Annotated in this window: 50 protein-coding genes and 1 pseudogene (2 of these 51 cut by a window edge); 19 read left to right on the forward strand and 32 right to left on the reverse strand. The window is 37.0% G+C overall.

Annotated elements, in window-relative coordinates; genetic code table 11:
* The 4 genes in view from JHT90_RS07950 to JHT90_RS07965 are tightly spaced (at most 59 nt apart) and all read left to right on the forward strand, a layout consistent with a single transcriptional unit that may run on beyond the window.
* Positions 1–1438: the 3' portion of an inorganic phosphate transporter gene (locus JHT90_RS07950; protein WP_201090261.1), read on the forward strand. The gene continues 23 nt to the left of window position 1, outside the view; only the last 1438 of its 1461 coding nucleotides appear in the window; the start codon falls outside the window, past its left edge; its stop codon occupies positions 1436–1438.
* Between the two features lie 59 nt (positions 1439–1497).
* The gene (locus JHT90_RS07955; RefSeq protein WP_201090262.1) at positions 1498–3912 is read left to right on the forward strand and encodes a DNA translocase FtsK; all 2415 of its coding nucleotides are present in this window, start codon (positions 1498–1500) and stop codon (positions 3910–3912) included.
* Positions 3913–3923: 11 nt separating this feature from the next.
* Complete coding sequence (gene lolA, locus JHT90_RS07960) at positions 3924–4559, forward strand: outer membrane lipoprotein chaperone LolA (protein WP_201090263.1); 636 nt, start codon at positions 3924–3926, stop codon at positions 4557–4559.
* A gap of 2 nt (positions 4560–4561) precedes the next feature.
* Positions 4562–5884, forward strand: a complete 1323-nt coding sequence (locus tag JHT90_RS07965) for a replication-associated recombination protein A (RefSeq protein WP_201090264.1) — start codon at positions 4562–4564, stop codon at positions 5882–5884.
* Between the two features lie 155 nt (positions 5885–6039).
* On the opposite strand, the gene hemG is transcribed toward JHT90_RS07965, so the two are convergent.
* Both hemG and JHT90_RS07975 read right to left on the reverse strand, forming a co-directional pair.
* Positions 6040–6585: a menaquinone-dependent protoporphyrinogen IX dehydrogenase gene (gene hemG, locus JHT90_RS07970; RefSeq protein WP_201090265.1), complete on the reverse strand. Its 546-nt coding sequence runs from the start codon at positions 6583–6585 to the stop codon at positions 6040–6042.
* A 29-nt stretch (positions 6586–6614) separates the two neighbouring features.
* Complete coding sequence (locus JHT90_RS07975; RefSeq protein ID WP_201090266.1) at positions 6615–6860, reverse strand: DUF4952 domain-containing protein; 246 nt, start codon at positions 6858–6860, stop codon at positions 6615–6617.
* A 151-nt stretch (positions 6861–7011) separates the two neighbouring features.
* Between JHT90_RS07975 and serS the strand changes: the two genes are divergently transcribed.
* Genes serS through JHT90_RS07990 form a run of 3 tightly spaced genes read left to right on the forward strand, consistent with a single transcriptional unit; the run spans position 7012 to position 10160 of the window.
* Positions 7012–8292 (forward strand): serine--tRNA ligase, encoded by a 1281-nt coding sequence (gene serS / locus JHT90_RS07980; RefSeq protein ID WP_201090267.1) that lies wholly within the window; start codon positions 7012–7014, stop codon positions 8290–8292.
* 5 nt (positions 8293–8297) lie between these two features.
* Positions 8298–9677, forward strand: a complete 1380-nt coding sequence (gene cysG / locus JHT90_RS07985; RefSeq protein WP_201090268.1) for a siroheme synthase CysG — start codon at positions 8298–8300, stop codon at positions 9675–9677.
* 18 nt (positions 9678–9695) lie between these two features.
* Entirely contained in the window at positions 9696–10160 is a 465-nt protein-coding gene (locus JHT90_RS07990; protein ID WP_201090269.1) for a hypothetical protein, read from the forward strand.
* A 17-nt stretch (positions 10161–10177) separates the two neighbouring features.
* Here JHT90_RS07990 and JHT90_RS07995 read toward each other — a convergent pair whose 3' ends face one another.
* Together JHT90_RS07995 and JHT90_RS08000 are read right to left on the reverse strand one after the other, a co-directional pair.
* Positions 10178–11467 (reverse strand): M18 family aminopeptidase, encoded by a 1290-nt coding sequence (locus JHT90_RS07995; protein WP_201090270.1) that lies wholly within the window; start codon positions 11465–11467, stop codon positions 10178–10180.
* A 10-nt stretch (positions 11468–11477) separates the two neighbouring features.
* On the reverse strand, positions 11478–12212 hold the full coding sequence (locus JHT90_RS08000) for a phosphoadenylyl-sulfate reductase (RefSeq protein ID WP_201090271.1): 735 nt from the start codon (positions 12210–12212) through the stop codon (positions 11478–11480).
* Positions 12213–12417: 205 nt separating this feature from the next.
* Here JHT90_RS08000 and mutM point away from each other — a divergent pair, with 205 nt between their 5' ends.
* From mutM to JHT90_RS08015, 3 genes are all read left to right on the forward strand, one after another.
* Complete coding sequence (gene mutM, locus JHT90_RS08005) at positions 12418–13230, forward strand: bifunctional DNA-formamidopyrimidine glycosylase/DNA-(apurinic or apyrimidinic site) lyase (RefSeq protein ID WP_201090272.1); 813 nt, start codon at positions 12418–12420, stop codon at positions 13228–13230.
* A 79-nt stretch (positions 13231–13309) separates the two neighbouring features.
* On the forward strand, positions 13310–15175 hold the full coding sequence (locus JHT90_RS08010; RefSeq protein WP_201090273.1) for a Na/Pi cotransporter family protein: 1866 nt from the start codon (positions 13310–13312) through the stop codon (positions 15173–15175).
* A gap of 126 nt (positions 15176–15301) precedes the next feature.
* A complete protein-coding gene (locus JHT90_RS08015) occupies positions 15302–17137 on the forward strand; it encodes an ABC transporter ATP-binding protein (protein WP_201090274.1) in 1836 nt (611 codons plus the stop codon).
* 17 nt (positions 17138–17154) lie between these two features.
* Here the strand turns inward: JHT90_RS08015 and JHT90_RS08020 are convergent, their stop codons facing one another.
* From JHT90_RS08020 to JHT90_RS08050, 7 genes are all read right to left on the reverse strand, one after another.
* Positions 17155–18444, reverse strand: a complete 1290-nt coding sequence (locus JHT90_RS08020) for a bifunctional DedA family/phosphatase PAP2 family protein (RefSeq protein WP_201090275.1) — start codon at positions 18442–18444, stop codon at positions 17155–17157.
* A 33-nt stretch (positions 18445–18477) separates the two neighbouring features.
* Positions 18478–19752 (reverse strand): dihydroorotase, encoded by a 1275-nt coding sequence (locus JHT90_RS08025; RefSeq protein WP_201090276.1) that lies wholly within the window; start codon positions 19750–19752, stop codon positions 18478–18480.
* Complete coding sequence (locus JHT90_RS08030; protein ID WP_201090277.1) at positions 19749–20750, reverse strand: aspartate carbamoyltransferase catalytic subunit; 1002 nt, start codon at positions 20748–20750, stop codon at positions 19749–19751. Before JHT90_RS08030 ends, JHT90_RS08025 begins: the two co-directional genes overlap by 4 nt.
* Positions 20751–20762: 12 nt before the next feature.
* Positions 20763–21272 (reverse strand): bifunctional pyr operon transcriptional regulator/uracil phosphoribosyltransferase PyrR, encoded by a 510-nt coding sequence (gene pyrR / locus JHT90_RS08035; protein ID WP_201090278.1) that lies wholly within the window; start codon positions 21270–21272, stop codon positions 20763–20765.
* On the reverse strand, positions 21269–21709 hold the full coding sequence (gene ruvX, locus JHT90_RS08040) for a Holliday junction resolvase RuvX (protein ID WP_201095805.1): 441 nt from the start codon (positions 21707–21709) through the stop codon (positions 21269–21271). Before ruvX ends, pyrR begins: the two co-directional genes overlap by 4 nt.
* 5 nt (positions 21710–21714) lie before the next feature.
* The gene (locus JHT90_RS08045) at positions 21715–22284 is read right to left on the reverse strand and encodes a YqgE/AlgH family protein (protein WP_201090279.1); all 570 of its coding nucleotides are present in this window, start codon (positions 22282–22284) and stop codon (positions 21715–21717) included.
* 107 nt (positions 22285–22391) lie between these two features.
* Positions 22392–23009, reverse strand: coding sequence for a dual specificity protein phosphatase family protein (locus JHT90_RS08050; RefSeq protein ID WP_201090280.1), 618 nt, complete (start codon positions 23007–23009; stop codon positions 22392–22394).
* Positions 23010–23138: 129 nt separating this feature from the next.
* Here JHT90_RS08050 and JHT90_RS08055 point away from each other — a divergent pair, with 129 nt between their 5' ends.
* Positions 23139–24215 carry a phosphatidate phosphatase App1 family protein gene (locus JHT90_RS08055; RefSeq protein WP_201090281.1) on the forward strand — a complete coding sequence of 359 codons (1077 nt, stop codon included), beginning with the start codon at positions 23139–23141 and terminating at the stop codon, positions 24213–24215.
* 25 nt (positions 24216–24240) lie between these two features.
* On the opposite strand, the gene cysK is transcribed toward JHT90_RS08055, so the two are convergent.
* The 7 genes and pseudogenes from cysK to JHT90_RS08090 form a co-directional block, all read right to left on the reverse strand.
* Complete coding sequence (cysK, locus tag JHT90_RS08060) at positions 24241–25212, reverse strand: cysteine synthase A (protein ID WP_201090282.1); 972 nt, start codon at positions 25210–25212, stop codon at positions 24241–24243.
* A 377-nt stretch (positions 25213–25589) separates the two neighbouring features.
* Positions 25590–26480, reverse strand: coding sequence for an alpha/beta fold hydrolase (locus JHT90_RS08065; protein ID WP_201090283.1), 891 nt, complete (start codon positions 26478–26480; stop codon positions 25590–25592).
* Between the two features lie 92 nt (positions 26481–26572).
* Positions 26573–27190 carry a glutathione S-transferase gene (locus JHT90_RS08070; protein WP_201090284.1) on the reverse strand — a complete coding sequence of 206 codons (618 nt, stop codon included), beginning with the start codon at positions 27188–27190 and terminating at the stop codon, positions 26573–26575.
* 249 nt (positions 27191–27439) lie between these two features.
* Positions 27440–30934 (reverse strand): chromosome segregation protein SMC, encoded by a 3495-nt coding sequence (smc, locus tag JHT90_RS08075; protein WP_201090285.1) that lies wholly within the window; start codon positions 30932–30934, stop codon positions 27440–27442.
* A 16-nt stretch (positions 30935–30950) separates the two neighbouring features.
* A pseudogene (gene apbC, locus JHT90_RS08080) lies at positions 30951–31745 on the reverse strand (iron-sulfur cluster carrier protein ApbC); the annotation flags it as partial.
* Between the two features lie 61 nt (positions 31746–31806).
* Positions 31807–32505: a uracil-DNA glycosylase gene (ung, locus tag JHT90_RS08085; RefSeq protein ID WP_201090287.1), complete on the reverse strand. Its 699-nt coding sequence runs from the start codon at positions 32503–32505 to the stop codon at positions 31807–31809.
* A complete protein-coding gene (locus JHT90_RS08090) occupies positions 32498–33694 on the reverse strand; it encodes an AI-2E family transporter (RefSeq protein WP_201090288.1) in 1197 nt (398 codons plus the stop codon). The genes ung and JHT90_RS08090 overlap by 8 nt, the downstream gene beginning before the upstream one ends.
* Before the next feature lie 246 nt (positions 33695–33940).
* Between JHT90_RS08090 and htpX the strand changes: the two genes are divergently transcribed.
* The 6 genes from htpX to JHT90_RS08120 all read left to right on the forward strand — a co-directional run bounded on the left by htpX (position 33941) and on the right by JHT90_RS08120 (position 42885).
* A complete protein-coding gene (htpX, locus tag JHT90_RS08095) occupies positions 33941–34816 on the forward strand; it encodes a protease HtpX (protein ID WP_201090289.1) in 876 nt (291 codons plus the stop codon).
* A gap of 130 nt (positions 34817–34946) precedes the next feature.
* On the forward strand, positions 34947–35726 hold the full coding sequence (gene map, locus JHT90_RS08100; RefSeq protein ID WP_201090290.1) for a type I methionyl aminopeptidase: 780 nt from the start codon (positions 34947–34949) through the stop codon (positions 35724–35726).
* Between the two features lie 19 nt (positions 35727–35745).
* On the forward strand, positions 35746–38445 hold the full coding sequence (locus JHT90_RS08105) for a [protein-PII] uridylyltransferase (protein WP_201090291.1): 2700 nt from the start codon (positions 35746–35748) through the stop codon (positions 38443–38445).
* Positions 38446–38463: 18 nt separating this feature from the next.
* Complete coding sequence (dapC, locus tag JHT90_RS08110; protein WP_201090292.1) at positions 38464–39663, forward strand: succinyldiaminopimelate transaminase; 1200 nt, start codon at positions 38464–38466, stop codon at positions 39661–39663.
* 82 nt (positions 39664–39745) lie between these two features.
* On the forward strand, positions 39746–41929 hold the full coding sequence (locus JHT90_RS08115) for a carboxy terminal-processing peptidase (RefSeq protein WP_236253886.1): 2184 nt from the start codon (positions 39746–39748) through the stop codon (positions 41927–41929).
* A 5-nt stretch (positions 41930–41934) separates the two neighbouring features.
* A complete protein-coding gene (locus JHT90_RS08120) occupies positions 41935–42885 on the forward strand; it encodes an NAD(P)H-quinone oxidoreductase (RefSeq protein ID WP_201090293.1) in 951 nt (316 codons plus the stop codon).
* On the opposite strand, the gene JHT90_RS08125 is transcribed toward JHT90_RS08120, so the two are convergent.
* Genes JHT90_RS08125 through grxB form a run of 11 tightly spaced genes read right to left on the reverse strand, consistent with a single transcriptional unit; the run spans position 42878 to position 52656 of the window.
* Positions 42878–43204, reverse strand: coding sequence for an MGMT family protein (locus tag JHT90_RS08125; RefSeq protein WP_201090294.1), 327 nt, complete (start codon positions 43202–43204; stop codon positions 42878–42880). The genes JHT90_RS08120 and JHT90_RS08125 overlap by 8 nt on opposite strands.
* 24 nt (positions 43205–43228) lie before the next feature.
* A complete protein-coding gene (locus tag JHT90_RS08130) occupies positions 43229–44245 on the reverse strand; it encodes an MraY family glycosyltransferase (protein ID WP_201090295.1) in 1017 nt (338 codons plus the stop codon).
* Positions 44245–45198 carry a UDP-glucose 4-epimerase family protein gene (locus JHT90_RS08135; RefSeq protein ID WP_201090296.1) on the reverse strand — a complete coding sequence of 318 codons (954 nt, stop codon included), beginning with the start codon at positions 45196–45198 and terminating at the stop codon, positions 44245–44247. Before JHT90_RS08135 ends, JHT90_RS08130 begins: the two co-directional genes overlap by 1 nt.
* Positions 45199–46323, reverse strand: a complete 1125-nt coding sequence (locus tag JHT90_RS08140; RefSeq protein WP_201090297.1) for a glycosyltransferase family 4 protein — start codon at positions 46321–46323, stop codon at positions 45199–45201.
* Positions 46320–46898 carry a dTDP-4-dehydrorhamnose 3,5-epimerase gene (rfbC, locus tag JHT90_RS08145; RefSeq protein ID WP_201090298.1) on the reverse strand — a complete coding sequence of 193 codons (579 nt, stop codon included), beginning with the start codon at positions 46896–46898 and terminating at the stop codon, positions 46320–46322. The genes JHT90_RS08140 and rfbC overlap by 4 nt, the downstream gene beginning before the upstream one ends.
* A gap of 14 nt (positions 46899–46912) precedes the next feature.
* Entirely contained in the window at positions 46913–47800 is an 888-nt protein-coding gene (rfbD, locus tag JHT90_RS08150) for a dTDP-4-dehydrorhamnose reductase (protein ID WP_201090299.1), read from the reverse strand.
* Positions 47793–48869, reverse strand: coding sequence for a dTDP-glucose 4,6-dehydratase (rfbB, locus tag JHT90_RS08155; RefSeq protein WP_201090300.1), 1077 nt, complete (start codon positions 48867–48869; stop codon positions 47793–47795). Before rfbB ends, rfbD begins: the two co-directional genes overlap by 8 nt.
* Entirely contained in the window at positions 48859–49815 is a 957-nt protein-coding gene (locus tag JHT90_RS08160; protein ID WP_201090301.1) for a glycosyltransferase family 2 protein, read from the reverse strand. Before JHT90_RS08160 ends, rfbB begins: the two co-directional genes overlap by 11 nt.
* Before the next feature lie 12 nt (positions 49816–49827).
* Positions 49828–50574, reverse strand: a complete 747-nt coding sequence (locus JHT90_RS08165) for a glycosyltransferase (protein WP_201090302.1) — start codon at positions 50572–50574, stop codon at positions 49828–49830.
* Entirely contained in the window at positions 50564–51985 is a 1422-nt protein-coding gene (locus tag JHT90_RS08170) for a mannose-1-phosphate guanylyltransferase/mannose-6-phosphate isomerase (RefSeq protein WP_236253887.1), read from the reverse strand. The genes JHT90_RS08165 and JHT90_RS08170 overlap by 11 nt, the downstream gene beginning before the upstream one ends.
* A 26-nt stretch (positions 51986–52011) precedes the next feature.
* Positions 52012–52656 carry a glutaredoxin 2 gene (grxB, locus tag JHT90_RS08175; protein ID WP_236253889.1) on the reverse strand — a complete coding sequence of 215 codons (645 nt, stop codon included), beginning with the start codon at positions 52654–52656 and terminating at the stop codon, positions 52012–52014.
* Positions 52657–52719: 63 nt separating this feature from the next.
* Here grxB and dinG point away from each other — a divergent pair, with 63 nt between their 5' ends.
* Positions 52720–54852 carry an ATP-dependent DNA helicase DinG gene (dinG, locus tag JHT90_RS08180; protein WP_201090303.1) on the forward strand — a complete coding sequence of 711 codons (2133 nt, stop codon included), beginning with the start codon at positions 52720–52722 and terminating at the stop codon, positions 54850–54852.
* A gap of 256 nt (positions 54853–55108) precedes the next feature.
* Positions 55109–55315: a cold-shock protein gene (locus JHT90_RS08185; protein WP_201090304.1), complete on the forward strand. Its 207-nt coding sequence runs from the start codon at positions 55109–55111 to the stop codon at positions 55313–55315.
* 67 nt (positions 55316–55382) lie between these two features.
* Here the strand turns inward: JHT90_RS08185 and fcl are convergent, their stop codons facing one another.
* The 3 genes in view from fcl to ppsA are tightly spaced (at most 52 nt apart) and all read right to left on the reverse strand, a layout consistent with a single transcriptional unit that may run on beyond the window.
* A complete protein-coding gene (gene fcl, locus JHT90_RS08190) occupies positions 55383–56354 on the reverse strand; it encodes a GDP-L-fucose synthase (RefSeq protein ID WP_201090305.1) in 972 nt (323 codons plus the stop codon).
* 5 nt (positions 56355–56359) lie between these two features.
* Positions 56360–57481: a GDP-mannose 4,6-dehydratase gene (gene gmd, locus JHT90_RS08195; RefSeq protein ID WP_201090306.1), complete on the reverse strand. Its 1122-nt coding sequence runs from the start codon at positions 57479–57481 to the stop codon at positions 56360–56362.
* Positions 57482–57533: 52 nt separating this feature from the next.
* Positions 57534–57671: the 3' portion of a phosphoenolpyruvate synthase gene (ppsA, locus tag JHT90_RS08200; protein ID WP_201090307.1), read on the reverse strand. The gene runs 2235 nt beyond the window's last position; only the last 138 of its 2373 coding nucleotides appear in the window; the start codon falls outside the window, past its right edge; it ends in the stop codon at positions 57534–57536.

The raw sequence follows: 57671 nt of genomic DNA on the forward strand, positions 1-57671 counted from the left end.
TAGTGCTTGGCTGCTAATCGGCTTATTTCTTGCTCTTCTTTTTGTTTTATTCTTTGAGTTTATAAATGGTTTTCATGATACCGCTAATGCTGTAGCTACAGTTATTTATACTAACTCTATGCCAGCTAAAACAGCCGTTGTGATGTCAGGTATATTTAATTTTCTAGGCGTATTATTAGGTGGGGTTGGAGTTGCTTATGCGATTGTCCATTTATTACCTGTTGAACTATTAGTAGACTCTCACTATGGCCTAATTATGGTATTTTCCATTGTGGCTTCTGCTATTGCTTGGAATTTAGGCACTTGGTATTTTGGTATCCCTGCTTCTAGTTCACATGCTTTAATTGGCTCTATCCTCGGTGTAGCTTTAGCCAATGCACTTATAAAAGAAATACCTCTTGGACAAGGTGTTAATTGGCAAAAAGCTATTGATATCGCCATCTCATTAGTTGTTTCACCATTAGCAGGCTTTGCTATAGCAGGCATTTTTCTATTAATACTGAAATTTCGCTTCCCTAAATCAAAAATGCACCAAACGCCTGAAAAAAGAAAAGAAGTTAAGGCAAAAAAGAAACCGCCTTTCTGGAACCGTGTGGTACTAATCTTATCCGCTATGGGAGTTAGCTTTGTACATGGTTCAAACGATGGCCAAAAAGGTATTGGTCTGGTAATGCTGGTTTTGATTAGCTTTGTTCCTCAATACTTTGTGCTAGACCTTAAAAGCTCAACTTATCAAATAGAAAGAACGCGTGACGCAGCAATCCATTTAAATAACCTTTTTATACGTAATCAAGAAAAACTCTCTCCTATCCTATCGCTTACTATTCAAACCACTCCGCTGACTGATGAATTTAAATGTATACCGAGTGTGACAGGAACGATATTCCATGATTTAAATAAAACCTTGGTTGGTGTTAGAGATTATAAAGAGCTTACTGATGAACAACGTATTTTGACCCGTCACTATATTCTTTGTATTGATGATATTGCTAAAAATGTAACAAAAGCCTCTATTTTAAATGCTGAAGATGAGGGTAATGTCACACGTTTAAGAAATGATCTACGTGCTACCACGGAATATGCACCTTTATGGGTAATTTTTGCAGTTGCTTTAGCCCTTGGCACTGGTACAATGATCGGCTGGCGACGTGTCGTATTTACTGTGGGTGAAAAGATTGGTAAACAAGGTATGACGTATGCCCAAGGTATGTGTGCGCAAATTACAGCAATTATAGCAATTGGTGCAGCTAACTTATTCAGCTTACCTGTATCTACTACGCATATTTTATCTTCTGGTGTTGCTGGTACAATGGTAGCGAATAAATCAGGGCTACAAAAAGCAACCGTAGTTAACATTGCACTAGCATGGGTATTAACATTACCTGCTGTTATTGTTATGGGTGCTGTGTTCTTTTGGATTAGCGCTCTTTTCATATGACACATAGCCTTTTAGAGTATATAATTGGCTAGTTTTAAGTAATGTAAAAGAGCTTTGGTTTGAAACAAACAACAGAAGAAAACTCAATATTATCTTTAAGCTTTTGGCGACAACAAGCCATAGCAAGGTCTTTAGAAGTACTACTTATTTTTTTAGTGCTAGTAGGCGTGTATTGGCTTTTAACGCTATTAACTTGCAGCCCGAATGATCCTACCTTTAATAAAACGGCTAGTTATATAGAAATAAGTAATATTGGTGGTATTACAGGGGCAAAAACAGCCAGTCTTTGTTTCTTTTTATTTGGCTATATTGCTTATCTTTTGCCTATTTTACTTATCGCTAAATCCATACAGATTTTTTATCATCGTAAACAGATTAATATTAAAAACTTCTGGTTATTAGGCTACCGTTTCTTTGGTTTACTGCTAATCGTTTTTAGTGCTTGTATTCTAGCACACCAGCATTTTGCGACTAATAGCATTTTACAAGCTGTAGGTATTGCAAGTGGTGGTGGCATTATTGGCGACTCGATAGGAACCTTATTCTTATCCTCGCTTTCAAACCAATTATCAACCTTAATCTCTTTACTGTGTTTTTGTATTGGTTTAACGGTTTTTTTAAAGTTTTCTTGGCTTACACTGGTTGATTTTGTTGGCAAATTCACTATTGACTTGTATGAGCTATTGGCTATTAAACTCAATCAATGGTGGCAAAAGCGTTCTGACAAAAAACAAATTAGACGTAATCTGCGCGATGTTGATGAGCAGATCAATGAAGTAGTAGCGCCTGTTGTCGCTGACAAACAAGAGCAACAAAAAATTCGTGAGAACCTCATTAAACGCCAAGAGTCCTTGGCAAATTATATGAGTAAACAAGAAGAACGCCCTGCGGTTAAAGTTAATAAACCAACGCCTACTAAAACAGCTGAACCTAGTAAGCGTGTTTTAAAAGAAAAACAAGCCCCTCTGTTTGAAGATACAGGTGATCCTTTACCACCTTTCTCATTGCTTGACCCTGCTGAGAAAAAACAACGGAGTTTTTCGGCTGAATCCTTAGAAGCGATGTCTCGTTTGCTTGAAATCAAACTCAAAGAGTTCGGTGTAGAGGTTACTGTAGTTGATGTACATCCTGGCCCTGTGATTACTCGCTTTGAGATTGAGCTTGCGCCTGGTATAAAAGTTAGTCGTATCTCAAATTTAGCCAAAGATTTAGCACGCTCACTGGCTGTATTAAGTGTACGTGTGGTAGAAGTTATTCCAGGTAAAACTACCGTGGGTATTGAAATACCTAATGAAGACCGACAAATTGTACGTCTTTCTGAAGTGATTACCTCCGAAGCTTATGACCAGCAAAAATCACCTGTTACCCTAGCCTTAGGTCAAGATATTGGCGGTGAACCTGTTATTACTGACTTAGCTAAAATGCCTCATTTATTGGTTGCAGGTACTACAGGCTCAGGTAAGTCAGTAGGCGTTAATGCCATGATTCTCTCTATTCTGTTCAAATCCACTCCTGAACAGGCTAGGTTAATTATGATTGACCCCAAAATGTTAGAACTTTCAATCTATGAAGGTATTCCCCACCTACTCTGCCCTGTTGTAACGGATATGAAAGAAGCTGCCAACTCATTACGTTGGTGTGTGGCAGAAATGGAGCGCCGTTATAAATTAATGGCAAAAATGGGCGTACGTAATATTGCTGGCTATAATCGTAAGATTAAAGATGCTTTAGAAGCAGGTGAAGGGATTGAAGATCCTCTTTATAAACGTGAATCTGTAGATGATGAACCGCCCTTACTAAAACATCTGCCTATTATTGTGGTTGTGGTAGACGAATTTGCCGATATGATGATGATCGTAGGCAAAAAAGTTGAAGAACTAATTGCTCGAATTGCGCAAAAGGCACGTGCCGCTGGTATCCATTTAATTCTAGCCACACAACGTCCTTCGGTAGATGTGATTACTGGTTTAATTAAAGCCAATATTCCTACTCGTATGGCATTCCAAGTGTCTAGCAAAATTGATTCGCGTACTATTCTAGATCAAGGCGGTGCTGAACAATTACTAGGTCATGGTGATATGCTTTATTTACCACCAGGTACAGGTCTTCCTATACGTGTTCATGGTGCATTTGTTTCTGATGATGAAGTACATCGTGTTGTAGAAGCATGGAAACAACGTGGCGAGCCTGACTACGAAGAAGCTATTTTAAATGGTATTGAAGAGTCCATTGGTTACTCAGATAGTAATGGCGACAGTGGCTCTAGTGAAGATGACGACCCACTTTATGATGAAGCTGTACGTTTTGTTACAGAATCGAGACGCGCCTCTATTTCATCTGTACAAAGAAAGCTTAAAATAGGCTATAACCGTGCTGCTCGGATGATCGAGGCAATGGAAGACGCAGGCGTTGTAACTGCAATGAGTTCAAATGGCTCACGGGAAGTGCTAGCACCACCTCCTGTCCGTGATTAATAGGATACTTAATGAAAATTTTACGTACTTTCTTTTTTACTGCTATCACCCTATTTGCTTTTCATAATGTAGCAATAGCAGCAACTGAACAACAAAGTATCAATGAGCTTTCTAAATTATTAGACCAAGCACAAAGTATGACAGGTAATTTCACACAAGTTACTTTAGATGCTACAGGTACTCGTTTACAGGAAACCAATGGTGAGTTGGCACTTAAAAGACCTGGCTTATTTCGCTGGCATACCAGTGCCCCACAAGAGCAACTATTAATTTCTGATAACCAAAAAATCTGGTTATATGATCCTGATTTAATGCAATTAACCATTCAAAAAATGGATCAACGTATGAGTCATACCCCTGCTCTATTGTTATCAGGTAATGTTTCAGAAATACAAAAGAACTTTATAATCTCCTCTAAAACAACAGGTAAATTACAAACTTTTGTGTTAGTACCTAAAGATAAAGAAAGTTTATTTAATAGCTTAACCTTAACTTTTAATGATAAAACGGTTAACGGTATGCAGCTTGTTGATAATGTAGGGCAACGTACTAATATTACCTTTCAAAATATTAAAATGAATGTACCTGTTGATAGCAAACTATTTAAGTTTGACCCACCAGAAGGTACAGACGTTATCGAAGAGTAACGATGGATCTATTTGCAAATGCTATTTCACCTGTTCAACCCCTTGCTGCTCGCTTAAGAGCAACTAATTTAGACGAGTATGTTGGACAGGAGCATTTGCTTGCGCACGGTAAACCATTAAGAGATGCCCTAGAGCATGGCGCATTACACTCCATGATTTTTTGGGGGCCGCCAGGTGTTGGCAAAACTACCCTAGCCAAACTGCTAGCCAATGTCTCGAATGCTCATTTTGAAACCCTTTCAGCAGTATTATCAGGTGTCAAAGAAATCCGCCAAGCTGTAGAAATTGCTAAACAGCAATTAGCTTATGGCAAGCCCACCCTACTCTTTGTAGATGAAGTACATCGGTTTAATAAAAGCCAACAAGATGCTTTTTTACCCTATATTGAAGATGGTACTTTTATCTTTATTGGAGCCACTACTGAAAACCCTTCTTTTGAACTAAATAATGCATTGCTTTCTCGTGCGCGAGTCTATATATTAAAACCTTTAGACGAACCTGCCTTAAAAAAATTAGTTGAAAGAGCTTTAACTGAAGAAAAAGGTTTAGGTAATAGACAACTGAAGTTGCCTGAAGATAGTTTACAACTCCTATTAACAGCCGCTGATGGTGATGGCCGTAGAGTGCTTAACTTGCTTGAAAATGCGGCAGATTTAATAGAAGATGGCGGCACTATTAGTACAAAGCTATTACTAGACTTACTTACCAATAGCTTAAGACGCTTTGATAAGGGAGGTGAAGCTTTTTATGACCAAATCTCTGCTCTACATAAGTCCGTACGTGGCTCTAATCCTGATGCGGCACTTTATTGGTTATGCCGTATGCTTGATGGTGGTTGTGATCCGCTATATCTAGCTCGTCGGATTGTGCGTATGGCCAGTGAAGATATTGGTAATGCTGATCCTCGAGCGCTAAATCTATGTTTAGCGGCATGGGAAGTACAAGAAAGACTGGGTAGCCCAGAAGGTGAATTAGCACTGGCACAAGCAATAGTATATCTAGCCTCTGCCCCAAAAAGTAATGCTGTCTATATGGCTTACAATACAGCTAAAAGAGCTGTTAAAGAATATGGCTCGCTTGATGTACCACTGCATCTGCGTAACGCTCCTACCAAACTAATGAAAGAATTAGGTTATGGGGATGAATACCGTTATGCCCATGATGAACCTGATGCTTTTGCTGCTGGTGAAGATTATTTTCCAGAAGAAATAGAACCACAACAATTCTATTACCCAACACCTCGTGGTTTAGAAGCTAAAATTAAAGAAAAATTAGTCTATTTAAAAGAGCTTGATAAAAATAGCCCTAAAAAACGACGTAAATAGCTATTCAAAATCATAATATATCTATCATACAGAACGGAGAGACAGCAAAAATCAACAATAAATAGTTAGCTAAGGCGTTTACAAATTTAGTTATGGGCAGATAACACTACTAAAGTAAAATATAGGGATAGTCATTTATCTTCCTGATCTTTAAATTACTCTATAACTAGTGAAGAAAACTGTTGGGCAAAATCATCTACTTTATGCCAGTTGGTATAACTATAATTTTGCGTCATATCGTGATTTTTCTCGCCACCTAACCACATAATTAAACGAATCATTGTTCGATCAAACCAATTATATCTTGGATAATATAATGCCCCTGCAAAGACGCCTTTTAAATTAGGTTGCCATTGTATTTTTTGAAAAAGTTTACGCGCATAAACGCTGCCCTCTGGTGTATCTTTACCCGCTTTTCTTGCGGTGACACAGACACAAAAGAAAGCTGTTTTTTTACTATTTAAAAGAGCGGTATTTTGCTCAATAAATTGCAGTAATGGCTTTCTAAAATGGCCATAACGAATAGAGCCGCCTATTAATATCGTTTCATAATCGTTTAAATTTATAGGTAATGCTTCTTCAATATTGTAAAGATCATAGCTAATCTCTGGTGATACTTCACTCAGATGTTTTGCTATTCTTTCCATTATTTTTAAAGTCTGCCCTTCAATAGTGGAATAAAGTAGTAATGCATTTTTCATATTTAGTTAACTTCGCTCTTTAAATTTCTTCAGGTAAGAAATTGTTCAATTACAGCTGCCTGCTCTCCTGAAACTTTATAGCTAGCAATAGCTGGTTTAGCTTGTCTATCATACTTTACCTCACAAGATTGAAACACTAGCGCTTTAGGCTTATGATTAAACATTGCTAAAAAATCGCCACATGGTGATTGTGGCAATTTAGTGTGGCTAGATGAGTGACTACAATCTACTAACAAAGCCATAATAATTAATAAACTATAACTAACTAATTTCATTCTAAATCATTAAAGTGAATAATTGGAAAGGATATTACATTATCTACTACCATCAGATAAACCTTTTTCATTTTGCTAACTTATCTTTATAATGACTCTTTATTTTTATACACTATCTGCTAATACTTAATTAATCTATTGAGACAGAATAATGCTTGATTCAAAATTGGTAAGAACCCAACCTCAAGAAGTAGCTAAACGACTAGCAACCCGTGGTTTTACCCTTGATGTGGAAAAAATTGAAGCGTTGGAAGAACAACGTAAAACAGTGCAAATTAAAACTGAACAATTACAAGCTGATCGTAACGCGCGAGCCAAAACTATTGGACAAGCTAAACAACGTGGCGAGGACATCACGCCTTTATTAAATGAAGTAGATCAATTAGGCGCTGAGCTTGAAAGCAGTAAACGTGAATTAGAAACTATTCAAACTGAATTTGATGCAATTTTATTAAATATCCCTAATCTTCCTGATGAAAGTGTACCAGTAGGCACTGATGAAGAAGAAAATATTGAAGTTAGACGTTGGGGTACGCCAAAAACGTTTGATTTTGAGATTAAAGACCATGTGGATTTAGGTTCTAAATATGGCTGGTTAGACTTTGAAGCTGCCGTTAAACTCTCTGGAGCACGTTTTGCTGTCCTTAAAGGCCCAATTGCTCGGTTACATCGCGCTTTAGCTCAGTTTATGATTAACCTACATACTTCTGAACATGGTTACGAAGAAGCGTATACGCCTTATTTAGTACAGGCAACTGCGTTACAAGGCACAGGTCAATTACCTAAATTTGAAGAAGATTTATTTAAATTACCCCGTGAAGATGCAGCAGATTTATATTTAATTCCTACGGCAGAAGTTACCTTAACTAACTTAGTAGCTGGGGAAATTTTAGACGCTAAACAACTGCCTATAAAATTAGTAGCTCACTCTCCCTGTTTTCGTAGTGAAGCAGGCGCATCAGGTAAAGATACCCGAGGCATGATTCGCCAACATCAATTTGATAAAGTAGAAATGGTACGTATTGTTGAGCCTGCTACTTCTATGCAAGCATTAGAAGAATTAACAGCTAATGCTGAAAAGGTATTACAGTTATTAGAATTACCTTATCGTGTTATTACTTTATGCACAGGTGATATGGGGTTTGGTGCGGTAAAAACTTATGATATTGAAGTATGGGTGCCTAGCCAAGACAAATACCGTGAGATTTCCTCATGTTCTAACTGTGGTGATTTCCAAGCTCGTCGTATGTTAGCACGTTATCGCAATCCAGAAACTAATAAGCCAGAACTTGTGCATACCCTTAATGGTTCAGGGTTAGCGATAGGTCGTACTTTAGTGGCTGTATTAGAAAACTACCAGCAAGAAGATGGTTCTATTGTTGTTCCTGAAGTATTAAGACCTTATATGGGCGGTGTTGAGGTAATCAATTAATCTTTATGGATTTCTTACCTCTTTTCCATAATCTACAAGGACGTAATGTTTTATTAGTAGGTGGTGGCGCTGTAGCGTTACGTAAAGCTAGATTATTATTAGCCAGCGGCGCTCATTTGCATGTTATTGCTCCCACTATTAATAGTGAACTGATAACACTTATTGAACAGCATAAAGGTAGTTATGCATTAGCTAACTACCAAATTACAGATATTAAAAATCATGTATTAGTAGTAGCGGCTACTGATGATATGATTATTAATCAACAAGTTTCTACAGATGCTCAAGCACTTAATATCCCTGTTAATGTGGTTGATAATCCCAGATTAAGTACCGTTATTTTTCCTGCTATTGTAGATCGCTCGCCTATTATTGTGGCCGTATCCAGTAGTGGTAGCTCCCCAGTATTAACACGTCTATTACGGGCGAAATTAGAAACATTATTACCTAGTAGTTATGCCAAACTAGCCAAACTAGCTGAAAAATTTCGCGAAAAAGTTAAACAGCATTTTAGCCATTCTGAGCAACGGCGTATTTTTTGGGAAAAGGTATTACAAAGCCCTATAGCTGAACAAGTGCTAGCTGGCAGAGAGCAACAAGCTGAACAGCAACTGCAACAACTGTTAGAAAATGCTAATGATCAAGCCGTTCAAGGTGAAGTATACTTAATTGGCGCTGGTCCTGGTGATCCTGATTTACTTACCTTTCGTGCCTTGCGTTTAATGCAACAAGCTGATGTGGTTTTATATGATCGTTTAGTTTCGCCAACTATTATAGATTTATGTCGTCGTGATGCTGATCGTATTTATGTAGGTAAACAACGCAGTAACCATAGCGTACCCCAAGAAAATATTAATCAATTACTCGTCAACCTTGCCAAACAAGGTAAACGTGTTGTTCGCCTAAAAGGTGGTGATCCTTTTATTTTTGGTCGTGGTGGTGAAGAAATAGCAACCCTAGCCGACCATAATATTCCTTTTCAAGTAGTACCAGGTATTACTGCCGCTAGTGGCTGTGCTGCTTATGCAGGTATTCCCCTTACCCATCGTGATTATGCACAATCAGTGCGTTTTGTTACAGGCCACTTAAAAGATAATACCATTGATTTACCTTGGCAAGAATTGGTGGCGAAAGAACAAACAGTTGTATTTTATATGGGGTTAGTGGGTCTTTCTACCATTTGCCAACAACTGATTAACCACGGTCAATCACCTGATGCCCCTATTGCTTTAATAGAACAAGGTACTACTGAGGCTCAACGAGTATTTACTGGTACATTGGCTACCCTACCTCAGCAAATTGCTAACCAGCAAGTACATGCCCCTACCCTTATTATTGTGGGTGATGTGGTAAAACTCAGGGATAAGTTAGCTTGGTTTAAATAGTTTGATGGAATGAATAATATGGATATCAATATATTAAAAGCTGAACTACCCAATTTATTACCTAAAGCTATTCAATGGGCTGAAGATACTGAAGAATATATTATTAAGCAAGGTATTGCTCTTAATAAAACTCAACAAGCTGATGCAAAAACTGTTGGTGTTATTCACCCAGAAAAAATTTATGTATTAGAGTTAGATATTTTTCCACTACCTGAAGACCCAACTTTACAAAAAGCTGCTACAACACTTGGTTTACTAGGAAAAAATACAGTAGGGCTAACATTAGGTTATGGTATTTTAATTAAGAAAGGCTTGTTATCTAGAAGTCTTTTATCTCATGAATGCAGACATGTTTATCAATATGAGCAAGAAGGTTCAGTGGCTGCTTTTATTAAAGCTTACCTAGCATCTATTATAGAATATGGTTACTTTGACTCACCCTATGAAATAGACGCTAGAAAATATGAGATCTTTCAGTTATAACTTAGATATTAAAACTATTAAATCAACGTTTCTGCTTTATAAAAAACCCTTAACGCTCTTGTTAAATAGAATAAATCTTTAGTACCTGCTGTTTCTCTAATTGAATGCATTGCCCAAGTAGGTACACCAATATCCACTGTTTTTATACCTATTTTGCCTGCTGTAATTGGCCCTATGGTAGAACCACATCCCATATCACTGCGGGTAACAAAGGTTTGTACAGGTATTTCATTGGTATTACATAAATGACGGAAGAAACTGGCTGTTTCACTATTGGTTGCATAACGTTGGTTTGTATTGATTTTTATAACTGGCCCACCATTAATTTTTGGCGCATGGTGTTTATCATGCTTTTCAGGATAATTGGGATGCTGTGCATGTGCATTATCTGCAGAAATCAGTAGTGAATTTTGAATACAACGATTACGTACTATAGGATCGGGCATTAACCTAGACAATACTTGCTCTAAAAATGGACCATCTGCTCCACAAGCTGAGCAAGAGCCTACTTCTTCATGGTCAGTACAGATTAACAAACAATTTTGATCATTATTGGATTTTAATAATGCTTCCAACCCTGCATAACAAGAAAGTAGATTATCTAATCGCGCACTAACAATAAAATCGTCATTAACCCCTACAATATTGCCTTTTTGATTATCATAGAAACTAAGTTCATAGTCTAATAACTCAACCTCTTGCAAACCATGTTCAGTTAATAGCTGTTTAGCCAATAGCTCTCTTAAATCAAAAGGTTTTTCAGCATCTCCACAACAAACTATTGGTGGTAATTCCGTTTGTTGATTAATTGGCCAACCCTTATTGGCTTCGCGATTTAAATGTATGGCTAAATTAGGAATAACCGCAATAGGCCTTTTAATATTGATTAAGCGGCTTTGTAATTGCCCTTGATGAGTAAAAGTAACACGACCAGCCAGAGCAAGTTCTCGATCAAACCAAGGTGCTAATAATGCGCCACCATACACCATTGCCCCTAACTGCCAACAACCGCTTTTATTTAATTCTGGTTGTGGTTTTACTTGCAAACAAGGGCTATCTGTATGGGCACCTACCATTCTAAAACCTGAATCTTTTAATTTATTCATGCTTAGCTTAAAGGCAATAATAGATGAATCATTACGCACGATATAGTATCGTCCACCTTCACGAATAGACCAATTAGCACGCTCAAATAAATGCTGATAGCCCGCTGCCTCTAATAAACTAGCCATATTAGCAACAGTGTGGAAAGGGGTGGGTGAAGTATAAATAAAATTTATTAGAGCCTGACTCAGCGTGTTAATCATACAATATCCTTTAGCCTTTAATGATCAGATTACCTGCATGTAGGCCACATTCTTTTTGTGTAGCCTCTTCCCACCACCAACGACCTTCGCGTTCATGCTGGTTAGGTAATACGGTCCGTGTACAAGGTTCACAGCCAATACTGATAAAACCTTTTGTATGTAAACTATTATAGGGTATTTCCATCATTCTAATATAGTCCCACACTTCTTTACTTGACATATTGGCTAATGGATTAAATTTATAAAGTTTATTTGTTTCTGTAGAAAAAGCAGTATCTAATTCCATAATAGGTACATGACTACGGGTAGGACTTTGATCACGGCGTTGCCCCGTTACCCATGCTTTTACTGTAGACAGCTTACGCCTTAAAGGCTCTACCTTACGAATTCCACAACACTCACTATGACCATCTTTATAAAAACTAAATAACCCTTTTTCTTTAACAAAGGGTTCTAGCCTTTTATAATCTGGGGTTAATACCTCAATATCGATATTATAAAAATCCCTGACTTCTTCTATAAAACGATAGGTTTCAGGGTGTAATCGGCCTGTATCGAGAGAAAACACTTTAACAGACTTATTTAAGCGCCAAGCCATATCTATGGCGACCACATCCTCAGCTCCACTAAATGAAATCCACAACTCATCAGCAAAGTGTTCAAAAGATAGCTTTAAAATATCACGGGGTGATTTATCAGCATAGGTCACAGCCAAAGCTTCAATATCAAAGGTAGAAATGGTCATTTAGTTATATTCCAAATTACTAATTACATTATTAATTTTGGTTCACATAGTAACAAAAATAACTTTTGGAATAAATGAACGTATTTTTATAAGCTTATTTTAAAATGTATGCTGTAATTAAAATTTATTATTTTGTAAATAACTATTCAATTGAAATAATATTTCTTAAACTAATATTATATACGCAATTATCAAGAGATTTTTTATGCCTGAATTACCCGAAGTTGAAACAACGCGGCTTGGAATAGAACCCCATATTATTAATCAAAAAATTGTACAGGTTATTGTTAGAGAACGTCGTTTACGTTGGACTATACCTGATGAATTAGATGTGCTCGCCTCTGAACAACATATTAAACAAGTCAAACGTCGAGCTAAGTATCTACTGATTGAGCTAGAATCAGGTACTATTATTATTCATCTTGGTATGTCTGGTAGTTTACGGGTTGTTGAACAAACAGCTAACTGTCAAAAGCATGACCATGTAGATATTTTATTAGCCAATGGTTTAGCCTTGCGTTACCATGATCCTAGGCGTTTTGGCTGTATTTTATGGACTAATGATCCTGTTACTCATGATTTATTAACCCATTTAGGCCCTGAGCCATTAACAGAAGAATTTAACGCCGATTACCTTTTTCAACTTTCTCGTAACCGTTCCATAGCGGCTAAATTATTTATTATGGATAATAAAGTGGTGGTGGGCGTGGGTAATATCTATGCCAATGAAGCATTATTTGCAGCAGGTATTAACCCTAATAAACCTGCCAATAGCATTTCCAAAGCGCGTTATGCAAAGCTAGTACGCTGTATTAAAGAGATATTAGCTCGTGCCATTGAAGTTGGAGGCACTACTTTAAGAGATTTTGTGGGCGGTGATGGTAAGCCAGGTTACTTTCAACAAACCCTTAATGCCTATGGTAGAGGTGGCTTACCTTGTAATAAATGTGGACGAATATTAAAAGAAACTAAATTAGGCCAAAGAGCTACAGTATGGTGCAGTTATTGTCAGCGCTAATAATTATCAATAGGCTATCGCCTTTCTTATAAAAAAGCATTAGAATCAATGGGTTTAAATTTACTTATGGATAAATAATTTGACACACCGCAGTTACACCAGAAATTTACTATTTATTCTTCTTATCGCTGGATTACTCTGCTCTTTCTATTTTAGTAGAAGTTGGGTAGATCTTTGTGCTGGTCTTGCCTTCTTTTTATTTGGTATGCAGTGCATGGAAGATGGCTTAAAACAACTGGCAGGTGGCAAATTAGAACAATTATTAGCGAAAAGTACAGCGACACCCTTGAGAGGATTAGTATTTGGTATAGGCTCTACCATGGTGTTGCAGTCTACTACCTTAGTTTCTCTATTGACCATTGCATTTATTAGCACGGGCCTTATTACTTTAGCGGGCGGTATCACGATTATATTAGGGGCTAATCTGGGGGCAACAAGTGGGATTTGGTTATTAGCTCTCGCGGGACAAAGTATTAGCCTCAGCCCCTTTGCCTATCCATTAGTAGTATTGGGTGTGTTAGCCGCCTTTAATGGCGATAAAAGCAAAGCTTTGGGCCGTATCTTATTAGGAATCGCGTTTATCTTCTTAGGTATTGATCAGATTAAAGGGGGATTTTCTACCTTTACAGGCGATTTAGATTTAGCACAATACCAATTTTCAGGCTTTTTAGGTGCACTCCTGTTTCTAGGCATTGGTTTAATCATCACCGTTATTTTGCAATCAAGCCATGCTACGTTAATGCTAACCTTAACGGCTTTAGGGCTAGGACAAATAGGTTTAGAACAAAGTTTTGCTTTAGCTATTGGCTCAAATGTTGGCAGTGCTGTCACTACGGGGGTGATGGGTTTTATAGGCGGTAATCGAAGTGGCCAACGATTAGCTTTAGCTCATGTTATTTTTAATGTAACAACAGGTTTAGTCACCTTTATGCTACTTACACCGTTAACTTGGACTGTGGCCTCTTTTGCTGATTTATTAAAACTTAACCCATTGATTCAATTAGCTCTATTCCACACCATTTTTAACGTTTCTGGTGTGGTTATTTTTTGGTTTCTGCAATATAAGCTGGCTAATGCCCTTATTAAATGGTTACCAGATATTGAAGAACCAAAAGTACTTATTACCGAGGTATCCCAGCCAACTACTTTAGATACAGTTCCTGTAGAAGAAATCATTACACCAGCTCGTTACTTAAATGACAACGCACTGTCTTCTGTAGAAACCGCTATCACCACTGTTATTAAGGAACTTGAGCATTTAGAACGGATCAGTTTAGAAGTTATTTGCCATGCCCTTTATATTCCCGTTGAACAATTATCAGCAAATCAAATAGACCTCGTATTATTAAACTCCTCCCCTGAAAACAGAGGTATTGATGCAGATACGCTGTACAGACGTCATATCAAAGGTATTTATAGTGATCTATTAACCTTTATGGGTCGCATTGAAATTCCAAGTGATGATGAACAACATCAGCAATTATTTATGACCTGTCAAGTAGTGGCATTACAACTGGTTGATGCAGTAAAAGATGCTAAGCATTTACAAAAAAATTTACATATTTATTTAGATAAAAGTGATTCTACAGCCTATACTTTCTATATAGAGCTTAGAAAATATTTACTGGGTAAACTGCGTGAAATCTATAAATTAGGTGAATTAGATTTACCAGACGAATTATGGTTTTCTCGCTTACAATTACTAAATGATGATTCAGCAAATTTTGATACAAGTTTTCGTAATAGATTATTTGCCTCCGTTCGCCTTCATCAGTTAAATGGTACTCAAACCAGCTCATTAATGAATGATGTTGGCTATGCCAGTCGAATCGTACAAAGTTTACGTAATGTACTTATTCTTAGCCATAGTTCTGATAATGATATTTTTAATAAATTTAAACAAGCTGTTGATGAAGAAAGATCAGAACATTTGATTATTATGTAAATAGGTGTAGACTGAGAATAGTTATTATCAATCAATCTGACTGTTTTATTAAACTATTCTGTAGTTTCCTGTTAGCTTATCTGTATTAGCCACAACTCAATTTTATTTCTCACTTGAGAAGGTGTTATGCTTTTTGAACGTTTTGAAAAACTTGTAGATCCTTTTAAAGAAGCGCCTGATGTTATGCCACCGAAAAATATTTTGGCATTCTATTGGCACTATCTTAAACAAGTAAAAGGTATTCTCTTTTGTCTATTAGTAGTGGGTTTTTTTGCCGCTATTATTGAAGTAGCTTTTTTCAATTTTTTAGGAAAAATTGTTGACTACATTCAAGCCTCCCAGTCACCACAAGATTTTTTTGCGCAACATGGTTATGAATTAGTGTGGATGGCTATTGTTGTATTATTACTACGCCCTTTCTTTTTCTTAATCCATGATTTATTAGAAAGACAGAGCTTAACCGCTAATCTAGTTACCCTAGCGCGTTGGCAACAACATCGGTATATATTAAAACAAAGCCTTAATTTTTTTCATAGTGACTTTGCTGGAACTATCGCTAATCGTATTATGCACACAGGCAATGCATTACGTAGTTCTGCCATCAGCTGTGTAAATTCTATTTGGCATGTCATTATTTATATCGGCAGTGCGCTCTTTCTATTTTTTGAAGCAGATTGGCGTTTAACGATCCCTTTATTCGTTTGGTTAATCACTTATACCATTACCCTTATCTATTTTGTGCCAAAAACCAGAGAACGTTCAGCGATTTCCGCTAAAACTCGCTCAAAATTAATGGGCTGTATCGTTGATGGTTATACCAATATTACCACTTTAAAGCTATTTGCCCATACCGAATTAGAGCAAAACTATGCAAAAGATATAATGGCAGAACAAACCTATGCTGCACAAAGGTCAACCCGTTTAGTAACAGCGATGACCTTAGTATTATCCATTATCAATGGTGCGATGATTGTAGCTACTGCTGGTTTAGCAATTTGGTTATGGAGTAATAACCTGATATCTATTGGTGCCATTACCTTAGCTACTGCCCTAGTGATACGTATTAATAATATGTCTGAATGGATTATGTGGGTGGTAAATGGTATTTTTGAGGAAATAGGCGTTGTGCAAGATGGTATTCGTACCATTGTGCAACCACGCAAAGTACAAGATAAAGCTAATGCTAAACCATTGGTTATTGAACAAGGCAATATCCATTTTAATCATATAAATTTTTGCTACGACAACAAAAGACCTGTTTATCAAGATTTAAACTTAACCATCCAAGCAGGTGAAAAAATAGGTTTAGTAGGCCCTTCTGGTGCAGGTAAATCCACACTTGTGAATTTATTACTTCGACTCTATGACTTACAAAGCGGTAATATTACTATTGATGGTCAAAATATAGCTGATGTAACGCAAGACAGTTTACGTTCAAAAATAGGTATGGTGACTCAAGATACAGCCTTATTACATCGCTCAATTAAAGAAAACTTACTTTATGGTAAGCCTGATGCCACAGAACAAGAAATACTAAAAGCACTACACCAAGCAAAAGCAGATGAATTTGTTTTTGATTTATTGGATAGTGATGGTCAACATGGCTTAGATGCTAAAGTTGGAGAGCGTGGGGTTAAGCTATCTGGAGGACAACGACAACGTATAGCTATTGCCCGCGTATTGCTTAAAAATGCGCCTATCCTTATTTTAGATGAAGCGACTTCTGCTTTAGACTCTGAAGTAGAAGCTGTGATTCAAGAAAGCTTAGAGTTATTAATGGAGAATAAAACTGTTATTGCTATTGCACACCGTCTCTCTACCATTGCTAAAATGGATCGCTTAATTGTTTTAGATCATGGCGCTATTGTTGAAGTAGGAACACATCAACAGCTGATCAAACAAAATGGATTATATGCGCGTTTATGGCAACATCAGGCAGGTAATTTTATGGGAGTAGATTAACACTACTCCTTTTATAATTAATGCTTAAAAAAGGTAATTGTAGTCGCCATTATTATTACTAATAACCCTATAGGTAATAAAATTTTCCAACAATTATAGGGTAAGGGTTGCATTTTCTCTCTTGATTCTACCCATGCCAACACAAACATACAGATACCTGTGGCTAATAAACCACCTGCCACAATATCAGTTACCCAATGAACACCTAAGTAAACCCTTGATAGTCCAATGAGTATAGCAGGTAAGCTAGCAATAAATAGCCATAACATACGTGTCTTAGAAGATCGCCCTAAACCAGCTAACACACCTAGACTAAGGAAAAAAGCAAAAGAAGCCGAAGTATGCCCACTTGGAAAACTGAATGTCTGCATAATATCAGTCATGGCTTGCGGCCGTACCCGATCTACCGTCTCTTTAATAATCCATCCTATGGTAGCTGTTCCAAACATAGTACAAGCAAAGAACATCAATGGCTTAATCTGCCGCATAATTAGTAGTAAACAACATAATACAGCCGATATTACAAACTGTACTTTATAACCACCTAGCTCGGTTATAAACTGAATTACGCCATCAAACTCGCTTGAACGTACTTCCTTAGCAATTAGCAACAAGCCTTGATCTAATGATTGTAAATAAGGTAAAAAAAGATAAAGTGCTAATAACAGTAAAAAACTGATAAAGGACATATAACCAGCAATCCATCTTTTTTGCTTAATACATCCATAAATACCAACACCTAGTAACGATCCTAAAACAACAATAACACAGCCTAACTCTAGCCAAAATTGCTTGCCAACAGGTAACGTAAAAGCAGCCCCCGTTACCCAGCCAGGCACCACAAAGGTAATACTCCATGCAATACTAGAAATAAAAGTAACAAATAGACATTTTGTGAAAGAGAGCTGAAAAATGCCTGCCATCATTGGCATAATTGGTCGCAATGGGCTGATAAAACGGCCTATTAATAATCCCATACCACCAAAACGTTGAAAATAATTATCAGCCATATTGACCCATTTGGGATGATTTTTTATAACAGCTGCATGATACACGCGGTCTTTAAGTTTATAGCCTATACCATAAGACAACATATCCCCTAACCAACCACCAACTATTGCTAAAAGAATGGCTTTCCAAAGAGGATAATCAAAACCACCAGCGATAGCGCTGGCTATCATTAGCATAGTGGCGCCAGGAATTGCTAAACCTAATAATGCCATACACTCAATGAAGGCAATTAAGAAAATAGCTAAGCCTATTAACTGTTGATGATTAGTTAAAAATGTATCGAGCCAATCAAGCATAAATAGTAGTACCTAGACACCCTTGGCTTATAATCAATCTGCCTGAAACACAATACGTCCATCCACTATGGTCGTATCAACTTTTGCAGGTAGACAATGGCCTATAAAAGGACAATTACTGCCTTTAGAATGCCAATGATCTCCAACAATAGTTGAAGAATTAATATCAAACAACACAATATCAGCCACTTTACCTACCGCTAAATCAGCTACAGGTAACCGTAAAGCATCAGCAGGGCCAGTTGTTAATCTAGCTAACAAGGTGGGTAAATCTAATAGACCATCTTCCACTAAAGTCATTGCTAAAGGTAATAAAATTTCAACACTGCTCATGCCAGGTTCAGTTTCTGCAAAAGGCGCTGCTTTAGCATCTTTTTCATGGGGCTGATGGTGGCTAGCAATAGCTTGAATAACGCCTGACTTCACACCCTCACGTAAGGCATCACGATCTTTTTGAGTGCGTAATGGAGGTTGCACATAGTAAAGACTTGAAAAATCTGACAACGCTTCATCGGTTAATATCAGTTGATACAGTGCTACATCAGCCGTAACAGGTAAGCCTCTTGCCTGTGCAGCAGCAATTAACTCCACAGATCTTGCGGTGGTTAATTGACTAAAATGTGCCCTTACCCCTGCTTGTTCTACTAATAATAAGTTACGCGTTAAAGCAATGGTTTCAGCAGTTTCTGGAATACCAGCTAGGCCTAAAAAGCTGGCAATAGCTCCCTCATGGGCTACACCATCTTCAGCTAAAGTAATATCTTGTGATGTAAAAATCACTTGTAAATCAAAGGTAGCAGCATACTCTAATGCTCTTCTTAGAATACGATTACTTTCGATTGCTGCTAGACCATTAGTGAAAGCTACACATCCTGCTTCTGACAACGCCATCATCTCAGCTAATTGAGCACCTTCACAGCCTTTAGTAAGTGCACCTATAGGGTACACTTTGGCATGTGCCGATTGACGTGCACGTTCTAAAATAAGATCAATAACTGCTGTTGTATCAGCTACAGGCTTAGTATTAGGTGGGCAACATAAGGAAGTCACACCACCTACTGCTGCGGCTAATGTTTCTGTAGCAATAGTACCTTTACGGGAATAACCTGGTTCGCATAAAGCCACATTTAAATCCACTAAACCTACTGAGGCAATAAGCCCTGTGGCATCAATCGTTTTAGTGGCTTTGAAGTTTGCAGGCGCTTCACCTAATGCAATAATCTTTCCGCCTTCAATATGAATATCTGTTTGCTTATCTAGCTTGCTTTTCGAATGAATCACACGGGCATTATTAATGGTTATACTCATAAACTGCCCTCCTGTTCTAATTGTCGCTCTGCTAACTGACCACTCATCGCCATGGATAACACGGCCATTCTTACAGCAATGCCATAAGTAACTTGGTTTAAAATAACGGACTGTTCACAATCTGCCACTGATGATTCTATTTCTACCCCACGGTTAATTGGGCCTGGATGCATAACAATGGCATTGGCTGCCGCCATGGTTAAACGTTTCTCTGTTAAGCCATATTGTTTAAAAAACTCACCTTCACTAGGTAATAAACCACCTTTCATGCGTTCTTTTTGTAAACGAAGCATAATTACCACATCTACATCTTTGATACCTTCATCCATATTGGTATAGGCTTTCACTTTATACTGTTCTGTTAAACCTACAGGTAATAATGTATTTGGCCCAATCACGCGGATATCTTTACAACCTAGGGTTTCTAACGCCAGCATATCAGACCGTGCTACACGTGAATGCATAATATCGCCTACAATAGCCACGGATAAATCACTGTATTCACCTTTATGGCGTCGGATAGTCAGCATATCTAACATACCTTGCGTAGGATGAGCATGGCGACCATCGCCACCATTAATAACTGCTACATGGGGTGAAACATGCTCAGCAATAAAATGAGCTGCTCCAGATTCGCTATGACGCACCACAAACATATCAGCAGACATTGCCTCAAGGTTACGTAGTGTATCAGTTAAGGTTTCACCTTTACTGGTTGAAGAAGTGGATACATTGAGTGTAATCACATCTGCAGAAAGCCGCTTTGCTGCTAACTCAAAGGTGGTGCGAGTCCGCGTTGAGTTTTCAAAAAACACATTACAAACCGTTTTGCCCCTTAATAACGGAACTTTTTTAACAGCTCGCGCACCGACCTCAAGAAAAGAATCTGCGGTGTCTAAAATTTCGGTTAGTAATTCTTTAGATAATCCATCTAATGATAAAAAATGCCTTAATTGTCCCTGACTATTTAGTTGAAGTGCTTGTTTTCTTTTAAGCATACAAAAACTCTCTTAGGAAACTAAAGTTTTTAACTCAAGGGTTAATGGGGATGGCCCTTGTACTTTGACACGTTGATTAGTGCCTAAATCTAATACTTCCCCTACTACATCAGGGCGAATAGGTAATTCCCTTGCATCTAAATCTAATAAACACACTAAGGTAATACTGGCTGGCCTACCATAATCATAGAGTTCATTCATGGCGGCTCGAATAGTGCGCCCACTCATTAATACATCATCAATTAAAACAATGTGTTGATTGTCAATTTCAAAGGGTAAAGCAGATGGACTTACCTGTGGATTTAGCCCTTTCTGAGTAAAATCATCACGATAGAAAGATACATCTAAAATACCAAGGGTTTCATCTTGCTTATCCATTGCTTCTAACAGTGCTTGAGCAACCCAAACACCACCCGTTCTAATACCTACATAAGCAGGGTTGGTAATACCACGCTTAGTTAAGTAGTTCTGTAAATTAGTTGCCATATTAGATAAAAGTGTTGTTGGTGAAGGTAACTTCATGTTCTCTCCGTTATTGAAGAATAATTTTCTAGCCAACTTTCAATAATTAGGGCGGCTGCTAGTGCGTCGACAGGGCTCTTATGATAATCCCCTTTGTGTCCCTGCTTAAAATATTGTCCTTTTGCTTCAAAACTGGTTAGTCTTTCATCGTGTGTATAGACGGGCAATTTAAAACGCCCATGGAGACGCCGTGCAAATTTCTCAGCACGAGAACTCATTTCACTTGGTGTACCATTCATATTTAAGGGTAGACCTACAACAATGACTTCTGGTTGCCATTCTTTTAATAAACTTTCTATCTGTTGCCAATTAGGTATGCCATCTTTAGCCTTTAAAACACAAAGCTCCCTCGCTTGCTTGGTAATACCTTGACCTACTGCTACACCTATTTGACTCAACCCATAATCGAAACCTAAGATAATTTTAGGTAGACTCAGCTCCATTAAGCATGACCTGCTTGAAATGATAATGAAGAAAAATGAATGCCTAACTGTCCTAGTGCAACATCTAAACGTTGTTCACTGGGTACATCAAATAATACATCAGAGCGAAATGGACATGTAAGCCAAGTGTTTTCTAACATCTCCTTCTCAAGCTGTCCTGCCCCCCAACCTGCATACCCCAAAGCAATAAGATATTGTTTAGGCCCTTTTTTTTCAGCTATATTGAATAAAACATCTTGTGAGGAAGTAATATTTATTTCTGGTAATTCAATAGTTCCTTCAAAATTTGCATCTTTAGTGTGCAATACAAAGCCACGCTCTTGCTCTACAGGGCCACCTGAATAAATGGGTGTCATTAAATTTTCGGTAGGGAATAAAGTCTCTGGTTTTAGCTGTTCTAAAACATCCACTAAATGAAATGATCGTTGTTGATTAACAACAATTCCCATCGCCCCTTCTGCGTTATGATTTACTAGGTAGATAAGGGCGCGTGCGAACTCTGAGCCTTCCAATTGAGGCATGGCAATTAAAAACTGATTATCTAAATAGGTTGAATGACCGTTTTTCATAGACTTTTATATTTCGATTAAATTTCAACGAGCATTATAAAGGTCATTCACCTAAAGGTCACGAACTCATATAAATTAACTGTTACCAAACACAATTCTTTGTTAGATTAACTACTAAAAAAATTACAAACAGCCCACCTACTGGTACTACAATCATTATTTTTTAGGGCTTTGCGTATACCGTTGACATTCGCTTTTTGTATATAAGCCATTGCTTCATTAACATCTTCCATTTCGGTAGAAGAAATGCCATAGACTAACTCATTAATTGCTTGCTCTTTTGACCAACGCTGAACAACTATGCGATACATAGCAATAAACAAACCTGTTCTATTTTGCCCATGCTTACAATGTAACAGCACAGCTTTCCCTTCACTTTGTGACTGCTGAATCAACTTTAATACTTTTAATACATCATCATCTTTTACACGGTCTGCATGGGTTGGGTATTTAACTAACTGTATTTTTTCGTTTTTTCCTAACCATTTGGTATCATCTTCTTTAATCAAGGTAATAATGGTAGCAATATTTTGTTTTTTAATAGTTTCTACCTTGCTAGTATCAGGTAAAGCGCTACGATAGAGTAATGGACTAACTTGATAGAAATTAAAACTAGGATCAATAGGATCTGCCCATTCTTCATTGTTTTGCATTGCCATTGCTAAATTAGAAATAAGACAAATAAATATAAACCAAGCTAAATGATAATAGTGTGTTATTTTCATAATTGATCTGCCGTTTTAAGCAATATAAAATCCGTTGACTTATCATATAAAACACCATGTAAAATTTTTGTGAAAATTCTGTCTAGTTTTTATTAAAAAACTACTAATTAATACTAAAGGATAATAAATATGCAATTTAGGAAATTTTTTATCTCTTCTCTGCTAGGATGTTTTACCCCAATAGCTCTTGCCTCATCCTTAAAATCAGATGAGTATGTAATGTTTATTCCTGATATTGCTTATCAAACAACTGAAAATAAAATTGCAGTTAATGTACAAGCATGGGTCTATGAAAAAGAACGTCGTCTAGGCATGACTACCACACTTACTAAGTATTTAGGTATTAATAAAGATCAGCTCAGCCCTGAGCAATACGCTAGACTATATGAAAGAAGCCAATTATTTAGAGTAGATTCTGAACGCGGTAAAAACATTAAGGTACAGTTTGCCGATCAATCTATACATAGCCTCCCCACAACTAACAAAGATGGTAGAGCCAATAAAACTGTTTATTTTGCAACAGACGCTGCTATAAGTAATAATAACCTTATCGCTTATCAGTTATATCAATCTGGCACACCAGCAGGCGCGGATAATGGCTATGCTATTTTTGCTTCGCCTGAAGGTCTATCTGTAATTTCTGATATAGACGATACAATAAAAGATTCTAACGTATTAGATAGACAGCAATTACTTGTAAATACTTTTATAGAAGAATTTAAAGCTATTGATAGTATGCGTGACTGGTATCGTTATATAGCTGATAATAATAAACAAACCATTGCTTTCCATTATGTTTCATCTAGTCCAATACAACTTTATCCTGCGCTTAAAGAGTTTATGGATAAAGCAAATTTTCCATTGGGTAGTTTTCATTTACGTGAAGGTACAACTTGGAACTCTGTAGTAGCAACAGGTGATGATTCTCTGCAACATAAAAAGAGCAGTATTGAAAAACTATTAACAGCTTATCCCAAACGTCAATTTATTTTAATTGGAGACTCGGGTGAAGCTGATCCTGAAATTTATGCGGATATGATGCGACGTCATCCTGAGCAAGTAAATTGTATTGCTATACGTAATGTAACCGATGAAGACAATCAAAATAGTCGCTATCAACAAACATTTAAAGATTTGGATATTAATAAATGGCGAGTATTTACTGACCCTACAGATTTAAAAGATTGGTGTATCAGCACGCAATAAAAAAGGGCTTATTAGCCCTTTTTTATTATTGTTTAGTTTCTTGCTCGGTAAACATATCAGCAAATAACATACTGGATAAATAACGTTCTGCTGAGTCTGGCAATATCACCACAATGGTTTTACCTTGATTTTCTGGTAGTTCTGCTAGTTTTAAAGCCGCTGCCAATGCTGCGCCAGAAGAAATACCACACAAAATACCTTCTTCTTGCATTAACCGTAACGCTGTTTGTTTCGATTCTTCATCAGTAACCTGTATTACCTTGTCTACTAATGAAAGATCTAAATTTTTTGGCACAAACCCTGCGCCAATGCCTTGGATTTTATGGGGAGCAGGCTTAACTTCCTCACCTTGCAAGGTTTGACTTATAACTGGCGATGTTACAGGCTCCACTGCTACAGAAAGAATAGGTTTTTTCTGGGTATTTTTAATATAACGTGAAACCCCTGTAATCGTACCGCCTGTACCAACACCTGATACAAGAATATCAATATTGCCATTAGTATCATTCCAAATCTCTGGGCCTGTTGTTTTTTCGTGAATAGCGGGGTTAGCTGGGTTATCAAACTGCTGTGGCATAAAGTATTTATCAGGATCGCTATTGACTATTTCGGTTGCTTTTTCAATCGCACCTTTCATCCCCTTAGCAGGTTCAGTCAAGACTAATTCGGCACCTAGTGCTTTTAAAATCTGACGACGTTCTAAGCTCATGGAAGAAGGCATGGTTAGAATCAGCTTATAACCTCTAGCAGCAGCCACAAAAGCTAAGGCGATTCCTGTATTGCCTGATGTAGGTTCAACTATTGTCACACCCTCTTTTAATTTACCTGAGTTTTCTGCATCCCAAATTAAATTCGCACCCACACGGCATTTTACAGAGTAGCCAGGATTACGCCCTTCTGTTTTCACAAGAATCGTAACCCCCCTTACGGTCAATTTATTTAATTGAATAAGAGGCGTATTACCAATAGATTGCGCATTATCTGTAAAAATACTCATTCGTTTGCTCCTGAACTTGTTTTAACAATATTTTTATTCTACTCTTTTTCTTGCAATTAGTTAGATTATGATGAAATGAATATATTACAAAAAAATATAAGTAAAAATTTATTTATTATTTTTAAATATATATTAATTTCTTTTACTAATATTCTTTGGCTTATATGCCATAACAATCATCACAATAATATGGCTCAGAACAGCATTTATCCAACGTTTATAGAAGCCAGCTAGTAAAATGACAAGCAATAGAAAACTAACGGTAATAACAAAGAATGATATAAGCAACCATTTTTAGCGATGCTCGTGCATATATCTACTTCTTATATCTATTATCGTTAATAAATATTTCTATTCTACAAAATCATAGCCTAATGTTATGACTTGATAAAATTAATTACATGCTCTGCCATTAGCTGTGACATAGTGGGTGGGAATAAATGCCCCATATCCAACTTAACCAACTGAGCACCTTCAATATTATCTGCTAAATATTGACCATGATCGATCGGTAAAACAGGATCAAACTCACCGTGCAATACTAATGTTGGCGCTTTAATCTGTTGCACTGTTTTTAAACGATCTGGAGAGTTGCCAACAGCCGCACCATGATTCATCACAGCCATTGGATTTTCCATTCTAGCCATGGATTCCTTAATTAGCATAGTCATTTCCTGCTCAGGAAAAGGTAATGAGCCACTATGTATAGAATGCCAACTATCTAAGGTAGATTTAACCACTTCTTCAGGCGTTTTAGGCATATAAAACGAAGCTTGTGCTAATTGGAATAAATAATCTTCACAAGGCGGTGATAAAGGGAACTGCCCCATATAGGTACCCTGTAAGGAATACATATAAGGACGTTGATCTGGTGAACTAGATAACAATATTAATTTATCAACATGGGAAGGATAATTAATACCTATCAATTGAGCGATATAACCACCCATTGACATTCCTATCACGGTTGTTTTTGCTAATTTATAGGCATCTAAAATAGCAATCGCATCTTCAGCCATATCATCTAGCGTATAGGGATTTATTGAATAGTTGATTGTAGAAGATTTACCCGTATCACGATTATCATAACGAATCACTAAAAACCCAGCATTAGCCAGTTCCTCACAGAAAGTTTGTGGCCAAAATAAGCCTTGATTCATTGCGCCCATTATTAACAAGATACCTGGATTTGCTGGATCACCAAAAGACTCCGTCCAAATCTCAACACCTGCTATAGTTGTTACTATTTTTTCGGTTGCTGTTGTCATAACACAGTCCTTACCTTTGTTTTAAAATACACTATAAACCTTTCAATCTAGACATAAATATGAGTTAAATCATATTTATAATAGTTTCTTTGTTAATTAATTGGCGTATCTAAAAAAATAGGTAGTGTTTCTAGCTCATTGGTAAATTGTGACAGTGTTGGAAAATCTTCTGGCTTTAATAAATCAGGCAAAGCAAATTGATTAAATGACCAAGCTATCGCTGTTGATATAGCAGCTTGATTAATTGAATCATCCATTGTTTTAAAAGAGTTTTGTGCTACCTCTTGTTCTAATACAGTAAAAGCACCTTTAATTTGATTAGTAACCCGCTCTATCCATGGCTGATAATGTTTTTCTTCAGGTCTTCTATGTAACTCATAAATCAATTGAAGCGTTTTTTCACAGCCCATTAAAGCAAGACCAATAACTTTCAAATGGGTAGCTAACTCATTAGGGCTAGAAGGTAATAATTTTTGCATCATAGGTACTTGCGATTCAAAATACTCAAGTATTAAACTAGAGTCCATTAGAATATCGCCATTATCCAACACTAAAGTGGGTAATTTCACCACAGGATTGATTGACTCTAATGTCGCATAATCATCACCAAATGCAGATAAAGGATAATGTTCAAAGGGAATACCATAATATTTTAAAGAAATGGCTACCCTTCTTACAAAGGGTGATTTTAATAAACCTATTAGCTGCATTATTACACTCCTTAATTATTAAATACTGTATGTTATATCCTACACCTCAGGATAGAAACCCTATCCATAAGTCGAATGCTAGCTATACAATACTATCCTAATTTTATAAATGTTGTATTATTTTAATATTAGTTATTGAAAATAAAGAAGTATTTAAAAAAATAGATTACCATAAGATCAAAAGTGCCTTTATTTCCCTATTTTCTAAGCCATTGATTTTTCAAAAACATGTAACAATTTATCATTGATTTACACTTCTGTTAATGCAACCGCTTCTTCCATATTCACTGCTACCAACCTTGAACAACCTGGTTCATGCATAGTTACACCCATTAGTTGATCTGCTTGCTCCATGGCAATTTTATTATGGGTAATATAAATAAACTGTACTTTTTCAGACATTTCTTTAACTAAATTAGCATAACGACCCACATTAGTATCATCTAATGGCGCGTCTACTTCATCTAGCATACAGAAAGGTGCTGGATTTAATTGGAAAATAGCAAATACCAGCGCTAAAGCTGTTAGCGCTTTTTCACCACCTGACAATAAGTGAATAGTACTATTCTTTTTACCAGGTGGCCTTGCCATAATGGCTACACCTGTACTTAACAAATCTTCTCCTGTAAGCTCCAGTGAGGCCATACCGCCACCAAACACTTTCGGAAAAAGTTTTTGCAAACCATCATTAATTTTATCAAATGTATCTTTAAAACGTTGCCGTGTTTCTTTATCAATTTTTTGAATAACATTTTCTAAGGTGGTTAATGCTTCCACTAGATCATTATTCTGTGCATCTAAATAGTTTTTACGTTCAGATTGCTGCTGATATTCCTCAATAGCGGCTAAGTTAATCGCCCCTAACCGTTGGATACGCTCTGTTACTTGCTCTAAGCGCTTCAGCCAATCCGACTCATTAGCTTCTTCTGTTAGATTTTGCAATAAGGTATGCAAATCGTAACTATCTTCTTGCAACTGTTCTTGCAAAGATTTTTTACGGACATTTAAGCCCTGCCAATCTAAACGCTGCTGCTCTAATTGTGATCTTAACGCTTGTGACTGTTGCTCTGCTCGGGTACGACGTTGTTCTGTCTCACGCAGTGAGCTATCTGCATCTTCTAGTGCCAAACGAGCTTGCTTAAGTTCTTCTTCTACTTGTAAGCGTTTCTCTAATTGCTGTTCAAGGCTAAAACGTAACTCTTCTATCGGTGCACTGCCTTCAGCCAATTGCGATTGCAATAATTCTTTACGCTCCTGTAAACGATCCATTTGTTGTTTTAGTCGTTGTAAAGATTGCGCTATTGCTTGCTTCTGTGTGACTAGGCCATTTAATTTAATAGATAATTGATGTAATTGGTCTTTTTGAACACGCTCTTCACGACGCCAATGTTCTAATTGGTTTTGTAACTGGCCTCGCTCAATCTGCAATGTAATATCTTGCTGAGCATACTCCGCCATTTGGTCTAGTGCCTCTTGCAACAACGCTCTAGCTTGTTTTAACTCTTCATGCTGTGCTTGTTGTTGTACAGTAAGCTCATGAATTTCTTTATCTAAGTACTGGCGGCGTTGCGTTACTTGCTCTACCTGTGCCCGATGTGCTACTAGCTTAGCTTTTAATTCACCCATTTGTTGGGTTAAATGTTGTAATTTGTTATGTTGATTGGCTAAGGATTGTTCTTTGCTATGTAACTGTTCAGTCAACAACTCTATGTCTTGCTGAGTTTGTTCAATAATTTCTACTAATTGTGCTTGCTGCTCTACTAGCTTTTCTAACTCTTGCGCTCTAGCTAATACCCCTGTAGTAGTTTGTTCACCTCGCTTAATGCGAATAAAGTCGCTACCTACCCAATAGCCATCTTGAGTAATTAGGCTTTGCCCTAATCCTAATGCTGTTCTTTTTGCTAGTGCCTCATCTAAGTTTTCCACAGGAATTACCATCGCTAACCATGAAGGAGCAATATCTTTACTGAGTACTTTATCTAATAAACTACTAGTATTGCTAATAGCTGTACTCATCGTAGTAGGCTGAATTAGTCTTAACTCACCCTGTGTAAAATTCTGTAAATTCGAAATATCCAAAGAATCGCAAATAATCGCTTGTAAATCAGCACCTAAAATCGTTTCAACTGCTAATTCCCAGCCCTCTACCACTTTTAAACGATCAGCTAAATGTTGATTATTTGCTAAGCCATGATCATTTAACCATTGAGCAGTATTACTATCAGGATTTAAAGCCGCTTGCTGTAATGCTTCTAATGAAGCGATGCGCCCTGCTAACCGTTGGCTATCATTTTGTTGCTTCTGATAACGTTGATCTAATTCTGTACGCTGACTACGTAAGTGTTGAATAGCTTGTTGTAACTGGCCTTTTTCTTCTTCTGCTTGTTCAATAACCAGTTCAGACTCTGCTAACTGCTCATTTAACAGTAAAATTTCTGCAGCTTGTGGATCAGCATTTAACTGTTCACTTTCACTAACAAAACGTTGCATACGTTCAGTTATGCGTTCTAAACTTTGCTCAAAGTGTTGGGTGCGTGACTGTTGTACTTCTGCCTGACGTTTTGTTTCATGGCTTTTTTGAGTAAATTCATGCCATTGCTCTTGCCAAGTGGCCATAGCGGTTTCAACTTCATGCAGTTGAATAGTGGCTTCTTCTGTTTTTGCTCCTAATAATTCTTTTTCAGGCTCTAATAATAAAACTTCTTCAGCAATAATAGCTAACTGTTCTTCATCAGCAGTAATGGTTGTTAATGCTTCCTGATAACTATGCTCCGCTTCTGTACTGTCTTCTTGTAATTGCTTCAATCGTTGTTGATTGTGCTGAATGCTTTGTTCAAAACGAGCAATTTCACCACCAATAGCATAAAAAAGGCCCTGCACTTGATTGAAATGTTCTGATAAATCATGATGTTTATCACGATGTTGTTCAATATGGGTGTCAGCATTTTGCTGTTCTGTAATTAACGCCTCTAATGCTAACTCTTGTTCTTGAATAATGCGCTGATGATTTTCTGTTTGACTATGCAAAGTTTGCCAGCGTATGGCGGTTAACTCTGCTTTTAATTGTCTTTCTTCTATTTTATATTGTTGATACTTTTCCGCAGATTTAGCTTGTGAGTGTAACCGCTCTAACTGTCTGCCTAACTCTTCTCTTAAATCAGATAATCGTGCTAAGTTTTCTTGGGTGCGATGAATACGATTTTCTGTTTCACGACGACGTTCTTTATATTTAGAAATGCCTGCCGCTTCTTCAATATAGTTACGTAGATCTTCTGGGCGCGCTTCGATTAAACGAGAAATCATGCCCTGCTCAATAATCGAATAACTGCGTGGTCCTAATCCTGTTCCTAAGAAAATATCGGTAATATCACGACGTCGGCATTTAGTGCCATTAAGAAAATATTGATTCTGACCATCTCGTGTTACACGACGACGAATAGATATCTCTGCATAACAAGCGTACTCACCCAGTAAAGTACCATCACTGTTATCAAAAATTAGTTCAATGGAGGCTTGGGTTACAGGTTTACGTGTATTAGAACCGTTAAAGATAACATCTATCATGGATTCGCCACGTAGATTTTTAGCTGATCCTTCGCCCATTACCCAACGCACAGCATCAATAATATTAGACTTACCACAACCATTTGGTCCCACTACCGCTGTCATATTAGTAGGGAAATAAGCAGTTGTTGCATCCACAAAGGATTTAAAACCTGCTAGTTTAATCGACTTTAAACGCATAGCCTGCTAAATTCTCTTATTCGTCAGTGGTTTCTATAAAGGGCATAACACTAGCGGTCGCTTTTAATTGTGCCACTTGCTGTACCATTTGCAAAGCAATAGCTTGATACAGCTTCGCTTCATCACTAGTCGGATTTGCAAATACCGTAGGTTTACCAGAGTCGGCTTGTTCTCTGATAGACAATGATAAAGGCAATGATCCTAAGAGATGAACATGGTATTGTTTAGCTAGTTTTTCACCACCGCCTTCACCAAATAAATGCTCGATATGGCCACAATGAGAACAAATATGTACAGCCATATTTTCAATAACTCCTAACACAGGAATATTTACTTTCTCAAATAAACCAATCGCTTTTTTGGCATCAATCAAAGCTAAATCTTGAGGCGTAGTAACAATTACAGCAGCAGTAACGGGCACTTTTTGTGCTAAAGTTAATTGTATATCGCCTGTGCCAGGTGGCATATCAATAATTAAATAATCTAACTGCCCCCACGCTGTTTGGGTAAGGAGCTGTAATAAAGCACCAGATGCCATTGGGCCACGCCATGCCATAGGTGTTTGATCGGACGTTAAAAAAGCCATGGTCATCACTTCGACACCATGTGCTTTAATAGGTACAAAGTATTTTTCATCTTTCACAGCTGGCTTAGTACCCTCTGGCAAGCCAAATAAAATACCTAAGCTAGGGCCATAAATATCTGCATCCAAAATGCCTACTTTTGCTCCCTGCTGACTTAAAGCGAGCGCAAGATTGGCGGCTGTGGTCGACTTACCAACGCCACCTTTACCAGAAGCCACAGCAATAATATGCGCGACTGAATCTAACATAGAAGCAGATGTTGTCATTTAATTTCCAAATCAATTTATACTACAAAGAACTTACAGTAGCAGGTAATTGCCAGTAAATTGGTGTTATACCACGCTGCTCTAAGAAATAATTAGCTTTACTAAAATGCCCGTTGCCTAAAAAACCACGATGAGCTGATAAAGGCGAAGGATGGGCTGAACACAATACCAAATGTTTAGTAGGATCAATCAGGCCTTTTTTACTTTGTGCATGAGAACCCCACAACATAAATACCACACCATCACAATGTTGATTTACTTCTTGAATAACGCGATCAGTAAACTGTTGCCAACCTTGTTTAGAATGTGAAGCCGCTTTATTAGCTTCTACGGTTAAGGAGGTATTTAATAGTAATACACCTTGTTCAGCCCAAGACTGTAAACAACCATGTTTGGGTGGATCAATATTTAAATCTCGTTTGATCTCTTTATAGATATTCACTAAAGAAGGCGGAATAGCAACACTTGGCTGTACAGAGAAGCTAAGGCCATGAGCTTGGTTAGGACCATGATAAGGATCTTGGCCTAAAATCACTACTTTTACAGCATCTAGTGGCGTACTGTTTAATGCATTAAAAATAAGCGAACCTTTGGGATAAATTATTTTACCTGCTGCTTTTTCAGCGCGTAAAAAATCTCCCAAAGCAGTCATATATGGCTTTGTAAATTCGTCTTGTAAGACATTTTTCCATGATGTTTCTAAGGCAATTTCTTTAGTCATTTTCGTTATCCATTCCTTTACTATTTTGATTGCGTTTTCTGTTGTTATAGTACCTACGTTTTTTGCGTTGCGGTTTTGGCTGAACTCCATCAGCTAAAGCTTGAAAGCTTTCAGCGTGATGAGTATCTTCTAACTGTAAACGTCTCTCAGTTAATATTGCCCACACTGTAATAAACATTGCAGCTATTAATGGTCCTAATACAAAGCCATTAATACCAAACACAGAGATACCCCCTAAGGTGGACAATAGAATTAACCAATCAGGTAATTTAGTATCTTTACCTACTAAAATGGGGCGCAATACGTTATCAATCATGCCAATCACTACTGCACCGAAGATGATTAAACTAACGCCTTGCCAAATCATACCTGTTACTAAAAAGTAGATGGCTACAGGTCCCCATACCAAACTGGCACCTACAGCTGGTAGTAGTGAAAGCACGGCCATGATGGTACCCCAAAGTATAGCACCCTGAATTCCATAGAACCAAAATGCAATACCCCCTAACGCCCCTTGTATACAAGCTACAATAATATTACCTTTAACCGTTGCTCTGATAACGATTGAAAATCTTTCATATAAATCAGATTTACGGTCATCCGAAATGGGAATTGCACGCTTGATACTTCGCCCTAACCATGAACCATCACGTAATAAAAAGAACAACAAATACAACATGACACATAGGCTAATGGCAAATTGTAAAGTGACCTGTCCAATACTATAGGCTTGATTACCAGCAAAACTAAGTGCTTTCATCCCCGTATTGGCTAACTTCTCTTTAATATCAGAAATATCGAAATCCCAGCCCATCCTCTCCAGCAAGCTTTGTAATGGAGCAGGCAAAGCATCCATAATATGTTGTAAGTATTGGCCAATATCAAACTTACCCTCTTTCATGCGGGTTAATAAGGCAGAACTTTCCTGAAATAGAGAATTAATTACAAAGATAACAGGGATAATCACTATTAAGACACAAGTACAAACAGTAATAAAAGCAGCTAAATTATTTTTGCCATTTAAACGATATTCTAAATTTCTCTGCATAGGGCTAAATAGTATCGTTAAGATAATAGCCCAAAAAATAGCGCCAAAAAATGGCAACATAATGTTTAAAAAAGCACAACTAAAAAAAACTAAAATGACAAAAAAAGTAAATATTTCAAGTTTATTATTACTCGATTGCATAATTTGCCTAATGGTAAAATCCATTGAATTAATAAAGGTGATAATAGTAGTAGTTTTATGGGCATAAATCTATTCTTTTTCGACTAAAGACAATCCAAAAATCAGATTAATCAGTTAATATTGCTAGGCTTTCTACTCTTTTAGACATAGTTTGAAATAAAGCTTTACTTGAACTTCTCTTTAATAAACCTTATACAACACAAGTATAAAAAACAAAATTGTTTTTACTCAGGAGTTTTTAGCTAGATGACACGTATTATCCTATATTTATTAACCAACTTAGCCATCGTAATAGTAGCAGGTATTGTACTCAGTTTATTAGGTTTTTCTGGTTATATAGAGCAAGATGGCCTGAATTTAACTGCTTTACTTATTTTCTGTGCTATTGTTGGCTTTGCTGGATCATTGATCTCACTGTTTATATCAAAGTTTATGGCTAAACGGGCCATGAATGTACAGGTTATTGATCAACCTAGAACACGCCATGAACAATGGTTAATCCAAACAGTACAAGAGCTTTCTCAAAAAGCGGGTATTAAAATGCCAGAAGTGGGTATTTTCCCTGCTTATGAAGCCAATGCCTTCGCCACAGGCTGGAACAAAAATGCTGCGCTAGTGGCCGTCAGTCAAGGTTTACTTGAACGTTTTTCGCCAGATGAAGTAAAAGCAGTACTTGGTCACGAAATTGGCCACGTAGCCAACGGCGATATGGTAACACTTGCCCTTATTCAAGGAGTTGTTAACACCTTTGTAATGTTCTTTGCACGTATTATTGGTTATTTTGTAGATAGAGTGGTCTTTAAAAATGAGAATGGTCGCGGCATAGGTTTCTTTGTTGCCACTATTGTTGCTGAATTAGTATTAGGTATTTTAGCCACCATGATCGTTATGTGGTTCTCCAGAAAACGTGAATACCGAGCTGATTATGCAGGCGCTTCATTAGTCAGTCCTATTGCAATGATTTCAGCACTGCAACATTTACAAGCTGAATCTAATATTCCTGCTGAAATGCCTGACAGTTTACAAGCTTTTGGTATCAATGGTTCATTAAAAAGCGGGTTACAAGAGCTATTTATGAGCCACCCTCGCTTAGAAGATCGTATTGCAGCACTTCGTCAATAGTAGCTTTATTTCATATAACTAAGGTCTATAACAATATAGATCTTAGTTCTGCATCTTTTTAGTTTTTTCTGGTGTAACCTGTTAAAATATCAGCTTTCAAAAAATATAAAATAACTTTTGACGAGAACTTATGAGTGTAATCATTAAAACACCAGAAGACATTGAAAAAATGCGCATTGCTGGTCGTCTAGCCGCTGAAGTATTAGAAATGTTGGATGAGCATGTAAAAGTTGGTATAACCACGGATGAATTAAATACTATTTGCCATGATTATATCGTGAATGTACAACAAGCTATCCCTGCTCCATTAAACTATCATGGTTATCCAAAATCTATTTGTACCTCTGTAAACCATGTTGTTTGTCATGGTATTCCAAACGATAAACCATTAAAAAATGGTGATATTGTGAACATCGATATTACCGTTATCAAAGATGGTTACCATGGCGATACCAGTAAAATGTACTTGCTTGGTGATGTGCCAGAGTGGGCTGATCGCTTATGTAAAATCACTCAAGAATGTATGTATATGGCTATTGAATCAGTAAAGCCAGGTGCCCACTTAGGCGATATTGGTGCCATTATTCAAAAACATGCTGAGAAAAATGGTTTCTCTGTAGTACGCGATTATTGTGGTCATGGTATTGGCAAAGGTTTTCATGAAGCACCACAGGTTTTGCATTATGGCAAAGCAGGCACAGGCATAGAGCTTAAAGAAGGTATGATTTTTACCATAGAGCCTATGATTAACCAAGGTCGTTATGAAACGCGTACATTAGGTGATGGTTGGACGGCTATTACTAAAGATCGTAAATTATCCGCTCAATATGAGCATATGATCTTAGTAACTGACCATGGCTATGAAGTATTAACCTTACGTAAAGAAGAAACTTTTCCCCGCAGCAATTAGTAGTTGGAGATGAGTGGTTATGAGTAGTACTGCTGAATTATTTGATCAAGGGCAATTCCAAGCTGAACTTGCCTTGAAATCAAGCCCTATTGCTGCTTTTAAAAAAGCCATTAAACAAGCATGTACTATTCTTGACCAGCGCTTTTGTACGGGTTATGACATTCGTAAACTAATTACTGAACGCGCTTGGTTTATTGACCAAATTCTTATTCAAGCTTGGAAGCAGTTTAATTGGTCTGAACCTAACCGTATTGCTTTATTAGCAGTTGGAGGTTACGGTCGCGGAGAACTACACCCCCACTCCGATATTGATGTATTAATTCTGATAGAAAATGGTTATCAAGAACAATTTACCTCTTCTATTGAAAAGTTTTTAATGCTGCTATGGGATATTGGCTTAGAAATTGGACATAGTGTCCGCACCTTAGATGAATGCGCTGAACATGCCCGTAATGATCTAACCATTATTACCAACTTGATCGAGTGCCGTACTATTACTGGAGCAGACACACTCCGTAAACAAATGCTAGCGGCAACCAGTACAGAACATATGTGGCCAAGTTCAGAATTTCTTATTCAGAAATACTATGAACAAAAAGCCCGTCATGAAAAATACAATGACACAGAATATAACCTAGAACCTAATGTAAAAGGCTCTCCTGGTGGTCTAAGAGATATTCAAACTATTCTATGGATCGGTCGTAGAGAATATGGCAAATTAAAGCTGCACGCCATGATTGCCAAAGGCTTTATTACAGAAAATGAATACCGTGTCATGAACGCCTCGTTGCTTTTTTTATGGAAAGTTCGCTATGCCTTACATATGTTAGCTAACCGAGCCGAAGACCGCTTACTGTTTGATTATCAAGCTAAAGTCGCTAATTTATTAGGTTATACTGCTGAAGAGCCTAAAGTAGCTATTGAACAATTAATGAAGAAATATTACCGAATGGTAATGAATGTTTCGAGCATTAATGAAATTATCTATCAGCATTTTAAAGAAGTTATTTTAGAAAAAAACAAAACACCTACCATCACCCCGCTGAATAAACATTTTCAAATATGTAATGACTTTATTGAGGTGACTCAGCCAGATGTATTTAAAAAAGAACCCTCAGCGCTGTTAGAAATTTTCTTAGTCCTTGCAAAGCATCCTGATATATGGGGCATTAGAGCCAATACTATACGCTTGCTATGCGAAGCGAGATATTTAATTAATGATAAATTTCGCCATGATCCAAAAAATTCAAAATTATTTCTAGATCTCTTTAAATGTGAAACAGATATTCATCGTAATTTAAGACGTATGAACCGTTATGGTATTTTAGGTCGTTATATTCCTGCTTTTGGACATATTGTAGGACAAATGCAATATGATCTGTTTCATATTTACACAGTAGATGCCCATACCTTAAATGTTATCAAGCACTTAAGAAAGTTATCTCGTTCAGAGATGATAGAGAAATTTCCCTTACCAAGTAAAGTTTTCTTAAAACTTGCCAAACCTGAATTAATCTACTTAGCAGGATTGTTTCATGATATTGGTAAAGGGCGTGGTGGCGATCACTCAGAAATTGGCGCAGAAGAAGTAGTTAATTTTGGTAAGCTACACCGGCTGCCTGCAGAAGATACTAAACTTATTGCTTGGTTGGTGGCTAATCACTTAATAATGTCCACCACCGCACAACGTAAAGATTTAACTGACCCTAAAGTGATTAATGATTTCGCATTACGGGTAGGTGATGAAAATCATCTTAATTATCTGTATGTACTGACTGTAGCTGATATTAATGCCACCAATCCAACGCTCTGGAATTCTTGGCGTGCCACTTTATTACAACAACTTTATACCGAAACTAAACGCGCCTTAAGACGCGGTTTAACTAATTTACTTGGTCGTAATGAACAAATCCATCAAACTCAACAAGCAGCTATGGATATTTTAATTCGTAGTGGTGTTGATGAAGATGAGATTATGTCATTGTGGACGCAAATGGGCGAAGACTATTTTTTACGTCATACCTCCAGTGATATTGCTTGGCATACTGAAGCTATTTTACATCATGCCAATAATCAAGACCCATTAGTGCTTTTTAAACAAACCTCACAACGCGGCATGGCGAGTGCATCACAAATCTTTATTTATGCACCTAAGCAATGGGATTTCTTTGCAGTAACAGTATCTATCATGGGACAACTGAATCTTAGTATTCAGGATGCGCGGATTTTACCTTCAACCTCTAAGTTTTCACTAGATACTTATATTGTTTTAAACGAAGATGGTTCATCCATAGGGCAGGATCAACACCGTATAGATACCATACGTAAAGAACTAATTAATGGTTTGAAAAATCCAGAAAACTACCAAACCATTATTCAACGTCGTGTACCTAGGCAGTTAAAGCACTTTACCTTTAAACCCAGAGTATCTATTTATAACGACTTACAAAATGATGTTAGCGTGGTACAAATCGAGGCGCCTGATAGACCTGGTTTACTAGCACGTATAGCGAAAATATTTTTATCTTATGATTTAACCATCCAAGGTGCTAAAATAACCACCTTAGGAGAACGAGTAGAGGATAACTTTTTAGTTATTGATAAAACTGGGCATGCTATTTCTAACACTGAGCTAATAGCACAACTACAACAAACTATTATTAACAAGCTATCAGAAATCTCACAACCAACTTCTGATAACCTTACTATAGCCATTTAACTTAAAATTATTAACAATATGAATCCATTATTAGAAAAATTACAGCGTTATCCCTTTGAAAAACTAAGGGTTTTATTAAGTGACGTTAAAGCTAATGCAAATAAAACAGCGATTGCTTTATCGATTGGTGAGCCAAAGCATGAGTCACCTGCTTTTGTAAAACAAGCGCTTATAGAGCATATTGATAAACTGGCTGTTTACCCCACCACGGCTGGCTTATTACCCTTACGTCAGGCTATGGCTAATTGGGCTGAAAAGCGTTTTGCTGTACCTGATGGTTGGATCACACCAGAACAACATATTCTACCTGTTAATGGCACGCGCGAAGCTCTATTTTCTTTTACACAAGCGGTTATTGATAATACAAAAGAAGCATTAGTAGTTAGCCCTAACCCGTTCTATCAGATTTATGAAGGTGCAGCCCTGCTAGCTGGCGCTAAACCTCACTACTTACCTTGTTTAGCTGAAAATGGCTTTAACCCAGAATTTGACGCTGTATCGCCAGAAGTTTGGCAACGTTGCCAAATTTTATTCTTATGCTCACCAGGTAATCCCACGGGAGCCCTTGTTCCTGTAACCACCCTTAAAAAGCTAATTCAACTAGCAGATACTTATAATTTTATCATTGCTTCTGATGAATGCTACAGTGAACTATACTTTGATGAAAATAACCCACCTGCTGGTTTATTAACTGCCTGTGCTGAATTAGGTCGCCATGACTTTGATAAATGTGTTGTTTTCCATAGTTTATCAAAACGTTCAAACTTACCAGGATTACGCTCTGGTTTTGTAGCTGGCGATGCCAAAATACTCAAACAATATTTGCTGTACCGTACTTATCATGGCTGCGCGATGGCAGAACACACCCAATATGCAAGTATAGCTGCTTGGCAAGATGAACAGCATGTTGTTGCTAATCGCGCCCTCTATCGTGCAAAATATGATGCAGTTTTAGAAATCTTATCGCCTGTGATGGATATTCAGAAACCTGATGGTGGTTTTTATTTATGGCCTAAGACGCCTATAGCAGATACAGAGTTTACTAAACAGTTATTAATGAAACAAAATGTACTGGTTGTACCTGGTTCTTACTTATCTAGAGAGGTAGATGGTTTTAATCCAGGCGCTAATAGAATAAGGATGGCTTTAGTCGCTCCAATTAATGAGTGTATAGAGGCTGCCCACCGCATAAAAGAATTTCTTACAGAATATAGTTAGAAAAGACTAAATTATTGTTTTATTATCCACTTTTATTGTAGCGCAATATTATTTACTAACTAATGGAATCTTGTTAAACCCCATGAAAAATATTTTCACTAAAAAAATTATATCCACCCTTTGTGCTTTTAGCTGTACAGGTGCTTTACTTTTTTCAATGGGCATTGCAGCACCTAATGTTTTAGCTGATACAGCAGCTACAACGCCTGCCAAAACAACTGCTAAAAAAGATGATAAAACTGTTGCTTGGAAAGACCTTAAGCCTGATGAAAATCAGATTATTACTAGTTTAAATATCTTTGAAATATTACGTCGCCATCATTACTTAAAATTACCACTTGATGATGCCCGCTCAACCGTTGTATTTGATAGTTACCTAAAAACCTTAGACCCACAACGCAGCTTCTTTTTACAATCAGATATTGACGAGTTTTCGCCATTACGTACACAATTTTTCCGTTTACTACGCTATGGGCAATTAAAACAAGGTTATACCATCTATCAACGCTATTTAGAACGCGTGCAAAGTCGTGTTGAGTTTTTATTAGCTAAACTTGAGCATGGTATTGATAAAATTGATTTTAATAGCGATGAAACACTTTTAATTGATCGCGAAAAAGCACCTTGGCCAAAAGATTTAGCTGAACAACATGAGTTATGGTCTAAACAGTTTACTGATGATGTATTACGTTTGAAATTAACCAATAAAAAGGACGAAGAAATTACTTCACAGTTAACTAAACGTTATCAAAATCAATTAAAACGTTTAAAACAAATTTCCAGTGAAGATATCTTCCAAAGTTATATCAATGCTTTTGCCACCTCTTATGACCCACATACAGAATATATGTCACCAGAGACTGCAGAAAACTTTGATATTAATATGAGTCTTTCTTTAGAAGGTATTGGTGCTGTTCTACAAAGTGACAATGATTATGTCAAAATTGTTCGCTTAGTGCCTGCAGGCCCTGCTGCTAAATCAAAACAACTTGCTCCCGCAGATCGTATTGTGGCTGTAGGACAAGATAAAGAGGAAATGATTGATATTATTGGCTGGCGCTTAGAGGAAGTTGTTAAAAAGATACGGGGTGCTAAAGGTTCTAAAGTACAACTTGAGGTTATCCCAGCTTCTAACCCTCCTGGTGACTTAACCACTAAGAAAGTGACGCTAATCCGTGAAGCTATTAAATTAGAAGATCAAGCTGCCAAGAAATCGATACTTAATCTAGAGCATCAAGGCAAATCTAGAAAAATTGGTATTATTGAGCTTCCTACCTTCTATCTTGACTTTAAAGGTGTTAGAAATAACGATCCTGATTATAGAAGCAGTGTTCGTGATGTAAAAAATCTACTGGCCGAACTTAAAAAAGAGAAAGTAGAAGGCATCATCATTGATTTACGTAATAATGGTGGTGGTTCATTACAAGAAGCCACTGAGCTAACAGGTCTATTTTTACCACTAGGCCCTGCAGTACAAGTTCGTGATAGCAATGGTCAAGTAACTGTACTTGATGATGCAGCAGCCTCTGAAAAAGATGGCAAAGTAAAACAATCACCTATCTATACTGGACCACTAATTATCTTAGTTAATCGTCTATCTGCATCGGCATCAGAAATTTTTGCAGGGGCTATGCAAGACTATCATCGAGCACTGATAGTGGGTGGTCAAACCTTTGGTAAAGGTACAGTACAATCTGTATTACCTTTAAAACATGGTGAACTAAAACTAACAGTTGCTAAGTTCTATCGTGTTTCAGGGCAAAGTACTCAAAACAAAGGGGTTGTACCTGATATTACTTACCCTTCTATTATTGATACTGAACAAATTGGTGAAAGTAGCCTACCAGAAGCTATGCCTTGGGATACTATAAACCCTGCTATCTCAGCAGTTAATAATCCATTTAGCGCTATATTAGGCAATTTACAGCAAAAACATGATGAACGTGCGAAAAACAACCCAGACTTTGTTTACTACAAAAAACGTGCTGATTTAGTAAAAAAACTGGCCGAAGAAAAAACACTTTCATTGAATATAAAACAACGTAAGCAACAAAAAGAGCAGGCTGAAAAAGACTTGCTCAACCTAGAAAATACTAGGCGTATTGCTAAAGGTGATAAGCCTGTTGAGAAATTAGATGCACTAGAAACTGAACTTAACAAAGAATTGGAAGATAGCACTACTCCAAAACCTGAAAAAGACGGGTATTTAGTAGAAACCGCTAATGTCTTATTGGATTATATTACCTATAATGAGCAAACCAAGTAGCTAATATGAAAGCACTCTATAGCATAGCTAATCAGCTAAATTGGAAACATGAAACAGTTGTTGATTGTCCGAAAGGCTATGTAAGAGTGCAAATTGCTGCTGCTGGACTAAACCGAGCAGATTTACTGCAACGACAAGGTAAATATCCGCCCCCGAAAGGGATTACTGAAGCATTAGGTTTAGAATGCGCAGGTATTATTACAGAAACTAATCAGGTCACAAATTGGCAAGTAGGTGATCGAGTTTGTGCTTTATTAGCTGGTGGTGCTATGGCAACAGAGGTGGTAATAGATGCACGTCATTTATTACCCGTACCACAAAATCTTTCATTAGTAGAAGCTGCGGTATTACCTGAAGTGTATGCCACTGCATGGTTAAATTTATTTCAGATTGCGCAATTAAAACCAAGTGAAAAAGTATTAATTCATGCAGGTGCAGGTGGTGTTGGCTCTGCTGCCATACAACTATGCAAAGCCTTTAATAACCCTTGCTGGGTAACTGTTGGTAGTCAAGATAGGCTAGATTATTGTAAATCGCTTGGTGCTGAAGGTGGTGTGATTCGTACTGAGAACTTAGAAGCTATTAATAAACAAGCACCTTTTGATGTTATTTTGGACCCTGTCGGTGCTAACTATACAGCACTTAACACTGATCTGCTTAATATAGATGGGCGTTGGGTTATCATTGCTATGATGGGCGGCCATAAAACAGAAATCAATTTAGCGAAATTACTGGCGAAACGTATTCAAATGACAGGCTCCACATTACGTAGTCGTAATGATGACTTTAAAGCAGCTTTAATCAAACAACTAACTGAAAAAGTTTGGCCTTTATTTGAGACTAATCAGCTTTCTCATAATCTTGCCAAAACCTTTGCAATCGAACAAGCTGACCAAGCTTTTGAAGCATTAGCAAGCAATCAAATTAATGGAAAAATAGCATTAACTATTAATTAAAATAGCCAAACTGGTGTAAATCAATACGACCATCTTCACTAAAAACTATGCCTTCAGCAATCAATGCTTGATATTGACGCTGATAATCTTCCCCAGTTAAAGATATTCTGCCATTACGATTAACTATTCTAAACCAAGGCAACGATGAACCTTCTGGTAGTTTTTTTAATATTCCGCCTACCTGCCTAGCAGCGCGACTAGACCCAGCCATGCGAGCAATCTCACCATAAGTTGTTACTTTACCATAAGGAATGCTATAAACTGCCTGTAACACCCTTTGATAGAAGTTATCTTTAATCAGTGATACATCGTTTTCCATAAGCTCAATCAGTCAGTTTGATCATTAATTTTCAGCAGAACCTGCTTTAAACATATAAGCTAACCAACATAAAGGTAGATAAGCGATCACCATAGCCAATAATCCATTAAAATCATTACTCGCGACTAAAAGTGCTATGGGCAACAACCATATAACATTAATTATTAATACAGCTACAGTTACTGTTAAATGATTGCCAAAATACCTTGCTGCAAATTGATAGGTATGGCTACGATGAGCTTCATATATTTTCTCTTTACGTAATAAGCGATGAACCAGTGTCCAAGTCGCATCCACAACAAATACGCCCAATAAAATAAGCCAAGCCCAAAACAGCTGCGATGAAATCCAAGCCGCTTGAATAGATAAACCACCTAATATAATGCCTAAAAAACCGCTGCCTGCATCACCCATAAAAATTTTAGCAGGTGGAAAATTCCAATATAAAAACCCAGCCACAACAGCTGCTAAAATAAGCGCCGTATAACTGATTAATGAATAACCTGCTACATAGTAGAGTAATGCGCCACTCAAGCAGACACAAATAGCCTCGATACTGGCAATACCATCAATTCCATCCATAAAGTTATAAAGATTTAGCAACCACACCAAATAAAATACCGCCAACACAGAGGTTATAACAGGCGGTAAATTAAGGCCTAACACCATTAGATTTGGAAACCCTGAAAACCAATAGAGTAACCATATTGCGGCTATAAAATGAGCCAATAAACGCCAACGTGCTGCAATATGGCCATGATCGTCTAAAAAACCTATAATCGCAACAATAATACCTGCACCCCATAATCCCCATAATAAAAATTCAGGAATTAACTGCCAGCCATATAAAAAGGGTAATAAAAAAAGAAAAACAATAACAAAGGCTACACCTCCACCTCTAGGTGTAGGAATGCTATGAGAACTACGCTCATTGGGGATATCCATTAAGCTTTTTGCTAAAGCATAATTTTTTATTAAATAGGTCAATAAACCACTGGCTAAGGTAGCGAGAACTATTAATATCAGTAGTGACCAAGCCATTATGCTTTATCCTTAAGAAAAGCATTCACTGTTTTTTCCAAGCCTTGCTGTACAGAAAATGGAGGCTGCCAATCCAATAATGTTTTTGCTTTAGAAATATCTACTTGTAGTGAATCACATAATTGCCTTGCTATATTCTTTTTACCAACTACAGTAGCCATTAATCTTAGACAACTTACTGGAATTGGTATTAAGTTAGCAGACTTATTCATGGCTTTAGCTACAGCTTTTAATAATTGAGGGGTTGATAAATCCTCACCATCAGCCACTAAAAACACTTGATCAGCAGCCTTGGGGTGTTCCATAACCCTGTATAATAAATCGACTAGATTATCTACATTAACAAAAGAACGTTTATTTTTAACCAAGCCTAGTGGTAAAGGGATACCACGATAAACCCATTTAATAAGAGAAAGAAAATTAGCCTTTACCCCTTCCCCATACACTAAAGGCGGACGAATAATAACTAATTCCATAGGTGTATCTTTGGTTAATTGCCATAAGGCTTGCTCTGCTTCTAACTTAGAAATAGCATAATTCCCTTCTGGATTAGCTGTATCTTGCTCAGTAAAAGGTTGCTTGGTATGATTGCCGTTAACGCCTATGGAGCTCACAAAAATAAATCGCTTAACACCTGCTTCAAGAGCCTGTTTAGCTAGCTGTATGGTAGCTGCTACATTCACCTCACGAAAGGCTTGTAATGGATCTGTTGCTGTTTCTTTTAAGATATGAGCACGACCAGCAATGTGTACCACTATATTGGTATTTTTTAATGCTTCACTCCAATCTACTGGCTGGGCTAAATCAGGAACTATAAACTGTTGTAATTGGCTCTCTTGAGCAAGGGGTTTACGTACCGTTATAACAGGCGTATAACGATTGTCTGCTAGTACTTTTTTAACAAAAGCCTGCCCCACAAATCCTGTAGCCCCTGTAATTAATACTTTTTCCATTTAGAGCTCCAATAACTCTATTAAACGCTCATTAACTTTAGTTGCGTTAAAGTTTTGTTGAGCTATTTGATAGCTATTATTACCCATTTCTATAATCTTCTCAGGATGTTCAATAAAATAACACATTTTATCAGCCAACTCTTGTGCCGAATATGGCGGTACTAAAAAGCCATTAACACCTTCTTGTACAGTTTCCCTACAACCTGCAACATCTGTAGTAATAATCGCCCTACCAATAGCCATTGCTTCTTGAGTACTGCGAGGAAATCCTTCGCGATAGGAAGGTAAAACAAATACACTGCTTTGTTGTAACCATTTGGCAATATTGGTTACAAAGCCAGGCCAGTTGACAACCTGCTCATCTATTAATTTATCCAATTGAGATTGAGTAAGACCACCAGGATTTTCTGTATCTATACTCCCCAAGATAATAAACTGTGCTGTAGGATATTTAGCCTTTACTAACTTAGCTGCATTAACATACTCAAAAATACCTTTTTCTTTTAATAAACGACCAATAAATAGAAAACTAACAGGCTCTATAGGCGCTATAGAATAAGGATAGTCAGCTAAGTTAAGCCCTATTGGGCCTAATACGGTAATATTTTTAACTTTTATCTCATAGTGGTCTATTAAATCTGCTTTATCATCATTATTTAATAAAATAAGGCGATTTAAATAGGGTAAAGTGCATTGATAAAGAAAAACTTGAATACGCTTTAATAGTTTTGTTTTAAAGGATATTCCTTCTACTTGAGGTGTAAAGGTAAAACCTAACCCCTCTAACATAGCATAACGGTGTTTTACACCTGCCAAAACAGCGGCTAAAGTGCCAAAAATAACAGGCTTAGTGAAATAGCAAAAAGTATGTTCTATGCCACAAAACTTTAATTGTTTAACTAATCTATAGGTATTTATTAAATCAACAAAAGGGTTTAAACCTGTGCGATTAAAACGATATTGAACCGCTATTGCACCCAAGCCTTCAACAGCTTGTTTAGAAGATGGCTGATAATCTTGTGCAAACGCATAAACCACATGACCTTTAGCAATAAGTGATTTGATAAGATCAATACGAAACCCTAAAATTGAATGAGCAGTAGTCCCTATAATTGCTACTTTCATTCAAGTATATGTTCCTTAGCTAAATAGTCTTTAAAACTAGGCGCTGCTGCATCTTTTTCAGATACTATAATATCACCGTCTAACTTAGGCCATTCAATTGCTAAGATAGGATCATCCCAACGAATAGCACTTTCTGAATCCTTATGGTAATAATCAGTGGTTTTATATAAAAAATGGGTATTATCTTGCAATGCTAAAAAACCATGCGCAAATCCCTCTGGAATCCATAGCATTTTCTTATTTTCTGCGGATAACTCTACAGCTACCCACTGCCCTATTGTAGGTGAACCAGCTCGAATATCAATTGCCACATCCCATGCAGCACCTTGCACTACTCTTACCAGCTTACCCTGTGCATAAGGCACACGCTGAAAATGTAATCCTCTTAATACGCCTTTTTGTGAACAAGAATGGTTATCTTGCACAAAAGTTCTAGGTGTAGGTAAATTTAAACCTTTTAAAGCAGTAAAAAACTTCTGCTCATTATAACTTTCCAAAAACCAACCACGATCATCACCAAAAACTTGCGGTTCTATAACCACCACATCAGCAATCTTTGTTTGGATTAGTTTCATTTCTACACCTTTTACTATTCAGTTAATAGTTCAGCAATTACGCGCTTAACACCTAATTGCCAATCTGGCAAAGTAATATCAAAGGTGTTTATTAGCTTACTCGTTGCCAATCTAGAGTTTAATGGACGTTTAGCGGGTGTTGGATAGCTATCAGTTGTAATGGCGTTAACTTTTTTAACTTTTAATTGATCAGCAATATAAAGCTTTGCCTCAGCGAAAATAACATTGGCAAAGTCATACCATGAGGTTTCACCACCAGCTGTTAAATGATAAATACCTGCCAACTCAGGCTTAAGCTGTTTAATGGCATGAGCAGTAATATCTGCAATTAATTCAGCACCAGTAGGCGAACCTATTTGATCGTTAATTATTGCTAATTCTTCTCGCTCTTTAGCTAAACGTAACATGGTTTTAATAAAGTTATTACCATGGGTGGCATAAACCCAAGATGTTCGAAAGATTAGATAATTATCAAGTAATTGCTGAATAGCTTGCTCACCAACTAATTTAGTTTTACCATAAATATTGAGTGGATTTGTTTCAGCCGTTTCCAATCTCGCTGTATCACCACTGCCATCAAATACATAGTCTGTTGAATAATGAATTAACCAACTATGGTATTGTTTAGCTTGCTCAGCCAAAAACTCAACAGCCTTACCATTAATTTGCAAAGCAAGTTCTGTTTCCGTTTCTGCTTTATCAACCGCTGTATAAGCTGTTGCATTCACTATAATTGTAGGCTGATAATCTACTATTATTCTTTGTAAGCTTTTAAGATCTGTTAAATCACCACCTTGATCATGGCGATCTAATGCTAATAGTTGTCCTACAGGCGCTAATGAGCGCTGTAACTCCCAACCAACCTGACCATTTTTGCCTAATAAAAGTATTTTATTAGCCATATTGCTTAGCTATCCATTGGCGATAAGTGCCACTTTTTACATGCTCAACCCATTCTGTATTAGACAAATACCATTCAACGGTTTTTCTTAGCCCTGTTTCAAAGGTTTCCTGTGGTTTCCAATCTAACTCATTAGCTATTTTACTGGCATCAATGGCATAGCGCACATCATGGCCAGGACGGTCTTTTACATAAGTAATCAGATCAGTATATTGTTTAACACCTTGTGGATGATGGGGTGCTAATTCTTCTAATAAGCTACATAAAGCTTTTACTACATCAATATTACGTTTTTCATTATGACCGCCAATATTATAGGTTTCCCCCACTTTACCTTGCGTTAAAACCCTATAGAGTGCGCGTGCATGATCTTCTACATACAGCCAATCACGAATTTGATTGCCCTCACCATAGACAGGTAAAGGTTTACCCTCTAACGCATTTAAAATCATTAAAGGAATCAGCTTCTCAGGGAAATGATAAGGCCCATAATTATTTGAACAGTTAGTAACTAAAACAGGTAGACCATAAGTACGCCCCCACGCTCTTACTAAATGATCAGAACTCGCCTTACTAGCTGAATAAGGTGAACTGGGTTCATAAGGTGTGGTTTCTGTAAATAAATCTGTAGTACCTTCTAAATCACCATACACCTCATCTGTAGAAACATGATGAAAACGAAAGGCTTGTTTAGCTGTTTCTGGTAAATTATTCCAATACTGACGAGCAGCTTCTAATAAGGTATAAGTACCCACGATATTGGTTTCAATAAAAGCAGCAGGACCTGTAATTGAACGATCTACATGTGATTCAGCAGCTAAATGAATAACTAAATTGGGTTGATAGGTTGTAAATACATGCTCTAATGCTACTTTATCACAAATATCCACTTGCTCAAAAAAATAACGATCAGAATCAGCAATAGTTTTTAATGACTCTAAATTACCTGCATAAGTCAACTTATCAACATTAATAACTATATTATCCGTTTCATTAATTAAAAAACGCACTAAAGCCGAACCAATAAAGCCAGCACCACCTGTGACAAGTATTTTAAAATTAGTTTTCATAAGAGAGTGTCTTTTTATTACGAAGCTTTTTTAATAGGTTAATACACCATTTTGGTAAACAAATACCAATAAAGGATGTTAGCCCATATAAAAAATCATGTTTAATTAATAATTTTGCAGCTGAAAAGGCTACTTTTCTATTACCTGTTTGTGCAGCATATAAACAAAAGATAACCGTATTATATATAAGGAATGATTTAAGTGTAGGATTTTTTATAAGTAAAGATTTTTGAACTGGGTTGAGAAAATAACTGATATGATAAGGAACAACCAGCTTTACAAGAGTATGACTTCTATTTTCAGCATTGCGATAAACCTTAGCAGATATTTTGGTGGTAAACATCACAGGGGCTAGAAGCGCAACACTAAGCCATAAATATATGTCTTCTCCCAACTTAGCACCTACAGGAAAACTACCCATTTGTTGAAAGTACCTTCTGTTAAGGCAACTGTTTGAAGAACAAATAAGAGATCTATTACCTTGATAGGCTGAAAAGAAATCAGCTAACTGACCATAGAAGTTATCATCAATATTAACTAAGTTACCTACAAATCGCTTACCATTTTCAGTGACTTCTTCATATCTAGCACAAAATATAGCTGCTTGCTTATTTAACTTGATTAATTTACTGATTTCCTCTAAAAAACAAGGATGCCATTCATCATCCGCGTCTAAAAAACAAATATATTCCGCACTAGCATTTTTTACACCATTATTTCGAGCAGCTGAAACGCCCTGATTAGTTTGTGTAATTACGATGATACGAGGATCTATAAATTGCTTAACCACAGATAAACTATTATCTGTTGAGCCATCATCTACAATAATTAATTGTTGAAAGTCCTTAGTTTGATTCAATACAGAAGAAACTGCACGTGCTACCGAAAACTCTTTATTATATAGCGGAATAACTACAGCTATTCTAGGCGTATCATTAGTAAGCAATATTTATATCCTTTAGTAACGAAAACTATTTTTTAATAATCTTAAGAATAAAGTAACTAACTGCAAGTATTTATTACTACCTATCATTAGTTGAGTTCTGAAGTTTTCTGTTAATGTGCCTATTATATCTGAACCACTTAAGCCATCTGCTCCAAAACAACCAATAACAGCTGGAATTTGCTTAAGTTTTGTAGAATTATTTTGCATCACCTTCAAAATAAATAAATTATCGGCCGTAATAGGTAACTTATTAGAATAATAGCCAAACTGATTATGTAATGACTTTTTAAACAATGTACCAATTGAGTGGCTAGATACATAGCTACGCATACCATATAGCCATGGTGATTTATTTAAAGGCTTAATTAATTGATCATTCTGTTTAATAGTAGCTGTAATTAAATCAGCATGACTACTAGTTACAGCCTCTCGTAAATCTGCAATGGCATTATTATAAAAATAATCATCCGCGCCAGCCACTACGTAGTAATCCCCATCACACTGCTTAATTGCTCGATTTAAGGCATCATAAATACCAAAATCTGCTTGCGATGTGAATTTAATAGTAATATCTGTGACTTGTTCCAGTAACTCTAATGTACCATCTGTCGAGCCACCGTCTGCTACAACCCATTCAAAATCCTTATCAGTTTGTTGTTGCAAGCTTTCTATTAGTTTAGGCAAACATTGAGCCGCATTATAAGTGGCCGTAATAACACTGATTTTAACATTTTTGTTTGTTGGATTATCAACGTCCATATTTATCCTCCAAGCGAATAATATCATCCTCTCCAAGATAAGAGCCTGATTGTACTTCAATTAATTCTAAAGGTATTTTACCTGGATTTTCTAAAGAGTGAATTTCGCCAATGGGAATATAAGTGGACTGGTCTTCAGTTAATAAGTAGGTTTCATTATTTTTAGTAATTCTGGCTGTTCCTTTAACAATAACCCAATGCTCCGCACGGTGGTGATGTTTTTGCAAAGATAACTTAGCACCAGGCTTAACATTAATACGCTTTACCTGATATCTCTCACCGATATCAATACAATCATAAAACCCCCATGGTCTATGTACTTCACTATGCTGAACAACCTCTACACGACCTGCTTTTTGCAATTTAGTAACAATTTCTTTAACTTGCTGTATTTTATCCTTAGCTGCTACTAATACTGCATCTTTAGTTTCAACAATTACTAAATTATCTACACCCAACGTCGTTACTAATCTATCATTTGCATAAACGAGTGTATTAGTTGTTTGCTCAACTAGCACATCTCCTTTTAGCGTATTTCCCTGTGAGTCTTTATTTACCACTTGCCAAAGAGCTGACCATGAGCCAATATCAGTCCAACCAGCCTCTAAAGGCACCACTACTGCTTTATCAGTTTTTTCCATCACAGCATAATCAATAGAATCTGATGGACAGCCTAAAAAAGCTTCTTTATCAATACGAATAAAATCTAAATCAACTTTTGATGATTGTATCGCTTGCTGACAGGCTTTATAAATATCAGGACGATATCTTTCTAATTCCATTAAATAAGTTTTAGCGGTAAACATAAACATACCGCTATTCCAACAATAATGGCCTGCTTGTATATACTCCTCAGCTTTAGGCTGACTTGGCTTTTCTATAAATTGCTTAACTTGATAACTACCCTCTGCTATTTGTGCGCCTTGCTCAATATAGCCATAACCCGTTTCAGGCGCAGTAGGTACAATGCCAAAAGTAACTAAATAATCTTGATTAGCTAATGTTAAGGCATTATTAATCGCTTGCTGAAAAGCCTCAATATTTTGGATCAAATGATCGGCAGCTAATACTAATAAAATAGCATTGGGACTCTGCTGGTAAACTTTAAAAGCAGCCAAAGCAACCGCAGGCGCCGTGTTACGCCCTATTGGCTCTAATAAAATAGTTGCTTTTTGCTCTAATTGCCTTAACTGTTCGGCTACTAAGAAACGATGTTCTTCATTACAAATAACGATAGGATCTTGCTTATTAATTCCATCTAATCGATTGATAGTATCTTGAAGGAGTGAATACTCACTCACCAAAGCTAAAAATTGCTTTGGTTTAGCTTGCCGTGATAAAGGCCATAACCTTGTTCCTGAACCACCCGACATAACAACAGGAACCAATGGTTGTTCCATCGCCTCTACCATAGTAAATATTCCTAATAAATAATCAACTAGCTTATATTATAAAGCGGAACACCACTTTCGTCAGACATATTTTTACGATACTGATCTACTTTTGGGGGATATTTCACACCTTCTACAATAGATAAGCCCCTTAATATGGGAAATAATTGAATATCGTCCTCTGAGAATTCACCATTACAAGCCTTAGTAGATTTAATTAATGGCTCTAAAGCTAATAAATCTTGATTAATTTTAGCTAACCATTGATCTGTTTCTGCCAATAATGTTTTAAAATCACCAAAAGCAGCTTCTTTTTTATGGGTGTAATAAGCACGCGCTTCCTCTGTGGTAAATTCTGGCAAGGTAGCACTCACATAACGCGGGATTAGTAATTTATTAATATAACTATCTACCCGTTTAACCCATTCAGTAATCGCTGAGTTGGTTTCACCTATCAATACGGGATTACCGTCTATCTTATTAATCTTATGGACAATATCCATACTTTCACCTGTATAATGGCCATCTTCCTCTAAAATGGGTAACATTTTTTGACCAATCATCTTGATAGGGGTTTGTTCATCATCATTTAATAAATAATGAATAACATAAGGCCGTTTTTTTAAACCAAAAATCATTCGTGCTTTTACACAAAACGGGCAGTGATCATAAACATATAAAACTTCCATCATAACTCCTTACTAATCTTTGCATCATAGGTTAAACTAATTAGCTTACTTATTATCAGGTTAGCCATGCTCAATAACGAACTCAAGTCGCAAATTCAACAAGCTTACTCTAACTTCTTAGAAGCTAAAGGGTTAAAACCTCGTTATGGACAAAGACTAATGATTGCTGAAATTGCAAAAGTCTTTGGCACAATTACTACTGATGACAAAGGCCAGCGTGTTGGTGACCCTGCCATTATAGCAGTTGAAGCAGGTACTGGCACAGGTAAAACAGTAGCTTATAGTATCGCTGCAATACCTTGTGCCCAATTTGAAGAAAAGCAATTAGTTATTTCAACCGCTACCGTTGCCTTACAAGAGCAAATTATCTATAAAGACTTACCTGATATTGCTAAACATACCAATTTAAGCTTCACTTATGCATTAGCGAAAGGTCGTGGTCGTTACCTTTGTTTAACCAAATTAGATCGTTTATTACAAGAAGACCAATATACTAGCGATTCATTATTTGAAGACACATTAGAAAATACCAATAAACCTGATATCAAGCTATACAAAACCATGCTAGATAAACTAGCCAGTGGTAAATGGAATGGTGATCGTGATGGTTGGCAAGAAGTGATTACAGATGATGAATGGCATAATGTAACCACAGAACATAGCCAATGCACTAATAGACTATGCACTAATTTTCAACAATGCCCCTTTTTTAAAGCACGCACCCAACTGGAAGATGTGGATATTATTGTCACTAATCATGATATGGTATTAGCTGATTTAGCTTTAGGAGGTGGCGTAGTATTACCCGCCCCCCAACAAAGCTTATATATTTTTGATGAAGGACACCATCTAGCTGATAAAGCAATCAATCATTTTGCTCATTTTACACGCTTACAATCCACTAGTGACTGGTTGGATCAAACCTCAAAAACACTCACTAAACTATTAAAACAATTTTCTCCCAGTGGCGATTTTGGCAGACTATTAGAGAAAATACCTGAGTTAATTATCCCTTTAAGAGAACAACAGCATTTTATGCTCAATGCATGCATGGGCTTATTTTCCATACCTGAGACAAAAGACGCTGATAATCAAGAAGCCCCCCGTTATCGCTTTAACCATGGGATTATTCCAGAAAACATATTAACCATCGCTACGGAGCTAAAAAAGGGCTTTGTGTCACTAGTTGATTGTTTAAGCCATCTCACTGATCTATTAAAACAAGCCATGGATGGTAAAATTAATTTAAGCTTACCGTCTTATGTTGCTGAGGATTGGTACCCTGCTTTTGGTGCATTACTAAACCGTGCTGAAAACAATTGGCAATTATGGACAGCCTTTACTGTGTTAGATAAAGAAGAAAAACCACCTCATGCGCGTTGGCTTACCTTATATACTTCTGGTAATTATTTAGATATTGAGGTTAATGCCAGCCCTATTTTAGCGGCCGATACATTACGTCAATCACTTTGGAATACGGCTCATGGTGCATTACTTACCTCAGCTACCTTAACGGCTTTAGGTAAATTTGATCGATTGATTATGCGTGCAGGGCTTCCAGATTCTACCGTTACATGCATTGTGCCAAGCCCCTTTCAATACGAACAAGTGGGTTTACTACAAGTACCTAATCTTAAAGCCGACCCTAGAGATGTGGCTGATCATACTGCCGCTATTATCAAAGCATTACCAGAGCTTACTAAAGATTATCAAGGTACATTGGTATTATTCTCTTCAAGAAAACAAATGCAAGATGTTTATGCAGGGCTAACCACTACCTACCAAGAATCTATATTGGTACAAAGTAGCTTATCTAAACAAGAACTACTTAAGCAACATAAAACTCGTATTGATGAAGGTTTAACCAGTATTTTATTTGGTCTTGCCAGTTTAGCTGAAGGTGTTGATTTACCTGGCGAGTATTGTGAACATGTAATTATTGCAAAAATCCCCTTTGCAGTACCTGATGATCCTATTGAAGCGGCATTAGCCGAATGGATTGAAAAAAGAGGCGGTAATCCCTTTATGGAAATTACCGTACCTGATGCTTCTTTACGTCTTATTCAAGCCTGTGGCCGCTTAATACGTACTGAACAAGATAAAGGCACTATAACATTACTTGATCGTCGTATTATCAATAAAAGTTATGGCAAAGCATTACTTAATGCCTTACCACCTTTTAGAAGAGAAATTCATTAATATCAAATACATCAAAGTATAAATACACATTAACATACACTTTACAAAAATATAATAGTTGCTATTTAACTGAAATACGCGCATAGTGACAGTGCGTTCTCAAGTTGAATCGTTTTTTCTGGTTGCACTTCTTACTGACTTTCTTGTCAATATTGTTTTCTTCCATAGCTATGTTTCTCTGCTTGATACTTATATTTAGTTTAACTCTATAAGCCAGCACGCATTTTTTTATTTTTTATTTAGGAATTTCAATATTATGAAAACAGGTATAGTAAAGTGGTTTAACGAAGAAAAAGGTTTCGGTTTTATCACGCCTACAGATGGCAGCAAAGATTGCTTTGCTCATTACTCAGAAATCGCTAGCTCAGGATTCAAAACCCTAATGGAAGGTCAACAAGTATCTTTCACTGTTACCCAAGGTAGCAAAGGGCCACAAGCAACTAATATTCAATTAGTAGCTTAATTGTCTATAAGCTCTATATAACCTATATAGAGCTTTTTATATCTTCCTTTTTTATTCGCTGTTAAATCTAATCTCTAACTTTTTGCTGATTCTCTAAAAACCATTGATAGGTATCTTGCAATCCTTGCGCTAAACCGATACTAGCCTGCCAACCCAATATATCTAAACGTGATACATCTAATAATTTACGTGGTGTACCATCTGGCTTACTGCTATCAAATACTAATTCCCCAGTAAAACCCGTTGTTTTAGCTATTAATTCTGCTAACTCCCTGATAGTGCAGTCTTTACCTGTTCCCACATTTATATGGGATAACATAGGCTGTGTATGTGATTGATAAAAAGCTTTCTCTAATTCCATCACGTGGACACAGGCAGCAGCCATATCATCAACATGCAAAAATTCGCGACGTGGATTACCGCTTCCCCAAATGGTCACCGTTTCCTCTTTATTTTCAACTGCCTCATGAAAACGACGTAATAACGCAGGGATTACATGACTATTTTCAGCATGAAAATTATCATTAGGACCATATAAATTGGTAGGCATTACACTACGGTAATCTCGCTGATATTGTCTATTATAGCTTTCACACAGTTTTATACCTGCTATTTTAGCAATCGCGTATGGCTCATTAGTCGCCTCTAACACACCAGTGAGTAATGAGTCTTCACGCATTGGCTGCTCTGCTAGCTTAGGATAAATACAGGAAGAACCTAGAAAGAGTAATTTATTCACATCAGCCTTATGTGCTGCATGAATAATATTAGCCTCAATCATTAGATTTTCATAAATAAACTCAGCAGGATAAGTATTATTAGCATGTATCCCACCTACCTTAGCAGCCGCAAGATAAACTTGCTGTATGCTATTCTGTTGAAAGAAATCGTTAACCGCCTGTTGGTCTAATAAATCTAAATCTTTGCGAGAGCGAGTGACAATATTAGTATAGCCCAATGCCTTTAAACGACGAATAATCGCTGAGCCAGCCATTCCCTTATAACCTGCAACAAAAATAGCTTGATCTAAGGCGTGCATTGCTACTAGTCCTCTATACTGACAGGTAATTCATAACCATGTTGTTTTAATAAGGCATGGCGTTTAGCTGTTTTTAGGTCTTCTTTAACCATATCGTGACACATTTCTTGAACGGTAATTTCAGGCTCCCAACCTAGTTTCTGTTTAGCTTTAGTCGGATCACCTAATAAAGTTTCAACCTCTGTTGGGCGGAAATAACGGGGATCGACCTTGACAATAATATCGCCCACTTTTAAAGCAGGTGCATCTTGCCCTGTAATTGCTGTAATCACAGCTTGTTCGTTAACGCCTTCACCCTTAAATTCAAGGCTTATACCCAACTCTTCAGCTGACCAGCGAATAAAATCTCGCACCGAATATTGCTTACCTGTAGCAATAACGAAATCTTCTGGCTGCTCCTGTTGTAACATAAGCCATTGCATTCGCACATAGTCTTTAGCATGCCCCCAGTCACGCAAGGCATTTAGATTACCAAGATACAAACATTGCTCTAAACCTTGAGCAATATAAGCTAGACCACGGGTAATTTTACGTGTAACAAAGGTTTCTCCTCGACGTGGCGACTCGTGATTAAATAAAATACCATTGCAAGCATACATACCATAGGCTTCACGATAATTTACAGTAATCCAATAAGCATAGAGCTTAGCTGCCGCATATGGAGAGCGTGGATAAAAAGGTGTAGTCTCTTTTTGTGGCGTTTCTTGTACTAAACCATAAAGCTCAGAAGTAGAGGCTTGGTAAAAGCGCGTTTTATTCTCTAAGCCTAATAACCGAATAGCTTCTAATATCCTTAGGGTACCCATCGCATCAACATCAGCGGTATATTCTGGAGACTCAAAACTCACTGCCACATGTGATTGCGCGCCAAGATTATAAATCTCATCAGGTTGTATTTGTTGAATAATACGGGTTAAATTAGAAGTATCGGTTAGATCGCCATAATGCAAAATAAAGTTTTTATTTTCTACATGGGGATCTTGATAGATATGGTCTATCCGTTGGGTATTAAATGACGAAGCACGACGTTTAATGCCATGCACTTGATACCCTTTTTCTAATAAAAATTCAGCAAGATAGGAACCATCTTGCCCAGTAATACCAGTTATTAATGCTTTTTTAGCCATTGCTAATCCTTGAAAACTGCCCTTACTCAGTATTTGATAAGGGCAATTTAACTTATTGATTATCAGCTAAGAAGAACCACGTATCTAACACTGAATCAGGATTTAATGAAACACTTTCGATACCTTGCTCCATCAACCATTTTGCTAAATCAGGATGATCTGATGGGCCTTGGCCACAAATACCAATGTA

This window comes from Entomomonas asaccharolytica, assembly GCF_016653615.1.
GTDB classification, from domain to species: domain Bacteria; phylum Pseudomonadota; class Gammaproteobacteria; order Pseudomonadales; family Pseudomonadaceae; genus Entomomonas; species Entomomonas asaccharolytica.

Bases quoted from the DNA above. Each gene is read 5' to 3' on its own strand.
- lolA (WP_201090263.1), top strand. From the start codon at position 3,924: ATGAAAATTTTACGTACTTTCTTTTTTACTGCTATCACCCTATTTGCT.
- JHT90_RS07965 (WP_201090264.1), top strand. From the start codon at position 4,562: ATGGATCTATTTGCAAATGCTATTTCACCTGTTCAACCCCTTGCTGCT.
- hemG (WP_201090265.1), bottom strand. From the start codon at position 6,585: ATGAAAAATGCATTACTACTTTATTCCACTATTGAAGGGCAGACTTTA.
- JHT90_RS07975 (WP_201090266.1), bottom strand. From the start codon at position 6,860: ATGAAATTAGTTAGTTATAGTTTATTAATTATTATGGCTTTGTTAGTA.
- serS (WP_201090267.1), top strand. From the start codon at position 7,012: ATGCTTGATTCAAAATTGGTAAGAACCCAACCTCAAGAAGTAGCTAAA.
- cysG (WP_201090268.1), top strand. From the start codon at position 8,298: ATGGATTTCTTACCTCTTTTCCATAATCTACAAGGACGTAATGTTTTA.
- JHT90_RS07990 (WP_201090269.1), top strand. From the start codon at position 9,696: ATGGATATCAATATATTAAAAGCTGAACTACCCAATTTATTACCTAAA.
- JHT90_RS07995 (WP_201090270.1), bottom strand. From the start codon at position 11,467: ATGATTAACACGCTGAGTCAGGCTCTAATAAATTTTATTTATACTTCA.
- JHT90_RS08000 (WP_201090271.1), bottom strand. From the start codon at position 12,212: ATGACCATTTCTACCTTTGATATTGAAGCTTTGGCTGTGACCTATGCT.
- mutM (WP_201090272.1), top strand. From the start codon at position 12,418: ATGCCTGAATTACCCGAAGTTGAAACAACGCGGCTTGGAATAGAACCC.
- JHT90_RS08015 (WP_201090274.1), top strand. From the start codon at position 15,302: ATGCTTTTTGAACGTTTTGAAAAACTTGTAGATCCTTTTAAAGAAGCG.
- JHT90_RS08020 (WP_201090275.1), bottom strand. From the start codon at position 18,444: ATGCTTGATTGGCTCGATACATTTTTAACTAATCATCAACAGTTAATA.
- JHT90_RS08025 (WP_201090276.1), bottom strand. From the start codon at position 19,752: ATGAGTATAACCATTAATAATGCCCGTGTGATTCATTCGAAAAGCAAG.
- JHT90_RS08030 (WP_201090277.1), bottom strand. From the start codon at position 20,750: ATGCTTAAAAGAAAACAAGCACTTCAACTAAATAGTCAGGGACAATTA.
- pyrR (WP_201090278.1), bottom strand. From the start codon at position 21,272: ATGAAGTTACCTTCACCAACAACACTTTTATCTAATATGGCAACTAAT.
- JHT90_RS08045 (WP_201090279.1), bottom strand. From the start codon at position 22,284: ATGAAAAACGGTCATTCAACCTATTTAGATAATCAGTTTTTAATTGCC.
- JHT90_RS08050 (WP_201090280.1), bottom strand. From the start codon at position 23,009: ATGAAAATAACACACTATTATCATTTAGCTTGGTTTATATTTATTTGT.
- JHT90_RS08055 (WP_201090281.1), top strand. From the start codon at position 23,139: ATGCAATTTAGGAAATTTTTTATCTCTTCTCTGCTAGGATGTTTTACC.
- cysK (WP_201090282.1), bottom strand. From the start codon at position 25,212: ATGAGTATTTTTACAGATAATGCGCAATCTATTGGTAATACGCCTCTT.
- JHT90_RS08065 (WP_201090283.1), bottom strand. From the start codon at position 26,480: ATGACAACAGCAACCGAAAAAATAGTAACAACTATAGCAGGTGTTGAG.
- JHT90_RS08070 (WP_201090284.1), bottom strand. From the start codon at position 27,190: ATGCAGCTAATAGGTTTATTAAAATCACCCTTTGTAAGAAGGGTAGCC.
- smc (WP_201090285.1), bottom strand. From the start codon at position 30,934: ATGCGTTTAAAGTCGATTAAACTAGCAGGTTTTAAATCCTTTGTGGAT.
- ung (WP_201090287.1), bottom strand. From the start codon at position 32,505: ATGACTAAAGAAATTGCCTTAGAAACATCATGGAAAAATGTCTTACAA.
- JHT90_RS08090 (WP_201090288.1), bottom strand. From the start codon at position 33,694: ATGCAATCGAGTAATAATAAACTTGAAATATTTACTTTTTTTGTCATT.
- htpX (WP_201090289.1), top strand. From the start codon at position 33,941: ATGACACGTATTATCCTATATTTATTAACCAACTTAGCCATCGTAATA.
- map (WP_201090290.1), top strand. From the start codon at position 34,947: ATGAGTGTAATCATTAAAACACCAGAAGACATTGAAAAAATGCGCATT.
- JHT90_RS08105 (WP_201090291.1), top strand. From the start codon at position 35,746: ATGAGTAGTACTGCTGAATTATTTGATCAAGGGCAATTCCAAGCTGAA.
- dapC (WP_201090292.1), top strand. From the start codon at position 38,464: ATGAATCCATTATTAGAAAAATTACAGCGTTATCCCTTTGAAAAACTA.
- JHT90_RS08115 (WP_236253886.1), top strand. From the start codon at position 39,746: ATGAAAAATATTTTCACTAAAAAAATTATATCCACCCTTTGTGCTTTT.
- JHT90_RS08120 (WP_201090293.1), top strand. From the start codon at position 41,935: ATGAAAGCACTCTATAGCATAGCTAATCAGCTAAATTGGAAACATGAA.
- JHT90_RS08125 (WP_201090294.1), bottom strand. From the start codon at position 43,204: ATGGAAAACGATGTATCACTGATTAAAGATAACTTCTATCAAAGGGTG.
- JHT90_RS08130 (WP_201090295.1), bottom strand. From the start codon at position 44,245: ATGGCTTGGTCACTACTGATATTAATAGTTCTCGCTACCTTAGCCAGT.
- JHT90_RS08135 (WP_201090296.1), bottom strand. From the start codon at position 45,198: ATGGAAAAAGTATTAATTACAGGGGCTACAGGATTTGTGGGGCAGGCT.
- JHT90_RS08140 (WP_201090297.1), bottom strand. From the start codon at position 46,323: ATGAAAGTAGCAATTATAGGGACTACTGCTCATTCAATTTTAGGGTTT.
- rfbC (WP_201090298.1), bottom strand. From the start codon at position 46,898: ATGAAACTAATCCAAACAAAGATTGCTGATGTGGTGGTTATAGAACCG.
- rfbD (WP_201090299.1), bottom strand. From the start codon at position 47,800: ATGGCTAATAAAATACTTTTATTAGGCAAAAATGGTCAGGTTGGTTGG.
- rfbB (WP_201090300.1), bottom strand. From the start codon at position 48,869: ATGAAAACTAATTTTAAAATACTTGTCACAGGTGGTGCTGGCTTTATT.
- JHT90_RS08165 (WP_201090302.1), bottom strand. From the start codon at position 50,574: ATGGACGTTGATAATCCAACAAACAAAAATGTTAAAATCAGTGTTATT.
- JHT90_RS08170 (WP_236253887.1), bottom strand. From the start codon at position 51,985: ATGGTAGAGGCGATGGAACAACCATTGGTTCCTGTTGTTATGTCGGGT.
- grxB (WP_236253889.1), bottom strand. From the start codon at position 52,656: ATGATGGAAGTTTTATATGTTTATGATCACTGCCCGTTTTGTGTAAAA.
- dinG (WP_201090303.1), top strand. From the start codon at position 52,720: ATGCTCAATAACGAACTCAAGTCGCAAATTCAACAAGCTTACTCTAAC.
- JHT90_RS08185 (WP_201090304.1), top strand. From the start codon at position 55,109: ATGAAAACAGGTATAGTAAAGTGGTTTAACGAAGAAAAAGGTTTCGGT.
- fcl (WP_201090305.1), bottom strand. From the start codon at position 56,354: ATGCACGCCTTAGATCAAGCTATTTTTGTTGCAGGTTATAAGGGAATG.
- gmd (WP_201090306.1), bottom strand. From the start codon at position 57,481: ATGGCTAAAAAAGCATTAATAACTGGTATTACTGGGCAAGATGGTTCC.